Consider the following 57,671-nt stretch of genomic DNA (forward strand, 5'->3'; position numbering starts at 1 on the left):
AAAAAAATTGTAATAAAATAATAGAAATATTTAACTATATTTAAAGATTATCAATAAATAAAAGAGTAAAATATGAAATTCAAAGTAGCTATTATAGGAAGACCAAATGTAGGAAAATCGAGTTTATTTAATCGTATTTTGAATAAAAAATTAGCAATTGTCTATGAAGAAGCAGGGACAACTAAAGATCGTATTTATGCTGAAGCTATATGGTTGAATCAAAAATTTTTTATCATTGATACAGGCGGAATTACTTTTGATAATGTTCCTTTAATGAAACAGATTAAATATCAAACTGAATTAGCTATTGCAGAATGTAATTTAATTATTTGGGTTACCGATGGTCAAAATAGATTGATAGAAGAAGAATTAGAAATAAATAAAATTTTACATTTGAATAATAAAAAAGTTATTATAGCGGTTAATAAAATAGATAATGTTAATTTATATGAAAATATTTATGATTTTTATTCTTTAGGTTTTAAAGATATTATCAGTATTAGTACGCAACATGGTATTGGTATTGGGAAATTATTAGATAAAGTTATTTCTTATTTACCGCGTTCTAAAAAAATCCAAAATCAAGATGAAGAAGATTTAAAATTTGCTTTAGTTGGACGCACTAATGTTGGAAAATCAACTTTAACTAACGCTTTGTTATCAGAAGATAGAATGATTGTGTCTGATATCCCAGGAACAACAACAGATGCTGTTGATACTATTTTTTATAGAAATAATAAAAAATATCATATAATAGATACTGCTGGAATGAATAAAAAAAAGAAAATTTATGCAACACATGAAAAATATAGCTTTTTAAGAGCTTTAGATGCTATCGAAAGAAGTGATATTGTTTGTTTTTTATTAGACATAAGTCAAAAAATTACTGAACAAGATAGAAATATTGCAACTTTGATTTTTAATTATTCTAAGCCCTGTATTATTGTTTTAAATAAATGGGATTTATTGGTAGAATGTGAAAAAAATATTAAAAAATTTGAAATTCTTATGCGAACGGAATTTAAATTTTTAAATTATGTCCCAATAGTTTTTTTGTCTGCTAGAAATCAAAAAAGAATTCATACTTTATTCGAAATATTAGATAAAGTTTTTGAAAATTATAAACAAATATTTTCTTCTCATATTTTAAATGATATTTTAAATGAAGCTACTTCTATAAATCCTCCGTCTTCTTTTCGTCAAGGTAAAGCTAAATTTTATTATTTAAAACAAACAGCTAATAAATGTCCAGAATTTCTTTGTTTAGTAAACGATCCAAAATTTATTCATTTTTCTTACGAAAGATTTTTAAAAAATCAATTAAGATTAAATTTAGAACTTGCTGGCATCCCTTTAAAAATAGTTTTTAAAAAGAAAGAAGTTTTGTTGTAATGAAAAAAATTACTATTATCGGCGGCGGCGCTTGGGGTTCAACTTTAGCTCAAGTTTTAGCAGATAATAAACATGAAATATTAATTTATGATAAGAATCAAAAATATATTCAACAAATAAATAAACAAAAACATCCTTTTTTTAATGTTGTATTTTCTCCACAAATCAAGGCTACTGATTCATTAGAACAAGCTCTTAATTATTCTGATTTCATTTTTTTATCTATTCCAGTACAAAACATGAGAAATTTGTTCAAAGAAATTAATCAAATCTTAATTTTTGAAAAAAATTTTATTAATGTGTCTAAAGGGATTGAGTTCCAAACTAATAAACTTGTTTCTCAAATTATTAAGGAAGAAATAAAAGAAAATAAAATAAAAAATTATGCTGTTCTTGTAGGACCTTCGCATGCAGAAGAAGTTATTTTAAGAAAAATTACTTTTTTAATGGTTGCTTCAACTAATCAAGAATTTGCTTTAAAGATTTCTAGAATATGCTCTAATCCAAATTATTTAAAAATAACCACTTCTAATGATATATTAGGTGCTGAAATTTGTGCTTCTTTTAAAAATGCTTTAGCTTTAGTTAGTGGTCTTATAGATGGTGCTAATTTTGGCCATAATGCTCGTTCAGCATTTATTACTTTTGGAATTTGTGAAATGCAAAAAATTTTAATTTTATTTCCTAATTCTATTTCTAATAACACCGTCTTAAGTTTAGCGGGGTTAGGTGATTTATCAGTTACTATTTTTAATGAAAATTCTCGTAATTACCAAGCTGGTAAAAAAATTCAAATGGGTCAAACTTTAAATCAAATTTATGAAAAATCTAATCAAGTTATCGAAGGTATTTATAATTTACAAGTTTTTTATCATTTAGCTATTCAACATAAAATTAAATTACCTATTATTACAAATGCTTATAAAGTAATTTTTAATAACGAACCTATAAATAATATTATGTTAAATATTTTGGATAATTAATTAAAATAAATAATATTTTTTATTTTAATTAATATTTATGTTTATAATAATAATTTTTATGTTAAAATCTTATTAGTTTTAGATAAAAAAATTTAAAATAAATGAAACATAGGAGATTATACAATAATGAATAAATCAAAATTAATTAGTAAAATATCTGAAGAATTAGATGTTAAAAAAGATCAAGCTAAGAAATTTTTAAATTGCTTAAACAAAATAGTGAAAGACAGTTTAAAAGAAGAAAAAAAAAATAATCCATATGCTAAAGTGATTAAGGTTATTATTGGTGACTTAGGCGCTGTTCATTTAAAACATAGGAAAGAAAGAATTTGCAAAGTACCTAAAAGTAATAAAGTTTTAACTATTCCAGCACAAGATGTACCAGTTTTCAAAATGAGCAAAAAAATTAAAGATTTTTTTAAATAAAAAATATTTGTTTGTATTATCTAAAAAAATTTTAAAAATTATTCTGTTATAGTTCCAATAAAGGGATATAAAGTGTTTCATAAAAATAATAATAAATATGTATAAAGAAAATCGCGAAAAATAAGCTATTTTTACTGTTAAGAATATAATTAATATTAAGAGTACTAACAAAAGTTTTAACATAAACATGTGTATTTAAATAGATACATTAACAAAATAAAATATTTTTATAAAATTAGGATAAGGTCGTGTCTAGATATCTGTTAAATCAGATATCTAGAATGTGGAAGTTTTCATTAGTAAACTTTCAAAGCGCAAATCTCATCGAAACTAAAATTTATTTTAACAATAAAAAATCTTTCCTTTCAAGAAAGAGGATTTCAAAATAATAAAAAAGGTTTAAATATGAGTAATTTAGTAAAATTGATTTGTACGGAATGTGGAAGAGAAAATTATCATACTTTTAAAAATAAGAAAAAAACTCCTGGACGTTTAGAATTTAACAAATATTGTCCTTTTTTACGTAAACATACTCTTCATAGAGAAAAAAAATAAAAAAATGTGAGTTATAATAAAATGTTTTCTTTTTATCAAAACAATCGTTCTTTAGTTTTTGCTAAGATGAACAAAGGCAGTATTGCTTTATTTTTTTCTAACTCAAGTAGTTTTATACACAATATTAATTTTGAATTAGATAAAAATTTTTATTATTTAACAGGCATAGAAGAAAATAATATTGCTTTGTTGCTTATCAAAAGTCAAAATGGTTATGAAGAAACTTTGTTGTTTTTAAAACCTAATAATTTATTAAAACAAAAATGGGATGGGGAAAATTTAACTTTTCAAAAAGCATCAAATATAACTTCTATTCCTTTAGAAAATTGCTTAGATATTGATTGTATAGATTCTTTTTTATTTAATTTTTTAAATACTTCACATAATTCTAAATATGGTTGGATTGATAATGTTTATTTAGATTTATCGAAAAAAAGTATGAGTGATGTTTCTAATTTATATTTAAATAAAGCTCGTTATCTTCAACAAAATTATCCTTATGTCAAAATATTTGATATTTGTATTTTTTTATCAAAAATGAGAACTATTAAAAATGAAAAAGAAATTGATTTAATAAAGGCAGCTATTGCTGTTAATGATAAAGCTTTAAGAGAAATAGCTAAAATTTTAAAAATAGGGATGTATGAATATCAAGTAACGGCTTTTTATCATTATTTTTTAGCAAATCAGGCTCTTCGTCCTTCTTTTAATACTATTGTAGCTGCTGGTAAAAATGCTACTATTTTGCATTATAATACACAAAAAAGCCAGATTCAATCCAATGATTTAGTTTTATTAGATTTAGGTGTTAATTATAATAATTACGCTTCGGATATTTCAGTTTGTTTTCCTGCCAACGGTAAATTTAATTTGCAACAAAAAATTATTTATAATATAGTTTTAGAAACTAATAGAAAAATTATTCAATGGATGAAACCAGGTTATACTTTTGCTGAAATGAATAAATATGGTAAAGGTATTTTATCTCAACTTTTAATAGAAAATGGTTTTTTAGGTGAAAACGATAAAATAGAAAAATATTGTTATCACGGATTAGGTCATTATTTAGGTTTAGAAGTACATGATGTCGGCAATATTTATGAGCCTATTCCGAATAATAGTGTTATCACAGTAGAACCTGGTTTGTATTTTGAAGAATTTAATTTAGGAATTCGAATCGAAGACAATATTCTAATTCGAAATAGTGGTAATATAAATTTAACAGAAAGTATTCCTAGAAAAATAGAAGATATTGAAAATTTAATGCAAATAGAATAATTTTTTCATTTTTTTTTTTTTTTTTTTTTTTTTTTTTGTAAAAATTATTAAGGCCCTGTAGCCAAGTGGTAAGGCATGGCTCTGCAAAAGCTTGATCGGCGGTTCAAATCCGTCCAGGGCCTCCAAATTGATTTTTTTAATAAAAAAGTACTTCCCAAAATGTTATTAATTATAAATACATTTTTGAAAGTACTTTTTTTATTAAAAAGATAAGGTGATAAAAAAATTATTTTTTTTTACCAAAATAAAATCTATTTTCACACCCCTTTATTAAATTTTTAATATTATTCATGTGTTTTATAATAATGATAATAGTGATAATTAAAATTATCCAAAGTTGAGACAAATCGATAGGTTTTATAAGTTCAAGATGATACCCGATCCATAAAAAAACATTAACTAATACAGTAGACAAAATAGAAGATAAAGAAGCGTATCCTGAAATTCTAATAAAAATAATAAACAAAATAATTCCTGAGATACCGATATAATAATTAATAGCTGTGATAAAACCCACAGAAGTAGCTATTGCTTTCCCTCCTTTAAAACGATTAAAAATAGAAAACATTTGCCCTATAACAATGAAAAATCCGCCGTAACAAAATAAATCTTTATTATTTTGTATGATGATTAACCAAAAACCTTTCAAAAAATCTAATATAAAAATAATTAAACCATAACGTAAACCTAAAACTCTTGCAGCATTTGTAGAACCTATATTTTTCGAACCTAATACACGTAAATCTGTATTTGTGAATAATTTACTTATTATTAATCCAACAGGAATAGAACCAATTAAATAAAACAAAAAAAAATAAATTATTAAACTTATGTTTGAAAGCATTTTTTATTTGTACCTTTTTTGATATTAATTCAAAGACATTTTGATATATGTCAAAATATATTAAACGCTTTTTATTTTTAAAAAATAATTTATATTAAATATATATAAAATAATAATTATATATGATTATAACTTTTTTAACTTAAAATCATTTTTCTAAATTAGAAATTATTTAATTTATTATTTGATTTTTTATTAGTTGAAATATTTTTTTAAATTATTTTGTTTTTTCTTTAATTTTTAAAAACATTTGAAATTTTTTATATAACGTTTATATGTTATAATTGTAATTGAATTAAGTTTTTTTGATAATAAAATAATAATTAATTTTAAATTTGTAAAAAAAGGATATATTTATAATTATGTTGAAAAATTTATTTGAATTGCCAGAATTAAATTATTCCTATGATTCTTTAGAACCTTTTATAGATACTAAAACAATGGAGATACATCATACTAAACATCATCAAACTTATATTAATAATCTGAATACTGTTTTAAATAACAATCAAATTTTTAATAAAGATTTAAAATTTTTATTAAAAAATTTATCTTCTTTGCCAGAAAATATTAGACAAGTAGTTTTAAATAATGGAGGCGGCCATTTCAATCATTCTTTTTTTTGGACTCTTTTGAAATTAAATGAAACTTGTGATAATTCTTTCAAAATATTTCATTTAATTAATAAAACTTTTGGAAATTTAGAACATTTTAAAGAAGAATTTGCAATTAACGCTAAAAATATGTTTGGAAGTGGTTGGACCTGGTTAATTTGTGATTATCAAAACAATTTAAAAATTATTAATACTCCTAACCAAAATACAGTTTTAGAAATGGGTCATCCTCTTTTAGGATTAGATCTATGGGAACACGCTTATTATTTAAGTTATCAAAATCGCCGTCCAGATTATATCGAAGCTTTTTATACCGTGATAAATTGGACGCAAGTAGAAAAATATTTGCAAAAAGCTCTTTTAAAAAATTCATCTTTAAATTCTAAATAGATAGGTTGTTGCTTTGAAAAAAAATTTTTTATGTTGCCGAAAAATTTTAGAAAATTAAGATTTGAAATTATGACCAGTTTATATCAATATGATTTTTATCAAGATGAAATGAGTAATCCGAATTCTAATGAAGTTAAAAATCTTTTTATTATAGAACATATTATTAAAAATATTTGTTTAATTGATAAAATTATTAAGAAAAATCTATATGGCTATGGTATAAATAGATTAAATAAAGTGGACAAAGCAATTATTCGTTTAGCTACTTTAGAATTACTAGAACAACAAAATTCTCATAAAATCATTATTAACGAAGCCATTGAATTAAGCAAAGAATACTCTACTTTAAGCGACGGAAAACAATATAAATTTAATAATAAACTTTTGCATTTAATTTATGAAGATATTCAAAAAAATAAATATAAAACAAACGAGCTTTTATAAAGCTCGTTTTAACTATTATTATTTTTTATTGTGTTAATAATGTCTTTTATGGCTAAAATAAATGGTAATAATAATATTGCCATTAGAATTATAAAAAACATTGTTTTTGTAAAAGATGTTTTATTTTTAGAAAACTTATAATAATCATTTTTTGTTTTAGCATTTTTATTTTTTTTGAAATCTAATTTTTTTTTCATTTTTAACAACCTTATTTTTTTATATAATATATCAGACACAATTTTTATTGATTAATATTAAAAGATAATAAAAAATTTTTCTTTACTTATATATACTTATTATATATAAAAAAACGCTTAAAATTATTTTTTACTAAAGGATTGTTTAACATGGAAAATTATATTCAACAAAAATTACAGCAATTAAAATTTAAGCAAATAACGCCTATCCAAAAAGAAGTATTTACACACTTTAATCAACCTTATCATTTAGTAGGCAGTGCTCCAACAGGAACAGGAAAAACTCATGCTTATTTATTACCTGTTTTAAGCAAAATTGATTGGAATAAAAATATTATCCAAGCAATTATTGTTGTTCCAACTAATGAATTAGTTTTTCAAGTGTTTAAAATGTTAAAGGAATTAGAACAAAGACATTCTCAAGTGAAAATTTTTTATGGTGGCATGGATAAAAAAAAGATATCTAAAAGTTTAGAAAAAAAACAACCTCCTTTTATTATAACTACTTTGAATAAATTAAGCGAATATACAATTGTTTTAAAAAAACTTAATATTTATAAATCTTCTTTTTTAATTTTAGACGAGGCTGATACTTTATTTGACCAAAATTCTTTACAAATATTGGATGTATTATTATCAAAATGGAAACCTAAAATTTTATTATTTTCCGCTTCAATCACTAATAATATGAATAATTTTATCCAAAAATATTTTGGTAAAACTTTATTTTTAGATGTTCATTCACAACAAAAATTAAATATTAAATATTATTTATTAAATAGCTCGCCGCAAAAACGTTTAAATGATTTAAAACATTTTATGAAAAATTTAAATCCTTTTTCTGTTTTGATTTTTGTTTCAAAAAAAGAAGAACAATTAAAATTATATAATGATTTAAAACAATATAATTTTAATGTTTTAAATTTTTCTTCTGATTTGTTAGTTAAAAAGAGAAAATATTTGATGACAGAAATTAAAAATATGAAATATCAATATATTTTAGCTAGTGATTTAGTTGCTAGAGGGTTAGATTTAGATATTGAATGGGTTATTCATTATGATTTACCTACTAAAAATTTAGAATTTTTTCAACATCGTAGTGGAAGAACAGGTAGAATGGGGAAAGAAGGGCGAGTACTTCTGTTTTATGATGAAAAAGAAGAATCTTCTTTGATAAAAATTAAAAAAAATTATGGTATTATTTTTAATCAAATAACATTAACTAAAGATGGTTTTCGTGAAATAAAAATGGATATAGAAAAAAACAATAATAATTTTTATTTAAATCCAAAACAAAATAAAAATATCAATTCTAGAAAAAACAAAAATTTTCAGGCTCAAACACATAAACAGAAAAAAATATTTCTTCGAAAAGGAAGAAAAAATGATTAAAATAGGTAGCCATGTATCTTTTGCAAAACCATTTTTTTATTTAGATGCTGTTAAACAAGCTTTATCTTTTGATTCTAATACTTTTATGATTTATACCGGAGCTCCCCAAAATACTAAAAGAGTTGATATAAAAAATACTTATTTAAACGAAGCTTTACAAGAGATGCGAAAGAAAAATATTAATTTAAATGATTTGGTAGGACATGCTCCTTATATCATTAATTTAGCTAATTGTTCTCATGATAAAAGAAATTTTGCTATTTCTTTTTTGACTGAAGAACTGAAAAGATTTTCTCAATTAAAAATCCCTCAAATGGTTTTACATCCTGGCAATGCCTTGACACAAACAAAAAAAGAAGCTATTAAATTGATTGCATCAGGAATTAATCAAATTTTAACAAATACACATTCTTTAAAAATTAAAATAACTTTAGAAACTATGGCTGGTAAAGGTACAGAAATTGGATCCACTTTTCAAGAATTAAAAGAAATTATTGATTTGATAAATTTTAAAGATAGAATAGGTATTTGTTTTGATACTTGTCATGTTTTTGATTCAGGTTATGATATTAAAAATGATTTTAATGAAGTTATATCTAAATTTGATAAAATTATTGGTTTAAAATATTTAAGTGTTTTGCATATTAATGATTCTAAAAATCATTTAGGTAGTAAAAAAGATCGTCATGAAAATATTGGTTATGGTAACATAGGTTTTTCAGCTTTAATTAAAATTATTTATCACCCCATATTTTCACATTTACCTAAAATTTTAGAAACTCCTTTTATCAATGACTTACCTCCATATAAAGATGAAATAATAATGATAAAAAACAAAATATTTAACCCTTGTTTGAAATAGTAATTTTTTTAAAATAGATAAATGTTAATTATTTTATATTTGATATTATCCAATAAATATTCAAATTTCATAATAAGATTTAATTTTTGAAAAGAGAAACTTTCTAAAAATATTTGTTAATAAAAAAATTGGATTTTTGGGTTTGCATATTTTGAAATATACAAAAAAGTTATTTTAGTCAAAAATAAATATTATTTTGTTAAAATGATTTAAAAGAATAAAAAAAGTAATAAATATTTAGATTAGTTTAATTTTATATATTTAATATTTAAAGAAATTAAAAATATTTTATAAAGATAAAAATAAATATTTATGTTATTGCGGAATAATTAATAAACAATGTGAATTTGTATAAAGGCAGGTTTTATACATTTTTAAACAAATTTTAGAAAAAAGTGTATTAAAAAAAGAGCAGTGCAGTAAAAAAACAGGAACTTAAATGAAGTTCCTGTTTTTTGTTGAGTGGTATTTTATTTTTATTCGTTTGATTTTGAATCTTGTTGTTTTTTTGATTTCTTTTTGTATTTTTCTTTCAGTTGGTTTTGTTTTGCATAAAATAAAACCCCTTGGGAAGGGGTTTGTTTATAATTTAATTTATTTGAATTTTGAGTTATTTATAATAAAAATATTTATTTTTTTGTATTTTTTTTAACAAACACAGTTCTTTGGATATACATTATGATGCATATCATATCCGATTGGGCAGCAAACAAAAGAATTGTTTTTTGGAATCAGAAATATATAAAACATCAATCTTGAGTGATCGTGGATTGAAATTTGATAAATATCTAAATCACTTTTTTATTGCATCTTGCAAATCACGACAACTATTGAAAGGACATTTATTAAATTGGTCTTTTTCAATTTTATGAAAATGATATGTTTTTTTGTTTTCAAATAATTCTTCCCAAGTTAAATTACAATATTGAAATAATTGAGAAATTATTTCAATTATAATTGAAGCATTAAATTGAGAAAAAGCATATTTTCCTTTTTTAATAAGTTGTGCTGAATCTAAAAAAAATTGAAATTTTTTCTGAGATTTAAAAATTGTGTTTTTATCTTGCATATTAAATGAATTCATATTTTATATTAATTATTTTTATTTAATCGGAAACTTTGTGTAATAATCATAAATTTTTTTTTCTTGAAATAATACGTACTAATTAATACGTATTAAATTATTATGAATATTTAAAATTTAATTATTGTAAAAGATAATTAAATTTTTTTTATATATAAAAAAAATATTTAGTGGAAAGGATATAAATATAAAAAAATGTCTTATTATTCACGTAATTATAGATTTATTAATTTTTTATTGTTAGTATTTGGGATTATTTTTTTATTTAGTTGTGTTTTATTTTATAAAGGTTATATTGACGTTCCATTTATAACAGATAATAATAAAACTGAGGAAAAAACAACAGTTAAGAATAAAGAAAAATAAGAAAGATAAAAATAATAATAAGGATGTTTAATAATTGTATAAAAAAATGGTTGTTTATTTTTTTTACTTTATTAATAATTTTCTTATTGGTTTTGGGTTTAAGTTATTATTTTAAAATAATCAATTTTATTTTTGAAAATAAACAAGATGAATTATTAAAAGAAAATATTTATCAAGATAAAATAATTGAGGTTGAGAAGCCAGTAGAGAAAATTATTTATCAAGATAAATTTATAGAGGTAGAAAAACCAATTATAAAGCTAGTAGAGAAAATTATTTACCAAGATAGGATTATTGATTTATCAGGAGAAGAAAAAGTTAGATTATCAAATAATATTAAAAAGTCAATAGGTAATTTACCAATTTATAAAATGAAGACAAGTGAAATTTTTAAAATAATTGATAATCATTTTAAATAAAGAGTCGAGGAGTTTGATTAATGGTTTCAAAACAAAATTTTTTAATTATTCCAAAAGAAAATAAACAACGTCCTAAGTTTTCAAAAACAAACAATTAAATTAAGTAAAAAATGGCTTTCTATTTATAATGCTAAAACTAAGCAGAAATTTGTTTTTTTAAAAGAAGGAATGTTTAAAAATATGAAATATAAAAAAAGAAATAAATTTATTTTTTATGGTAAAAGAAATAAAAATAAAATGCTTTTTTAAAATGTTTTTTTATATGAAATAAAAATAAATTAGAAAGAATATAAAAGAAATTATGACATTAACAAAATTTATAACTTATATCGGAGCTGTTGCTGTTTTGGTTATTATTTTATTTTGGTTAGGTTTATTAAAGTTAACAGATAAAACAATTGTGAAGATAGAGAAAAATAAAATTGAAGAAGTCGAAAAAGAAGATAAACCAGCAAAAGAATCGAATAAAGAAACAACAAAACGAAAGTAATATAATATGAATCAACAAAGAGCATATATATTGGGAATTGTTTTATTAACAAGTTTAATTAATTTTTTTATTTATAAAGGATATTTATATTTACAAAAGTTAAAAGAATTAAAAAAAGAACGTAGTGAACTTTTTAGGGATATTTTAAAGAATTATATTAAAAGTGGTTATTTGAGTGTTGTGGAATTTGAAGCTTTATTATTAATAGTTAAAAATATGGGTAATCGTTTAGGAATTTTTAAGCAGCATGTTGATAAATCTATGGCAATTTTAAATGAGTATGGAGATGTTATGAAACCAGTAGATGAAATTATTAATGCGGATGCACGAGAGATTAAGGAACAAGAATTTAGAGATTTAGAAATCGAAAATGAAAATTTAAAAAGATTATTATATGGAAATACAAAAAATAAAGTAGAGATTATTAAAGATGGTGAAGAACCTTTTTAAAAATTATTGAAGATTTTATAGGAGTAAAGAAAAATGATAAGTGAATACCAAAAAATAAAAAGATTTTTATATTTATATAACGAGGCTGTTAAACAAAATAAAAGTATAAATATAAGTAGTTTTTTAATAGAAAATTATTATGATGATTGCGTAGATTTTGAAACTGGCAATTTAACAAATCACTATATATATGTATGATAAGTTAAAAAGTGTCCTTAGAGTTCAAAATGAAGCACGAGTAATAAAAGAAAAGCGATTAAAAGAACAAGAAAAAAGTTTACAAAATATTTTAGATCAAAAATAAAGTTTTATTATTTTTAAAATTTTCAAGAGATAATTGATTTTATCTTTTGAAATAGAAAAGTGATTTTGTTAATATTCTTTATTACTTTTTTTATTTCAAAAGATAAAAGAATGTTAAGAGGGTAATTAAATGTTAAAGGAGTTTAATTTAGAGTTTTTTAAATATATTTTTGAAGAAAAAATATATTTAAATGTTGTTAATTTAATATATATTATTTTTAAAAATCTTTTTTTTACTAAATCATCTTTTTTATTTGGTAGTAATGTAGGATGGAATAAAAATTTTTTTCATATTTATGATTTTACAAAAACAATTGTTATATTTATATGGGAAATGTTAACATGGTTTATATATCCTTTAAAATTATTTAGTAATTTATTTAGTTTTTTGGTTGAAATTTTAACAATGTTTAATCAAGAAGGAAAAAAATTCATAGGATATATTGAACGATTTCTTATATATGCAGTTGACTTAAAAATTGAATATGATGACGGTTTTTGGGAATATTTAAAATCGGCTGTAACTTGTATTTTTAAACTTACTGTTGGTGGATTAGTTATTTATTTTTTTAAAGACGTTCAAAGTTTTTTATTAGAATCGTTTAATAAAATAGGTTTTTTATTATTTAATATTGTTTTAAAAATATTAAATATTTTTATAATTCTTTTGAAAATATTATTGGTATGGATGAAAGTAGTTATTAAAGTTGTAGAGTTTATTTTATTTATTTTTTTTAGTTTTATAAGTGAATGGAGTATAGAAGAAACTAAAAACAATGCATTAGTTAGAATTAATGATAATTAGAAAGAGATGCCATTGTTATTTAATAATTTGTTAAAATATATATATATTTTAAAATAAAAATAAAACAAAAGATTGGAAAAGGTTTATTATATGTCATATATTAGGTTATGGAATAGGAATTATAAAATGATTCCATTTTTAATTACTGTTGCGTCATTAATATTTTGTTTTATTTTAATTATGAGTGTAGCTTTTACATATCATAAAGAGACAGAATTAAGACGTTTAGAACATGAAAAACAAATGAATGAATTAGATCAAAAGAAAAGAATAAAAAGAGCAGAAGATAAAGACAACGAAGAATATAAATTAAGAAAAGCAAATGAAAAATCTGAAATTAAGACAAAATATAGAGCCCCGCAATTTGGAGATTGGAAAGAATTGGGTTTTGTTCCTTCCTTCATTGATAATGAAGAGGGATATTGTTTAATGGAAGATTTTGGATATGATAAAGGATTTGAATTTTTTGACTTGGACCGTGATCACAGTGTTATTGTTTTAAGAAAAAAAAATAATTCTAGTGAAAGTATTTATTGTGCAATTCAGATTTTTAAAAAAAATGAACAGTTATATGTAAGACCAAAATACGTTAGACGTACAACAGAATTTATGTCTATTGATTATGTATATGAAGTAGTATATGAATTATGTAATCAAATTAAGGGTGTTAGTGATAACATTCAAACGAAGTCTCTACCAAAAAATGGTAAAAGATATAAAGAGATTAAAAATGAGGTTAATAGTTTGGGTATGGAAATTTTAAAATTTGATTAATATATACAAAACAATATAAATACAACATACTATATATTTCACAATGTATTAACTATAAACAATTTTGTTTTGTTTTACAACATATGCCCTCCTCTCTACCTTTTTTTGAAAATTTTACTTTTTTTAAAACTTTCATTATATAAAAAAACAAACAAATTTTTTAAAAAAAACATAAAAAAAAGAATTTTTTTATGTTTTTTTTAAAAAACTCGGAGGGCTGGCCACTGTTGTTCGGCCAGTTTGTTTGTTAAATATAATGAAAGTTTTAAAAAAAGTAAAATTTTCAAAAAAAGGCTTTTCAAGACAAAAAAGACGCGCGGCGTGTAGGAGTGGTACCAAACTCCCTCGGGAGTTTGGACCCTACGTCCATAAGCCGGTGAGGTGTTCCAAAAGTTTAGACACTTTTTGTTTTTTAAAAATTCTTTAAGACTAACCTATTAAGTTAGTCTTTTTTTATTATTCGAGACTAAAGTAATTTTCATATCTTTTCTAAAAACGTTTTTTGAAAGGAACAAAATGTTAAGAAAAGAATTATTTAAAGATTTTTTAAAAAATAAAAAGAATTTAATAATTCGTCATCAACTAATCAATTTACATTTGACCTTAGTAAATAAATTAGTTAATCAATTTAAATATTATCCTCGTTTATTAGAAAGACAGGATTTATATCAAGAAGGCGTTTTAGGATTAATCAAGGTTTTAGATAAATATGTAGATTTAGGTTATGACTTCATCTCCTATGCCAAGTCAAATATAAAATCAGAAATCAGAGAATTAATAAGAAAAAGTCATTTGCCTTGCATTCCTCAAAAAACTCATAAAACCAATAACACTTTTTTTCAAGAAGAAAAACATACATGGCATTATCAAATCCTTAACCCTCATCAATTATGGTTAAAACAAGTAAATCATGAACTATTTTTAAAAAAACTAAAAACTAAACTAAATAAAAAGGAGTTTAACGTCATTAGATTAAATTTTGGAGTTCCTTTAGGAAATATCAACGAAGATTATCAACCTAGTTATTCCAATCAAGAAATCACCCAAATACTAAATTTAACTTTAAGACAAGTAGAAACTCTTAAAAACATCGCCATCAATAAATTAAAAAAATAAAAAGACCTGAATAAGGTCTTTTTATATTAAGAAAGGAAATATCAATGAACTTAAAACCTAAAAATATTTTAATTATCTTAACTTTAACCTATATCGATTTTATAATTACAAATCTTATGACGTTATTTTTTGATTTTAATTTAGGAATCAAAGCTAACACAACGATAAGCCTTATATCGGATATTGTCTTTTTATTTTATTTATGGATTAAATAGAACAAAAATGCAAAAATTCATTAATTGGGTTGGTTGTAAAAAGAAATTATTACCACATCTTTTACCTTTAATTCCAAAAAAATTTAAAACTTATTACAAACCTTTTTTAGGAAGTGGTGCTTTATATTTATCCTTAATGCCTAAAAAAAGCCATTTTACACGATAATGACACACAACTCATCCAAATATGGAAAAGTATTTTATATAATCCTCAAGATTTTTATAATAAAGCATTAGCTTTTGACAACTTTATGTATCAATATCCTAAATCACAACAAAAACAACAAAAAACAACTTGTGAAAACTTATTAAAACAATATAATTTGTTATTAACAAAAAAGAAAAAGAGATTAACTAAAGCATCACTTTTCTTTATTTTAAGTAAATATTGTTTTCGTGGTATTTGAAGATACAAAGATAATACATCCTTATATACAAATTTTGGTTATAAGCCTAAATATAAAACAGGCATATTAAATTTAAATGATTTATATTCTCCTTACAAAAATATTTTCAAAAAAATAAACATGTCTTGTTATGTACTGATTATCAAAAAATAATTGCCACCACCAAGAAAGATGATTTTGTATTTATTGACTCACCTTATTACAACGGCAAAAACATCACTATATCATCTTTTTACAAAGGAGTTTTTAGTTTTACTGAACAAGTGAAATTATTCAACTGTCTCGAAAAAGCCGATAAAAGAGGAGCTAAATGGTTATACACCAATTATGATACTCCCGAAATTAGAGCATTATTTAAAAATTATTACTTCCAAAGTATTAAATCTAGTACTAACCATAATTTGACAAACAAAAATAATAATCATGAAATCATTATTACCAATTATTAAAAAAGTAATTTAAATTTTTGACCTCAACAAGTCTTTAAACTGTTTCAAAGATTAATTTTTGATATAAACGAAACGTAAAATTCCAAAAATAGAAAATTAAATTAGTTTTAGAATGCGTAAAAATCAAAACTTAATCAATTAAAAAATAAACTAAAAAAATAGGAGATAAATTTTATGTTAAACAACGTTCAATTAATCGGTCGTATCACTCGTGACCTCGAAAAACAATATCTTAAGGTTAACAACGAACAAGTCCCTAAAATAGATTTTCAATTAGCTGTTAACCAAACCAAAGACAAAGTTCAATATATTCCTTGTGTAGTTTTTAGAACCCAAGCTGAAAATTTTCATAAATACTTACATAAAGGATCTAAAATTTATCTAGAAGGAACATTATCTGTCCAAAAATACACCAAAAACGAGGACCAAAAGAAAACAAATACCAAAGTTATCGTCCATAAAGTCATCTTTTTAGATAATAAACCTCAAACTGATAATTTACCATTTTAAAATAAAAGAACATTGATATTAAACATCTTAACTTTTTAAAAGAAAACCAGAAAGGAGAATAAAAAATCATATGAGCGACGCTATTACTGAAATCGCCCGCGGTACTTACTTCAAAAACCGCAGCAAATTAAAAACCAAAACTAAAAAAAATAAACTCAAAATAAAAAGGAGCCTAATTATGACAAACAAACAAGAAATTGAATTTTATGAAGATGATGATAACAGAATAGATTATGAACTTGAATTGATTAAAGATAATGGATTCTTAATCCAAGAAACTCATTATGAAGATGAATGTATTAATACAACTTGTCCATTTGAATATGATAAAAATACAACTAAATTAATGAAAAAAACACAATATAATTTAGATAGTCAAAACATTGAATATATTCATGAATATGATGCAAATGAACATCTAATAAAAGAAACATATTATAAAGATGATGGAAAATCCATTACATCCATTGTCATTAATGAATATCAAAAAGATGGAACTATTGAATTAATTTATAAATATAATGCAAATAAAAAATTAGTAAAAGAAATCCGTTATCAAATTGATGGAAAAATAATTGATAGAATTCATGAATATGATGCAGACGAAAAACTAATTAAAGTAATTGAATAATAAGATGATGATAAAACTATCGATTTCATATATGAATATGATTTAAATAAAAAAAATACTACTACAACTATGTAACAATTTGAAAAAAATATCAATATTATACTTTTAATTACCAATTTTCACCAGGATTAAAAGCATTATATAGTTATTAATAATAAAAAAAGGAGCGAAAAAAGATGTTTTCACAGTCAATGCTGTTACATTATCCAAAAGATAAAGGGTGCTCTGTTTTTAGCTTTTCGAACGTACCCTAATAGAATCCATTACTTCTAACAAAGAAGTAATTTTATCTTCTAAAATAGGTAAATTCATTTTAAAAACCCGTAAAGCCTACACTGGTAGAAACCCCCAAACAGGCAAAAAACTCAAAATCCCTTCAAAAACTGTTGTCTCTTTCAAACTTTCTCAAACCATTAAAGATAAAGTAAAAGATTTAACATTAGAATAAAAAAATATCAACCCACTCGTCTTTTAGCAGTGATTTTATTAAAGGAGAAAAAAATATGAATAAAATCATTAAGACAAAAACAAAACCCAATACACACGAAACAAACCAAAACCAAGAAATAAAAACAATGACTAACCCCAAACAAGAAAATATAACTATTATCCCAATAAAAAAACGCAATTTATTAAAAAAAATAGCTTACATAACGATCATTTTACATTTTATTTTACAAGTCATTATTATTTACTATGGTAATAAAATTCCTTGGTTAACAACAGGAATTAATAATTGTCTTGAATTAATTCTAATTGAGGGTTATTAGTGTTAATGATTTCTTTTTGTTCCACATTGATGCGAACTTGAAGCACTCCTTTGTCGTCTTTTAATATCATTTGTGGGCGTTTAGTGTCATCGTAATCCTTGTTATCCACTTTTAAACCAACATTTAAATATTTTTCAGGATTAGAAAAAGTTTGAAGTGTGTCATATTTAGTGGATATTTTCAAATATAAAGAAACATTAATATCCATTCCGTTGGAGTTTAGTGTCGCTTTGTGTTCGATCGTAATTAAGTGATTATATTTTTGTTCGTTTAAGTTTGGGATAGGAATTGGTAAAAGGGTTTTATCTTCATTATTGCCACCTGTTCGTTCTACTGTGAAAAAAAGAACATCATTCAATAGTTGAATTTTTTCTTTTCTTTGTTTAGAAAAGTGATTAGTGATAGCGTAAATAGATGCAGCTACGAAAAAGAGTGCGATAATAGTTGTAATTATCGTTAAAATTTTGTTTTGGATTTTTGTGTTTTTATTCATTATTTTATTCCTCCTGGAATGATAGATTTGATTAATTTGTGATTACGAATTAGTTGATTCCCAAGGAAAAGCCTTCGGTGGCGGCAGTCAAACAATCGAAAACAAAATTACTAATTGAGCATAAATAAAAATTAAAAGACCAATTGATGATTGGTCTTTTTTTGTTAGAAAGGAACTAATATGACTATCAAAAACAAATTAAATAAAAATTTAATAATAATCATAATAATATCTATGATCTTATTTTTAGGGACTTTTGTTTGGCTTCACCATCAAACTTTAACAGAAACTGAAAAAAATCTTATAACCCAACAAAAAAAATTAGAAAATCAAAATAAAAATCTCCAAGAAATAAAAGACAAACTCCAACAAAACAAAGATATAATCCAAAACCAAATTACCAATACAAATAAAGAAACACAAGAAAAAACAAACACTAATTTACAACAATTAAATAATCAAGAAGAATCAAACTTTCATCCTTCTAACAACCAAAAATTTCCCTCTTTTAACCAATTAATCGGTTTCAAAGAAGAAAAACAAGCCGTAGAAGGTTTTATTGATTACCTTAATAACCAAGAAAACTACAACAATATTGGCGAGGTAGATTCACCGCTAGGCATCTTAATGTATGGTATCCCTGGAACTAGGAAAACAATCTTAGCCAGAGCTTTAGCTAAAGAAACTAATTTACCTTTCTTCGAAGCAAGTAGTTCTGTCTTTTCTCAAAAATTCACAGGAGCCGCACCATAACTAGTAAAAGATTTATTTATGACAGCTCGTGAAGAAGCTCAAAAAGGAAAAGGAGCCATCATTTTCTTAGATGAATGTGAAACCATCTTTACTGATTTAAGCGTTTTAGAAGCTGGTTCAGAAATCGCTAATGTGGTAAACCAATTCAAAACCGAAATGACATCATTTGAAAATGACCCTGAACATCCTATCTTTATTATTGGCGCTACAAACCGCATCGACCAAATTGATGAAGCCATCAAATCAAGATTCACTTACAATATCGAAGTCAAACCAGGCAATAAAGAAGAAAGAAAAGTCTTTTTAGAATTATTAATCAACAAACGTAAAAATCCTTACAGTGAAGAAGTTAAACAATACTTATACGAAGTTATCAATGAATCTTTAGAAAGATTACCAGTGAACCAAGAATTCAAAAAAGCCAATCATACTCTAGAAAACCTGTCAAAAACAACTGTCACCATCTTCGCTAAAAACCGTGGACAAGGCGAAACACGAAGAAATGAAATCAATCAAGAAGACTTAAAACAAGCTTACAAAATGATAATCTCACAAGATGACACCATTTTAAACGCTATCGAACAAGAAATTAAAGATAAAGGAGGTGAATAATTATGTTATCACCATTAGACTTAATTAAAGGCTGTTTTTCTTTTAAATCTTATTTCACTTGGTTTTTAATGGCTTCCGCCATCTTTGGCATTTTCCTTTTCTTTAAAAGAAAACTTTCCGCTAATCAAACAAACAACACAACAACTTGGAAAGGTTATTTAACTTATTTTTTAATTATTATTGGTGTTTTAAGTTTTATTTACTTATGTTTTTTTCATAAACCAAAAGAACCATCAAGTAAATACGCAGGCCAATTAGTCCAAGAAATTGATAAAGCTATCGACAAATACGATGAAGTAATTAACAATTATCAAGGATTAAAAGATAATTGGGAACAAGAATTAAGCAAAGTAGAGGCTGAATTAAAAGAACTTTATGAAACCCAAGAACTAACCCAAGAACAAAAAGCTAAAATCCAAGAAGTTCTAGATAAAAACGAAGACAAAATCAAAGATTAACGAAATCAAAACTAAAAAACAAGAAAACGAAAAGAATATTAATGTCTTAAAAGAATAACTTTAACAAAAAGAAGAAACATTAGCAAACAAAGAAAAAGAGATAAAATTAACAGAAAAACAAATCGCGAAAACCACTGATTTAACTGAAAAAGAAAAATTACGTGCCAAATTAGATATTCACTATGTCGAAAAAATTAAATTAGTGAATCAAATCACGGAAATAAAAACACAAATAGGAACATTAGAAATAAAACAAAAATCCTTCACCGAATAACTTCAACATGCTGAAAGATTTAAAAAAGAATTAATGGAGTCTCGTGATGAATTAACAGTGGAATTACAATAATTATCAACTATTATAACTACTTACGATAAAAGAAAATCCGAAATCCAAAACAACATCAACCAAGTCAATGAAAAACTCGAAAAAATCGAAGCAGAACAAGACTTATACAAAACATTAAAAGAAAAATACCAAGCAATGCATATTCGAATGCAAACACATGAAAAAGAAAACGAAGCATCGGCTGGTAATATCGTCAAATGGGGATTCAAAGCCTTCGACAAAGTAACTGACTTAATCCCAGCCAAATATGGCATGAAAATCATAGGTAAATCAATGACTTTTACACGTAAATTTTCTCAAGGGATGACGAAAGCCACTTTAATTTGTCACGAAGGACACCGTTTATGACATATGTACAACGAAGTAGCGAATGAAAACACAGAATCACTCCCAATGATTACCAAAGAAGCCTTAGAAATGTATACCAAAGACATTGACCGCGACCTAGCCAAACTCGACGCCGACCAAAAAGACTACCAAAAGAAACTAGAAGAATATAATAATCGAATGAAACAAGAAAATATACAACAAGAATTAAACAAAAACGAAGAATTAAATAAAAATATTAAAAACGAATTTCAATCTTGGATCAATGAATACATTAAAATCACCGAAGAATTAGAACTCAAAAGAGGACAAATAACCGACGAAATCAAAAATGAACAACCAAAAATAATACAGCAAGAACAACTAGAAATAAAATTAGAACCTATCGACGAAGAAATCAAAACAATCAAAGAAGAACTAAAACTTCAAAACCCTAATTATAATAGAGCCCAAAAAAGAATTGAACAAACTAATCAGAACAAAATCCCAGAATTAATATCTATCCCAGCATAAAAAAACTTTTTTTAAAATTAACAAAATAAAAATGTATAATAGTAGTAATTAATTATTTTCAAAGATAATACCAATTACCACTATTATCGGAAAGGCTATGAAATAATGAACTTTTTTAAAAAATATTGGATCGTTATTTTAATTATTACTCTTTTATGTATTTCTGCTATTATAGGAATTTTTGAAGGCATTCAAGAATACAAACAAGAACCAAAAACCTTATCAAATCATCCACCAAGAACCAAACGCGAATTAGAAACATCAAAACCTAAAATTCCAATAACACAAGAAAAATATGATAAAATTAAATCTTACATCTTATCAGAAAATGAAAACGAAGTTTTAACAATAAATGATCTTCCTAAACAAGAATTAACCGAAATCAATAAAATTAAAAACAGTTGGACAAAGTGTTTAAATGATTTAAATGAACATCAAAAATGGATAAACGAATACCAAAAAGAATGCGATGATTATAATAAAAAAATAAGCCAACTTAACCCCCAAGATGGATTTGATAAAATAAAAATAAAATCTTTAACCGAACAACTCGAAGGTGCTGAAGGCTTGAAAAATGATTCTATTAAATCTTTCGATAGAAGGTTAAAAGAATACAAACAATCCATCTTATCCTCTCTCAATTCCCTCTACGAAATCACCCTAAATGAGGGATAAAAAAATAAAGGAGATTTTAATTAATGTTTAAAATCAAAAATAATTTATTATTATTAAATATATTTGTATTTATTTTATTAGGATTTTTAATTATTAATAATACTCAAATAATGGCCGCTCCTAATGAAGAGTTTATTGGCAATATGAGAATCGTTAATACACGTTTTTCAGATATTAATCGTATTAAAGATTTTCAACCATTTTCACAATATTTTGATTTTACACTAACTGGCCCGCGTTATAACGGAAACATAGCAGAATTTGCAATGATTTGGAAAATTAAGAATCCGCCTCGCAATTTATTAGGTGTTTTTTTTGATAATGGTACCAGAGATGATGAAGATGATAAATATACTTTAGAAGAATTAAAACAAATGGGTAATGGAGCCGAAAATATGTATATTTTTTGGCAATATGAACAAAAATAATTTTTTCTTAATTTTAATTAAAAAGGAGTTTTAATAAATAATGTTTAAATTAAAAAACCAATTTAAAATAATTTATCTTTGTTTAATAATTTTTGTAGGATTATTATTTATAATAAATAATCCATTAATGGCGATGAATAATGGCAATGCGACATCAAATAACGGCCATCATAACACTAATTTTGAAATTCAAGCGCGCATTTTACAAGAAATGAATCGCGAACAAGCTGTAATAGTCCAACAAATTTTTCATGCTAGAAATAATAATGCTTCCGAAGAAATTATTAATAATCTTGTAAGACAAAATATACAATTAAGTCAACGTATTTCAACTCAACAGATTATTTTACATAATGCTATACCTCACGAAAACAATCGCAATCAATTAAATAACTCTAATAACAGAAGACGTTAAATAATCAACATCAATTATTCAAATCCCTCAACTCCCTCTACGAAATCACCTCGGCCGAGGTATAAAAATAAAAGGAGATTTAATTAATGTTAAAACTAAAAAATCAATTTAAAATAATTAGTATTTATTTATTTGTTTTTATAGGTTTATTATTTATTAACATGAATCAAGTAATGGCGATGCAAAATAATAAAAATAAACAAACCTCAGAAAAAGAACCCACCAATGAAGAAGTTGATTGTTTTTTTAATTTATTAAAAAAACAAAAAGAAATAATTCAAACAATCAAATTAAAACATCCACATTTAAAAGACGCTTCTTTTAAAGAAATAGAAGAATGGATTTGTTTAGATATTAATCCAAAAAATAAATTGAAATCTAGTGATAAAAAAAGAAAAGCAATAGATTTAAATACTATCCCAAACGAAAAAGACACAAATTAATAATTCTTTTTATACCAAAAGACCCTACCCAGGGTCTTTTTCTTTTACCCAATCACAACAACAACTGGCAAGGCCATTAAACCAAAACCCCCAGGAGGCAAACAAATCATGATTAAAATCAAATCCTTAAAAAAGTTTTATTAACCATTTCTTTATTAATCACTATTTTATTCCATCACCCTATCTACGCCCATAACTATTTCCACGAACAAACAAAATCTAAAATAAAACTCGCTGACTACCAAACTTTTCAAAAAGAATGGTTAAACACCCAACCAAAAATGAAAAGATACGACATCAACATTCTAGAACTTGAAGATATCCCTAATATCTTAAAATATTACGATATTTCAACAGCCGTTGGTAAAAATATGCCACCTTCATATAATTCGTATAAGACCCCACAAATATTAAATTGGTACCTAAAAAATCTATCAAAAGACCTTTTAGGAATTTATTTTAAGCCACGTACGAACCCTTTTAAAATAGAATATCCTTATGGTGATTATAATTACACCTTAGAAGATCTCCTAAAATACGAAATCGCCATCGAAGAAGCCTTTGTCTTCTGGGATGCCAAACAAAAACCTCAAGAAATTCAACCTCAAATACATTTAGTAGATGACAGCATCACCACTGATCAAAACAAAGAAGAAGTAATCAATCATTATTTAATGGAAAATAACATCATCGAAAAACCAAAATTGATTAAATTAGGTTGTTATAACGCCACACCTAATACTGGTTTAGTCGTTCCCTTACCCCACGACACTCTAAAAAACCACCAAACTGACGCTATTTATTTTGATGATGGAATTCGAATTTTGTATGAAAACCGACCTTACCATCTCGAAGATTTACTCGAAGTATCCAACGGCGCTAAAAATATTTATGTATTTCAATTTAACGTCCAAAAAAGGAAAAAGATTATCGAATTATCTGATTCTTTAGAACCTTATCAAGCTATTCGTGATTGGAAACGTGAAAATAATTTATATACTTTTCCACCATTAATTAAAGAAGGTAAATACGATGAAGAAATTGAAGAATTATTAATTTCTTTTGAAATTACTTCTTCTTCATATAAAAAAATTAATATTCCTTTTAAAGTTAAAATCATTTCCCATCTTTTCGAAACTGATAATACAATTTATTTAATTCTTTGTAATGATAGTGATTTCAAAATTAAATTAGCTGAAAAGTATCGAACTGATTATATTGCATGGCTAAAAGATTGTTATATCAAATATGGTTGTACCTATCAAGGAGAAACAATTAGAAACAAATTAGGTCGTTCATCTAAAACACTTTATGATGAAAACGGTAATACACATTATTATAAATATGAAGCAGGTTGGACAAATGATGATTGGTATATCGACGGAAACGATTGTTGTTCTGGTGGTGATCTTGGCAAACAAGAACTTATTTTCAATTTTTAGACACAACCCGACCACCTAAAAAACCAGATATCCTCGATTCTTAATTAAAATATCATCCAAAGACCTTTCACAAGGGTCTTTTTTTATTACCCAATACTTAAAAAAGAAAGGAACATATTAAATATGTTCATTAAAAAAATATCCTCATTTTTAACTACTAATATCATCTTTATTTTATTATTAATACCTTTTTATCTCATCTCTTATTTAATCAAATTCTATCTTTTTACTTATCAATTAAGCATCCAAAGATTAAAGAAAGGTATCGTAGTTAGATTTTATCAATATCTAACTACTAATAAAACTAATAATCATGTGGAACCCAATTAATACTTGGTTAACAAAATTAAATAATTGGTTTGCTGCTATAAGTAATTGTTTTTTTAATAATCAAAACCAATGGCTTAATTTAGCTTTATTAATCATTATCTTATTATTTTTACCTCATCTCTTATGTTTAATTGATTTCATCTTTAAATGTCTTTATCATATAATTAAATTTATTTGTTATTTAGGAAAATATCTTTTTTCATTATTAAAGAAAATTTTTAAGAAAGGTAAATAACCATGCAAATTAAACTATCCCAACTCACCAAAGAATGGTACCAACACCGAAAAAAATACATTAACGCTTCTGAAATCGGCAGTATCACAGGCAACGATAAATTCCGTTTCTTAAATCAACTAGTCCATGGCAAAATCTTTGACACTACTTTTACATCAAACAAATACACCGAACACGGCAATAAAATAGAACCAATCGCTCGTGCTTTCTTTGAAAAAACCACGAAACTCACTTATCCTGATACTATCTTTACAGATGACAAAGAAAAAATGTTTTCCGTTTCCTTAGATGGTTATAACGAAAAAACCAACACTCTCTTAGAAATCAAATGCCCTTATCGTGATGAAAACAACAACATCTCAACATCATGGAATGGCTTTTTATCAAACAAAGAAGTGTCCTTAAATACTGGGCTCAAGTTCAATGTCAACTCTATTGTTCCCAAGCACAATTTGCTTATTTTTTAGTTTATTTTAATGATAATGATTATCATGTAGTTAGAATTTACTTAGATAATAATTTTATTACCAAAATGATTCAAGATAGCAAACGATATTTAAAACTTTTATCAAAAACTAAACAAGAATTATCACAAACAACTTATTTAAAACAATTAAGTAAATTTAAATAATAATTAAAACCCTAAGACCTTCAAATAGAAGGTCTTTTTCTATGAAAAAATTGAGAATAAAAGGAGTATAAAAAATGAAATTAATCGTATTTGAAGGCCTAGATGGTAGCGACAAAACAACTTTAATTTAAAAAGTTAGAAAACAATTAGAAAAACAAGGCCACGAAGTAATTACTCTACAAGGTTTAGGAAGTTCCTCCATCGGCCAACCTCTTCGTGATATCTTTTTAACTAATCCCCAATTAAAACCATTAACTCGCTATTTATTAAGTTTTGCTAACATGTTTCAAATCCAAGAAGAGGAAATAAAACCACATTTAGAAACTAATAAAATCATTTTAATAGATAGATGGTTAGGTTCTAACTTTGCCTATCAAGCTTATCCTTGCAACATTGATAAAAATTATCAGCTTTTTAATTTACTTAATAAACAATTTATTAAACCAGATATGACTGTTTATCTCAAAATCAAACTACAATTAGGTTTAGAACGCAGACAAAACCAAAAAGATCATAAATTAGACGTTATAGAAATTCATCCTTTATCATACTTTCACCAAGTAAGCCAAGGATATGAATTATTCTTGGAAAGAAAAAACCTCGGCCACAAATTAATCTTAAAAGAGATGAATAGCAAAACAACATTAACTAACCAAAAACAAATAATCAAACAAATAGGAGCATTATAAAATGACGATCATAATTAAGAAAAAATGCCAAAACGGCAACACTTACATCTATTTTTCTAATGGAAAAATCAAAACCATTAAAAAAGATGGCACCATCACTTGGAAAACAAAAAGAATTTTTAAAACTAAAAAAATCAACAAAAGACCTTAATTTAAAGGTCTTTTTTTATTTAATGAAAGGAAATCTCAAATGGTTAAATAACCAAGATTTTATGGATATTAATCAATTTAATACTAATATCCAAACTGTGGAAATCTTAAAAGGTTTTTTAAAAAAAACTACCTTTAATCTTTCTGTTGACAAATATATGAAAACCAATTACCAACAATTAAACCATTATTTTAACCAAAAGAACATCAACTCTCAAAGTCAAAAAGTAATCCGTGGTAAAATCAATGAATACCTCATTTTATTATATTTTCAAAACAAAGGCATCACTAATTTATACCCTCAAGTAAATTTATTTTTTACCCCCGATATTAAATTTGATTTAGTTTTATTTACCCAAACTAAAAGAATCATCGCTTTTAATTTCAAAACTTGTCTCCGCGAATGCTATAAACAAACCATGATAGAAGCCCAACAACTCAAAAAATTAGACACCCGTTTTGAGTTTTATTTATTAACTAACAACGAAAAAGAAACTCAAAGATTAAATAATAAAATCAACTCAGGCAAAGTTCAAGGGATTAATCAAGTAATTAACTTATTTTCCAACTCAGCTAACGATTTCTTACAAAACTTAATTACCACTAAATTCATCCCTTTTTCTAACATCAATATCATTAAAAAATAAAAAAAAGGAGTTAATATAAAATGTTAACTAACGAACAAAAAGCGTTAAAACAACTAATAAATTATATCGAACAAGGTCAATGGGAAAAGTTAAACCTTTACTGCCAAATAATTAACCCCAAAAATCTACTTAACCCCAAAAATACAAAAATATTTACAACTTTAAAATATTTATTTTTAGAAAAACAAACAACTCATCCTTGGGATAAAATAAAATCTCAAACCGATATAATCAAAGAGTTATTAACATATTTACAAACTAATTTTCCAAAAGATAACTTTACCAAAGAATCATTATCTTTTTGAAATAATGATTTTAGTAAGGAAAATAACCTTGATTTCTTAGATAACTTAAAACACACCTATACCCAAGAAAAACTGTTTCAACAACTATTAAAAACTATTAGCCCTTCTTTTGAAAATAAGGAACCTTATCATAAACATTTATATTACCAAGAAATCTTTGATAAATTAAGAAAATTTATGGCTTTTATTCCTCACAAATCCGACCAAACCTTATTAACTTTAAATCAAATGTCCTCTTGTCATCCTGAGTTTTTTGCCACCGACAACCAAGCAAAACAAAAAATTCAAGAAGAATATTACCGTTTATCAGAAATTTTCCGTGGATTAAATCAAGCAACTAAAGGATTCAAAAAAAGACAAATCATCACTATTGGTGGCTATACTGGTTTAGGCAAAACCACTTTTGGCTACAACCTTCTTTTAGATATCGCCAAAACTAAATACCAAGAAAGTTCTCATTATCCTCATATTTTAGTATTTTCTTATGAAATGACCTTAGAAGAAAATTTAAATCGTTTATTAGTCCACCAAACTCAAATTCCTCTAGATGTTATTTTAGATAAAAAATTTGAAGATGCCAATATCACACCTCTCAAATGCACGGAAAGGATGAAAATAGCAAAACAATTTTTTACCAACATAAATTTATCATTTAGTTATGATAAAAGCAAAAATATTGATTATGTCATTGATTTAGTTTATCACCTTCATTTAGAAAAACAAGTAGAAATTATCGTCATTGACCACCTTCAAATAACCAAAACCACAAACCACTTAGAAAACGACCGTCTAGCTATTGATGAAATTATGACTAAACTCAAACAATTAGCCATTGAATTAAACATCGTTATTATTATTTTATCTCAATTTTCAAGAGATACATACAGTAATTACCAAGGAAAATCCCCTGAAATAACCGCTTTAAAAGGAAGTGGTGGAATTGAAACCAATTCTGATATCGTCTTAATGATGTCTGAATTTAGACCAAAACTAGCCAAAGACCAAGAAAAACCTTTAAATATTTATAATTCAACCTTAAATCAACTTTATTTAGAATCTGATGACAATGAAAATCAAAAAATAATCGAAGTATGTATCAAAAAAAATAGAAGTGGTACCAAAAAAACCTTAATTTATCACTTTGAAATGAGTACTCAAACTTTCCAAGAAATCGGTTATGTTTTACCTTATCAAATAGAAACTTATTATTAATCAAAAAAATAGGAGTTAAAATAAATGAATCATCAAGACAAAATTAAACGCATTAAAACTAATTTTCCCATGATTGTTTTATTAAAAAAATTAAAAATTTTACCCCCAAACTTCAACACCAAATATCGTTTCCCTTGTCCCATCCATCAAGGAAACAACCCAACTTGTTGCCGTTTAACTTCAGATAATAAAATTCATTGTTGGAAATGTTGTAAAGATTACGATATTATTGATGTTTATATGGAAATAAGAGGAATTAAAACCTTCAATAACGCCCTCGAAAAAATTAATAACTTTATGAAAACTCAAGAATTTAAAAACTTAATCCAACAAAAAACTTCAACCCCTAATATTTCTTACAAACCTTTTAAATATCAATTCCACCCCAATAAAATCAACAACCCAATTGATGAAAAAGAAATTAACACCACAAAAACACAATTATTTAAAGAAATATCACCTTTATTTAACCAAATTAGAGATTATTATCATTATTTATTAACTACTAACCGAAATAACGAATCTCACCTAGGATTAGAATATTTAACTCAAAAAAGAAAATTAACTCTAGAAACCATTAAAGAATTTAAACTAGGTTATGCCCCATTATCTGATAAATCTTTATCTTTTCGTCTAGTAAATTATTGTAAAAAACAAAATATCGATACAACCAAATTAGTTGAATATGGTTTTGTTAAAGAAAAAACCAATCAACAAAATAAAAAATATTATCACGATACTTTCCATGGTTCCATCATTATCCCTATTGAAAATGGATATAATAAAACATTTCATTTTTATCAAAATAACTTTCGCGAAGTTTCTTATTTGCAACCTAAATATAAATCCCTCAATAATTTTAGTCAAACACCTACTTTTCATTTCAGTTATCGTTTTTTCAAAGCTTTACCGTATATAAAAAAAACTAAAACAATCATCATTCATGAAGGTTTTTTTGATGTCATTAGTTGTTGGCAACACGGCATAAAAAATGTCGTGGGTTTAATTTGTGTCGCCCAATTACTTTCCCAAACCCAAATGGATATTCTCAAAAAAGAAAAGATTAAAGTCATTATCGCCCTCGATAATGACGAAACTGGAAGAAAAAGAAACGCAGCCTTAGGAGAACAAATAAAAGAACAACAAATCCCTTATGAAATTAGACGCATTTTGCCCCCTTATGACAAAACTTGTAAAGATGTTGATGATTTATTACGACAATTCGGCCAAGAAGCATATCAAAAATGTTTTTTAGACCCTTATGTTTCCTATGAAGAAGCAGAAAAAAAACAAACAGTCGATTTAGCTATTTATTTTTTTGGAGAAGATAAAGTTGAAGTAATTAAATAATTATTTATTATAAAATACCAATTAAACAACAACAAAAGTATTATTTTGCCCTATATGACCTTTAAAAATAAAATTAATAATATGAATCACGCACATTCAATTATTAGGCCAAAAATGGATAAATATTTTAACAAAATTACAAAAACAAATCCAAAGGAGAAAATAAAAATGAAAAACGACCTTAATCAAGGAATTAAAATCGGCGGATGGAATACCAAAACCACCCCTACTGATTTAGAACAAATTAAACTCTTTTTACAAACTTTAAAACAAGATTTAATCAACCTGACCATTATAACCCATTCTAAAAAGAAAAATACTTATCAAGAAGCCAATTATCGCCCTAAAAACCAAACTCTCTTCGTCGATCCTCAAATCTTGGATGAAATTAAACAAACAAAAATAACCTTAATTAATGATAATTTCTCTTCTAGTAATAGCAAACTATTACTTTCAGATTTAAACCCTCTTAAAAGCCAAAATAACCCCCTTAAAACCTATCATGATATCTTTCAAATCAATTATAAAAATGAATCTAAAAATATCATCAAAGAATTAATTGGCAAAATCAATCTTCATAAACTAGAAAACTTACAATTATACCAACTAGAACCCAATAAACTAGATAAATATAATAATCCTATCAAAATAAACTATAAGAAAGGTTTAAATATCATCTATTATCGTCAAGAAGATTTAAAATATATTCAATTCTTTTTAACTAAAACGAAACAAGGTTATCGGGTGAAAAAGATACACCCTAAATATAAATATATTTCTCAAGACTGACACTTTTATGACATTTCACTGACACTTTTATGACAGTTTGTCTCTTTAAAATCTTATTTAAAAACAAGCACATCGAACCAGTGATATTTTATATTTTATATCGATAATGATAATGATACTCGATATTTGATATTATCGTTGTATCTTTTATCTATCATTATTATTATTCGATATAAAAAAATCTTTTCTTTTTAAATAATTTTATTTTTAAATTTATTTTAATTAAAAATCAATTTTAATTTTTAAATTAACTGCCTTACCAGTTATAGGTGTATGTTTAAATAAAAAATATATAATTCATATATTCGACAAAAACAACATTAATAATTATTAATGTTGTTAGAAAACATTTAAAGAGTTATAATGGTTGATATAATAAAAATGGTTGATATAATAAAAAAAATATTAAGATAAATTGGTGTTAAGATGCAAAAATTAAAACAAAAAATAAACTTATTACAACAAATAATTAAAAAAATAAAAAAGATAGATAAAAAAATTATCTTTAATTTAGTAGAAAAATTTGAAAAAGACTTAAATTTAACCACTATTTTAAAAACTATCCAAATTAAACGAAGTATTTATTATTGGTTAAAAACCAAAGAAAAATTAAAATTAAAACAAGCAAAATATCTTTTACAACAAAAACGTATTAAATCTTTATGTAAAATTAACGAATATTTCTTCGGTCATCGGAAAATTAATGATTTATACCAAAAAGTCTTTAATGAACCCATCACTAAGAAAAAAGTTTATCTCATCATGAAAGAAAAAGGGATTTATTGCCGTTTAAGAAGCAACAAAAATAAATATCATTATCAACAATTAAAATCTCAATTAAACATAGCCCCTAATTTAATAAACCAAGATTTTAAAACAACCCAACCCATGCAAAAACTCTTTACCGACATCACTTATTTTAAAACTCCCCAAGTTTTTTTATATTTTTCTTGTATTATCCAACTCTGACCAAGGTTCAGTTTATCAATCTTTAAAAATCCAACACACCTTAACCAAAAAAGGATTTTCAATTAGTATGTCACGTAAAGCAACACCTAGAGATAACGCGTTCATTGAGAACTTATTCGGCCAAATGAAAAGCATTTTATTTTATCGCGATCCTTTTTTATTCCAAAAATCGTCAGCAAAAATAAAAACCATCATTAACCAATTTCCTGCTTTTTGGAATAAAAAATTGCTTTTGGCTAAATTAAACTATCTTTCGCCTATCCAATATGCACAAAATTTAAGATAAAAGAATTAAAAAAACTTTTAAAAACAGACCTTTTAAAAAGGTATCTTTTTTGCGCCGTTTTTTAATAAAATGTTATTATTAATAATAAAAATTATTTTATTTTCATTTTGTTGACGACTTTTTAACTTTTTTTATCTAACTATATAGTGAAGGGTTAAAATATTAGTATAAATATCTTTTGAAACTAGTAAATTATAAAAAAAACATTAGACACTTTTTCGTCTAATGAAAATACTTTGTTAGTTTGAAAAGATAGGAAATTATCACTTAATTTTTTAGACTTAAAGAACAATTTTAGAGACAAAAGTTGTTTAATAAAACGGAACAGCGCAGTACGTCGCTATCTATGTTTTTATTAGAAGGAATCTTAAAGTCTTTATATCAACGTAAGAAAAATAATTTAATTAAAAAACATTTATTTATTATTGAAATGTATCTTAAAAAAATATCTAAAATAATGGATTTTGATTTTGAAAAAATTTATAAATATATAGAAAAAGAAGAAAAAAATATATAGATAATTTTGGTTTAGAAAAAAATCCATTTAAAATTTTATTAGATAAAAAACATTCAAGGTTTGAAATTTTAAAAAAATATGTTGAAGTTAAAAGAGAATTACAAAGGACAGATACAATAATTTATATATCAGAAAATTTTAGAAGTGATAATAAAGATTGGTTAAAAGTCAATCTTTCAAAATGTATGATGAAATAGTTTATGATATTCATCGTTTTATTCAATAAATATTAAATAAACAAATAATAAAAAGTAAAGAACCAAAAGTAAAGGAATTTATAGAAAAGATAGATTTTTATAATGAGAGATTAAATAGAATTAAAAAAATCCTTTTTATTAATGATAATTATAAATATGAGATTAAAAATATTTTTAAATTAGAGAAACAAAAACAAAATGGTTTTAAAGAAATTGAAAATTTACAAGAAGAAATAAAACAAGAATATGAAGAAGCTAAAATTTATTTTAAAGAACAACAAAAAAATGAACGTGTTAATTTTGTTAGAAATTATTTTGAAAAGGAATTTAAAAAAAGAAAATTAAGTAAAAAACAAAGCCAATTATTAATTTTTAAAATGCTTTTAAAAATGAGAAAAGAAGAAAATTATTTTTTAAAACAATATTTTAGTGTTTGCAATCAATTACAAAAAAATGAATTAGAAGAAAATTTAGAATTATATTATTTAAATAAAGAACATGACATTATAAGAAATTTACAAAATAGTAAAGAAAAAGCTAAACAAAAAGCCATTAAAAATTTTTTTGATGTTCATATATTAGTTTTTTAACTTTAACAATGCCAATTACAAACAAAGACGGTTTATTATCTGAGGACGTTAAAATATTTGGTATTAAAAAACTTAAAAAAATGATTGCAAAATTTTTTATTGAATTAAAAGAACAATATAAATTGATTTTAAAAAAAAATATACAAAAAAACAAATTAAAGAAATTATTAAAACATTAAAATATTTTTATTGTTTACAATTCACACAAAAGAAAACAATACATTTTCATATTTTAATTAATTTAAATTTATTAAAAGTTTTTGGATTTGATAATAAAATGTTATTTAATAAAAAAACTAAATCGATGGAATTTTTTAATATTGATAAGTTAGGTAATGAAAATTATGAAGTTGTTTATATGACAAATGATAAAAAATTTAAAATTCATAGAAAATGTATTGTACCAAATGTTTTTAAAATTTGGAATAATATAGTAGTTGAAAAATTCCCGAATTTAAAATGTTTAAGCCCAAGGGCTCAGGACTTACAAACTTTTAGAAAAATAAAAAACGACCTTACAATTAAACAAGAAATTAATGATGCTCATTTTAATATCAATAAAGATAATTATAAAAATTATGAAATTGTTAAATATGATATGACTAAATTAATAGCTAATTATTTAACAAAATATAATACTGGGTTAAATGTGAAGCAAGTTAAAAAGATGATAAAGGAAGGAGGAGATTTTTTATTAAAAGGAATGAATTTTTTCAATTTTTAAGAAGTTGCGAAAAAATAGAAATTAAAAAGATTATTAAGCAACTTCCTTATGATTTTCATCAAAATGGTTATTTTTTAACAAATTTTACAGTTAAAAATTTTTTAGAGATTGAGAAAGACAAAAAAATCATTATCTTAAATTTTTATTACAAAATGAAAAAGTTCAATATGAAGAAAAGAAAATATATTATTTAAATCTTGTTAAAAATATGAATGTAAAAGATAGGAAAATAGTTTATGAAAATTATTTTTTAAAGCAAAAAAAAAAAAAAAAAAAAAAAAACAAAAAACAGATGAATATTATATGATTTTGTATTATTCAAAAAAATATATCAAAAATTTTTAATGTCAACTAAATATAAAAAAATGATTAAAATATTAAATTATTTTTTCAATTAGATAAAAAACGTGTTAAAAATAAACAACATCAATATTTAAATTTTAAAAATTATGTTGATGAATTACAATATTTAAAAAATAAAGCGTAATTAAAAAAAATAAAATAAATATATGAAGAAAACACCTTTCAAAAAAGAAAGGTTATTTTTGTAGATAAAAAAAATTTTTTGTTAATAAAAACGCGAAATAATATATAAAAAAATAAAACAAAAATAAAAAAAATTATTAAATAATATAAATTAAAAACGAATTTATAATATTTAAATTTTAAATATTAATAAAAACAAGTATTTACATAATAAAATAAACAAAAACCCCCTTGAATAATATTTTCATCATAAACTAAATTATCAATAAATGCATCGTTCGAAGGTGTTTCAAGATGTGTTTTATAACTTAAATCACGCGCATCAACATCTTTATACAAATTTAAAATATAATCAATGGTTTTTTTGTCATTGTTTTTAGATTTGTCTAATTTTGTGGAGTCGGCTTCTTTAATCGTCGTTAATGATTTTGCACCATAATTACGAAATTTAAAATAAAGAGTTGGAAAAACTGGACCATAAGGCCATGCTTCAATCTGAATATTAGGTGTATCTATTAATTTTTTTTCGTTCTTATTTTCAACCAAATAATAAGCATAAGCATAATACACTAGTTTTTGTAATTTCATATTAGTAATATTTGGCACTTGTTAAATAATATAATTAGCAACATCAAAAATAGTAATTTGATTATTATTCGTTGCCATAATTACACTACCTTTCATTTCTATAATTTTATTATAACATAAAGTTGCAATGCTCCTCAAGTTTAGATACTTTTGAAACACTTCATAATTTCGATTTTTTTTTCACACCAAAATATTATTTGCATTTTAAATTTTTATTTTTATAAAATAAAAATGTTATAATACCTTTAAACAAAGTATATTGAATAAAAATCAACTATAATTAACTCATAAATCATCTCTTATAATTTTTTCTCAATATAATGTGTCAATATAATTTTGTTTTAATAAAATTAAAATGCTTTATGTTGAGAAATGAGGTTTCGCTTAGTGATGAAATTGAATTCTAATTTCAAGTTTCCAAAAAATTTTATTCATTTGATTGCTACGTCAATAATTATATTTATTGTATTATTTTCTTATTCTTCAGTTTATGGTGCTATTCAGTGTGATGGTGGCGGATGCGGAAATTATTCTCCAACTTTTAATTCTAATAGTTATGCAAAAGACAACAATAAAAAACATATCTTTTTGACTTGGAAAAGCGAAGATGGTGCTTTTTATGATAACAATGCAAGGCTTTTTTATAAAATAAAAGGAGCTAAAGTATTTCCGTGCCATACTTATCAAGAATGGTTGAATACTAAACAATTAGGAGTAGATAGTTTCACAACAGGCATTTGTTTTATTCCTGGTAGTAGTTTATTTAAAGGCGCTATAAAAACTATTTCTACATTTTCAGATATATCAGGTTTATCTGATAAATTTATTGGTGATACTGAATCTAAAATTTCTATGTTTAATGACGTTGTTAAACATTCATTAGAAATTGATCCCGGCAGAGGTTTTTTCTTTTTTGATGAGAACGAAATTGAGAAAATCAAAGATATTCATATTACTTTTTGTAAATGTGCTAATGAAGTTAGTTTAGTAGGTTGTATTAGCGATCTAATTACACCCGAAAATATTTTTGATGATGATATAGATGATGTAGAAGATTTAGAAAATACCCTATTAAATCAAACAGAAAGTGTAAGTCGAAAAACATTTGATAAAACTTTAGAAAAAGAAATAGTTAAAGATATTAAACAAAAAATCGGTCATACAATAGCACGACAAGCATGGAAAAAAAGTACTAAAACAGGTATTGGGACTTTTTTTGGTAAAATTTTAGTTCCAGGTTTTGATGTTGCTCATGATAAAATAAATAAAAAATTAGATTCAACTAAAAATATTGTTAAAGTAATTAGTTTCGATCCAAAATATATTAATAATGAAAAAATATTAGGTTTTGTTATTAATTTCCCTAATCAAAACAAAGTAGATGTTTTTGGTATAACTCCAAATAAACAAACTATTTTGATTGATTCAACTTCTTTAGATGAAAGTACTCATTTGTTAGTTGATTTAATTGTATCTAAAGATGGTTTAGATCCATCTATAATACCCAATCTTTATGCTGGAAAATTAAATTGATAATGTATCAAATTATAATAATGTATAATTATTGGTATTATCCAGGACTCGGCAAAGATTTGCGTCGCATATTCTTTGTTTATCCCATAAAAGCTTCACAATATTTATACAAAAACGATCCAATCGTACTTGTTTTAATTATATTATTTTTAATTTTTTATTTTATTAGGCGTGAAATGCGTCTTTATAAAAAAGGTTATCAACTAGGTTTTAAAACTAGACAAAATAAAGAAAGTAAAAGAAAAAGAACTTTATTACTTTCTTTGTCTATATCATATATTGTTGGTTATTACAAAGGAAGACACACTGATAAATCACAAGATTGAGTTTTGTCACAAGTTTAGACATTTTGTAACATTAAAATTTAATTTCATTATAATTGTTTTTTTAATCTCAATAAAAAAAAGATCAATTAAATAGTTGTTCTTACATAATTTTTTTATAATTACTTTCAAACTAGAAAGAAGTTGTTTGAATTATTATAGAAATTAAATATTATAAAGTTGTTTTAAAATGTTTAACACTTTAGTTCCACCTTTATCACAAATACTTTCGAATATACATAAATACAATATAAATACATTTTTTTAATTTTCAAAGAATATAAAATAAAAAAGTCAAATTGTTTATTTTTGTTAATAAATAATTTGACTTTTTTAGTTGATTTAATCAATTTTTTAAAAATATTTTTTAATTAAATGTTTAATTTTAAGGACGCTGTAAAGGTTTGATTTCACTTTCGAATGAGATAGTTATCGTATTTTAACAAATTTTTTAAACGATAATTATTGAATTTTATTTCATAAAATCAAAATATAATTGAATATTATAAAATTAACGAAATTCATAGTGATTTTAATAAAGAATGCCTTGTTCTAATAAGGATAAAAAATCTTCATTAGTAGCATTTACGATATAATCTTCAATGTTAACTTTTTTTAAAATATTTTGCAAAGTTTGTTTATTATACAAAACATTAATAAAATTATTTAAAAATTCTGTTAAATTGTCTTCTTTATGAAAAAAATCCCCTTTTAAAAGTATGTTTGTTATTTTCCCTCTATCAAGAGATAATAAAATTTCCAAATTTCCCCACTCAAATTTTTGTTTTAATTTTTTATCATATTGGGGTTGTTCGCCAAAAATCCATTCTTGAGAAGAATATTTTTGTGCTATTTTGTCTATTTGAGTGATTTCTTCCGGAGTTAAAATATATTGTTGATTTGTTAAATAATTATCTAAATAAGTTGTTAATTCTTTTTGACTCATTTCTTGTAGGAATTGTTTTAAATTAGTAACTCTAGAAGAAACACTTTTTATGCCTTTGGAAATTAATTTTTTATTATCAGGTGTAATACATTTCACCATGGTATCGATGTCACAATCATAAAGTAAAGTTCCGTGCATAACCATACCATTTTTATTTTTCATAAAAGCATTGCCTGAAATTTTTTTATCATTAATAAGAATATCGTTTCTTCCGCTTAAATATAAATCAATTCCTAAATTTTTAAAAGCTTCGACAATTTTATTTAAATATTTTTTAAAATTAAAACTTTTATTTTGTTGAGCAGAAATAATACTAAAAAGAGGTGTTTGAGGATCATTATATACACATCCTCCGCCTGTTGCTCTTCTAAAAATTTCAATTTTATTGTCACGTACAAAATCTAAATTTACTTCATTTTCAATAATTTGATTTTTTCCTATAACTATACCTTTAATTTGCCATTGAAAAAAAAAGGTCTCATTTTTTTTTAAAAGATTATTTAAAATATATTCTTCAAGAGCAAAATAAAAATAAGGTTTGAAATTTGTAGATTTATTAAATTTTACTAAAATCATTTTTATTTCCTTTTAAAAAAATCGAAAAAGCAAATATAAAAAATTTTTTTCGATTTTTTTTGATTTTTTAAAATAATATATCTAAATCTTTGATTTGCTTAATAAGTTCTTTTTGTTTATTAGATAATCTAGGGTTTTTTATTTTTACTGTAACATAATGATCGCCTTTGCGATAAGATGAATTTAGATAAGGAATACCCTTGCCTTTTAATTTGAATTTGGTATGTGTTTGTGTTTCTGCTGGTATTTTTAATTCAACTTCTCCATAAATAGTAAGTATGCTTATTGTTTTCCCTAAAATAGCATCATAAAAATTAATATAAACAGTTGATATGATATTTTGTTTGTCTCTTTCAAAAATATTATGTGGTCTAATTTTGATGGTTATATATAAATCACTATTTTCTGAGTTTAAATGTTTTCCATGTCCTTGTTTATCAAGTTTCATTATCATTCCGTCTTCGATTCCGGCAGGAATATCTACTTTGATAGTTTTTATACTAGAAATTCTTTGTAATCCTTTACAAAAAGCACATTTTTTATTAATAGTTTTTCCTTTACCATTGCAATGGTAACATATCGATTGTGTGCCAATATTACCTAAAAAAGTTTTTTGATATTCTGTAATATATCCTGAACCTTCACAATAGTAACATGTTCGAAAATCTTGATTACTGTGTGCTCCTGTTCCGTTACAGTGTTCGCAATCTTTTTCAAATTTAGTTTGGAATTCTATTTTTTTACCTAAACATGCATCTAAAAAATCAATAACATATTCTATTTTTTGATCTTGTACTTTATATTTATTTTTATTTTTTTGACTTTTTTTTTCTCCAAAAAAATTTTCAAAAATATCACCAAAATCAAAACCTTGTTGAAAACCTTGGAAATCATTTCCAAAATCGCTGTTATTATATTCTTGGTGTCCGTAATGATCATAATTGCTTCTTTTTTGAGCATTACTTAAAACTTGATAAGCTTCTTGTACTTCTTTAAATTTTTCACTGGCATTAGGTTCTTTAGATATATCTGGGTGATATTTTTTGACAAGTTTTCTATAAGCTGATTTAATTTCTGATTCGCTAGAATTTTTAGAAACTCCTAAAATATCATAGTAATCCTTTTTCATAATAAAACTCCTCTAGTTTTATAATAGATTTTTATTTCTAACAAAGAAACCAAAAAAAGAAATTAATCTTTTTTTGGTTTCTTATTCTTTTTCTAAATAAAATTATTTTTTCTCTGTAAATTCAGCATCTACTACTTCATCTGGATTAGATTCTTTTTTAGGATCATTATTATTCGTATTTTCTTTTGTTTTTTCTTGAGCTTTTTGATAAGCTTTTATAGCTAATGCTTGAGATTCTTTTTCTAAAATAACTTTTGTTTCTTTAATAAGAACGATATCTTCTTTTTTCACAGCTTCTTCTAAATTTTTTATTTGTTCTTCGATTTTTGCTTTTTCTTCTGGTTTAATTTCATCTTTAAGTGTGTCTAGAGTTTTGTTAGTTTGGAAAATTAAGTTATTAGCTTCATTTACAGTATCAATTTTGTCTCTTTGGATTTTATCGGCTTGTGCATTTTCTTCAGCTTCTTTAATCATTCTTTGTATTTCTGCTTCTGATAATGAACTATTACCTGAAATAGTAATATTTTGTTCTTTGTTAGTACCTAAATCTTTAGCTTTTACCGAAACAATACCGTTTGCATCGATATCAAAAGTTACTTCTATTTGTGGCATTCCTCTTTGTGCAGCTGGAATATCATCTAAACGGAATCGCCCTAAAGTTTTATTTTCACTTGCTAAAGGTCTTTCACCTTGTAAAACATGAATATCAACAGCAGTTTGATTGTCTTCAGCAGTAGAGAACACTTGTTTAGCTGTTTTTGGAATTGTTGTATTTCTTTCGATTAATTTAGTGAAAGCATTTCCTAAAGTTTCAATTCCTAAAGATAGTGGAGTTACATCTAAAAGAAGAATATCTTTAACATCTCCTGATAAAATACCACCTTGAATAGAAGCACCCATAGCAACTACTTCGTCAGGATTAATACTTTTATTTAAAGTATCTTTGTTTAATACTTTTTTTACTAAGTCTTGAACAGCAGGAATTCTAGTGGAACCACCTACTAAAAGCACTTGTTGAATTTGTTCTGGTTTAATATCAGCATCTTTTAAAGCGCGTTTTAATGGGATTAAGCAACGATCTACTAAATCTTGAGTTAATTCGTTAAATTTAGCTCTTGTTAAATTATATTCAAAATGGATAGATTCACCAATAGAGTTTCCTTGATCTTGTTTTTGAATCATTGTTAAAAATGGTAAAGAAATTTGGGCTGACATAGCATTACTTAATTCTTTTTTAGCATTTTCAGCAGCACTTTTTAATCTTTGCATAACAGCTTTATCTTTGCTTAAATCTACTAAATGTTCTTTTTTAATTTCTTTAAGTAAAAAATCAATAATTTTGTTATCAAAATCATCTCCACCTAAGAGATTGTCACCAGCAGTTGACAAAACAGAAAAAGTACCTTCTGCTAAATTTAAAATAGAAACATCAAAAGTACCACCACCTAAGTCAAAAACTAAAATATTTTGTTCTTTATCGCTTTTATCAATTCCATAAGCTAAAGCGGCAGCTGTTGGTTCATTAATGATTCTTTTTACTTCTAAACCAGCAATTTTACCAGCATCTTTAGTAGCTTGTCTTTGAGCATCATTAAAGTAAGCAGGTACAGTAATTATTGCATTTGTCACTTCTGCTCCTAAATAATCTTCAGCTTGTTTTTTTAAATTTCTTAAAATCATTGCACTTATTTCTTGAGGAGTATATTTTTTACCTTTGATATTAACTTTAAAATCCTTTTCTCCCATATGTCTTTTGATAGATAATATAGTATCTGGATTAGTTAACATTTGTCTTTTAGCAACTTCTCCTACTAAAATTTCATCATTTTTAAAAGCAACTATTGAAGGAGTAGTTCTTCCGCCTTCAGAGTTAATGATAACTTTAGCCTCTTTACCTTCCATAACAGAAACACAAGAGTTAGTTGTTCCTAAATCTATTCCAATAATTTTATTTGTTTTCATTTTTTTCTTCTCTCCATTCGTTGATTTTTACCATAACAGGTTTAATAACTAAATCTTTATATAAAAAACCTTTTTGTAAAACAGCTACGTTTATACCGTCAGGTTGTTTTTTATCTGAAATTTTTTCAATTGCATGATGAAATTCAGGATTAAATTTTTCACCTAAAGCTTGAATTTCTTTCACACCTTCTTTTTTCAAAATTTCTTTTATTTGTTGATAGATCATTTTAAAACCTGATAAGAAATTTTTTAATAAAGGTTCTTCGGTAGACATTTCTAAAACTTTTTCTAATTGTTCTAAAGGAACCAAAATTTCAGTAATTAGATTCATAGAAGCATATTTTAAAGAATGCATTTTTTCTTTTTGAATTCTTTTTTGAAAATTATCTAAATCTGCTTGGTATTTTAATTTGTCGTTTTTATACATTTTATTGATTTCAGATAAATTTTCTTTTAGTTGTTTTATTTCTTTTTCTAATTCATTGTTTTTTTTATGACAATTTTGTTCTTCTTCATTCAAATTAGAAGTGTTTTCCTTTGTTTTATCACTTTGTTGCTGATTTATTTTTGTTTCATCTGAAGAACATTCATTATATTGGTTGTCACAAGATTTTTTTTCGTCTTTTTGTGAATTACTATTATCATGTTGTTCTTTTTTTATTTCTTCACAACTACAATTTTTACAATCGTAATTGTCTTTTTGAATTTTTTTATCTTTCATTTTTCTAAAAACAGCTCCTTTATCAAAATTAAGATTTTATTTTTTCTCATATAAATTAGAAATATGAGAAGATAAATATTCTAATATAGGTATAATTTCTTGATATTTTGTTATATTAGAACCCAATACAGCTATAAATCCTTTTTCATCTTCGTTGATACTATAAGGAATAGAAATAAAAATGAATTTTTTATTGTAAGGAATTAAACTAATTTGATTAGCTAATGTGCAAATAAAATCTTTAGAATCATAAAACAAATTACTTAATTTTTTTTTATCAAAAATTTCATAAATATCTTTGATATTTATATCTTTTTCTTCATAAGAAGTTAAAAAATTATTAACACCATAAACAGAAGCACTATTATTGCAAAAATTGCTAAAAGCTTTTAAAAAAAAATCTATTAATTTTTTTTGATATTTAATATGTTGTTGAATTGTTTGTTTAAAAATTTCACTTTGAATAATATTTAAAGCTTCATTTAAATATTTTCCGATGAGAAATTTATCAAAAATATTAATAACTTTTTTTAAATCTTCGATTTGAAAATTTTTTTCTTCATCTAAAAAAATATTTTGATGTTGTAAATTACCTTTATTTGTTGCAATAAAGATAATTGCTTGATTTATATTAACATAAATTAAATCAATTTTTTGAATTTTACTTGTTTTCAAAACATCAGGTTTTATATTAATAATTGCGTGATTAGTTAAATCACATAATAATTTCAAAATTTCTTTAACAATTTTTTCTTTATTTAAATGTTTTTTTTGAATTATTTGTTCAAATAAAGAAACAATTTCAATATTTTCGATTTTACGAGTTATCAAATTATTAAGATAAAAAATATAACCTTCTAAAGAAGGTATTCTACCACTAGATTTATGAGTTTTCTCTAAATAACCTTTTTTTTCTAATTGAAGCATATCATATCTGATAGTAGCACTAGAATATTTTAAATAAGGTGTTTTCGATAATAATTCAGAACTTATAGGTTTTTTTTCTTTAGAATAATTTTCTACTACAGCTTTTAAAATCAATCTCTCACGATTTGAAAGCAATTTAACACCACCTAGTGTTTATTGATTCTAGCACTCATAATAATGACTGCTAACATATATTTTATTATTTTTTTTTTAAAAAGTCAATACTTAAATTGAATTTAATATAAAAGAAATATCAAAGCAGTTTAAATTAAATATATTTTTTGTAAGAAAATAATTTTTAAATTTTAAATCATTTTTTAGCACTCACAAAAATAACTGCTAATATTATTTTATTATTTTTTTTTAAAAAGTCAATACTTAAATTTAATTTATTATAAATATAAAAAATATGTTAAAATAATGTATTCTTATATTAAGAAAAGCATTTTAAAAATTTTTCTGTCAATCCATAAATTAAAAATATAAATTAATATTTTAAAAAAACATTAAAAATTAAATATGAAATGGATTAATTCAAAAAACTCATGATTTTTGCAAAAAAGAAAATATGTATTCTTTGTCAAAAACAAAAGAAACATTTTGTTGTCTTTTTTTTGCTTTTTATATTATGTTTATTTTTTTATTATTGTTTTTTATTTAAATTAAATAAAGATAAAATTATTTTTAATCAATATGAACAAAATCAAATTTTATCTTCAGAAAATATTCAAGATTTAAAACAAAAAGAGAAAATAATAAAAAAATTACAAGATCAAGTCAAAAATATTTTTGGTCCTTCAACGGAAAAACCAACTTTTGATATCAAACCTCATATTTTTACTAAAGGGGACACAGTTTATGCTTTTTCTTTGGATATTGATAACGATATTAATCCTTTTCAAGAAGGTATAATAAGTAAAGATTATAATTTAGATAGTGATGATTATTTATTTGTTTCTGTGAAAGGTAAAAATAATAAAATTTTTTTTAATGATGCAGGGGAATTTATAGGTATTTCAGGGCCAGTTCAAGATGAGTCGATGGAAATTAATCATATTATCACTTCTAATTCTATTTTTTATTTATCACAGTGTGCTTGGTTTGATGATGATAAAATTACAAATGATTATTATTTTTGGATTACAACAGACACAGGGATAAAACATAAAATTTTTTTTGATAATAAAGGCTTATTTTTGGGTTTGCATAAAAAATTTAAATCAAAACCAAATAACTTATTAGAAAGTTTGTTTGAATTCCTTAATTTACAACAATGTAGACAAAATATTTCTGAAACATATATTCATAATGATACAATTCCAGAGAGTTCTAAAAATAAAATAATTAAAAATTTGCACCAGATTACTGTTTTAATCGCTTTATGGGATAATCAGCATTCTTATAGTTTAGGTTCTGGTTTTATTTATAAAGTTAAACCAATGAAAAATAATACTTATAAATATTATGTGTTAACCAATAGACATGTTATATCCGACTATCATAAATTAACATGGCCAAAAATTCAACTTTGTCACGATAACATTCAATTTCCGAAACATCTTAAAATCGACAGAAAGTATTTATATAATAAAGATGTTTATGATGATATAGCTGTTTTGGTGTTTGAAGATTCAAATCAAAGTAATTTTCAAAATACTAAAGATATTTTAGATAAAGTTTTCCCGAAAGAGAAAATAAATATTTATCCAGGACAAATTGTTTATAGTATGGGTTCTCAGGTATCTGATGTTCCGAAAGAAAAATTAAGTTTTAATTCTAATGATCAAGATATGATGAATGTACCCCATAATTTCAATCATTATAAAAGTATAGGATTTAATTTACTTAAAAAAGGCAATGTTGTTTATTGTAATGCTAAAGAAGTTGCATTTGATATCCAAATTGATCGAGGTAATAGTGGAGGTCCTGTATTTAATGAACAAGGTCAAATTATAGGAATGAATAAAAGTATTGTTTTGAGTCCAGATTCTCTTATGGATCAAATTTCTCAATGTATTTATATTGAACATATAAAACAAAAATTTGACGAAATAATTAAACTTCATGATGATGATTTTGAAAGTTCTATTTCGAATGTTATTCATACATCAAATAAAAAAAAAGATCATTTTTTGACTGATGTTAAAAATAAAAATTTATTGAAAGAAAAGACTGTTTTATTTAAAGATTTAGTTGAATGTTTAAAGGAAATGCCTAACAAGTCAATTAGTTCTGATATTTTGCAAGATTCACAAGATATCCAATTGAAAATTGATTTAATCCTTGGTATATATGGTCAAAAACAAATATTTTTTTTTGATCCAACAAAAGAAATAATTACAATAAGTTATGATGAAAAAAACCAAAAAATTATTTTTCGCAAAAAAGGACCTGATGATTTATCAGAAACCAAAGAATATTCCATTGATGAAATTCAACAATTTTATCCATATGAACCTTTTTTATCTTTAGAATTGAATTATTCTTCTTTTTCTAATAATGATAATAACAAATTAATGAATTTACAAAAAATAAAAAATTCTTTAGTTGTTATCGAACATAACAAAGAAATTAATGGTAATGGAATTATTTTTCAAAAAAAAGAATTATCAAAAAATAAATTTTTATATTTTGTTTTATCAACTGATATACATAAAGATGATTTTTGGATATCTTATTTAAAATCAGTTAAAAATATTTTTTATGATGGAGTAGAAATAATTACTTGTATTAACGGAAAATACAAAAAAGAAAAAGGTGAAATAAGAAACCTGTTGCTTAATAATGATCTAATTTTGATTACTTTTGAATCTGAATTTGATTATGATGTTGTTCATGGTCGGCCTACCAAAAATTTAAAATTAGGAGAAGAAATATTTTTTTTAATAAATAATGATAATGATTCTTATTATCCACACATGTTTAAAAGTGTTGTAAGTTATAAAGATAAAAATATTTTTCTATGTGATTCTGTTTTTGATTTAACTAAAAAAAAATCAAAATTTAATTTGTTTTATTTTGATGATAATGGTAATTTTATTGGTATTAATAAAAAAAATGATAATTTTGTTTCTTATTTTGCTTCAGTATCTTTACCTAAAGAATTAGAAATTTTGAGTTTATTGCAACAAAGTAAATTAAAAGAAAATTTATCTTTTATATTTTCTTTTGTGTTTCTTTTTATATTTTTATTTGTTTTTGTTTTATTATTTGTAAATCATCCAAAGACTTTATTCAAAATGAAATAAAAAATTAAATATAAAACCAAGATTTTATCCATTTTAAAAATATTGGGTGGAGAAATTGTTTAAATAAAAAAGATTAAAAATTACAGAAAATAGACAAGAATTTATTTATAACAAAGATAGTGGTAAAAATACCTTATATATAATAAGCAGCTTAACGAACTGCGTTGTTTGGTAATAGCACGATTAATTTCCTTATTCTACTAAAATGAAAAAACATGGATTACAGCGAATGAAAAAAGTGGATTGAGGCGAAGTTCATAACCCAGATGATCTTGCGAGAATAAATAATTCTATTGATAATTACTAAAATGGACCTAAAAGCGCAAAAAGTAGTAACTTATATTATTCCAAAAGTATTTAAACTTTTGGAATAATATAATCGCAATAATTGTTTATTAATTATTTTTGTAATAACATGAAAAACATTGTTTATATTTGAAAAAATATGACATTTAAATTAATTTTGAATTTGAAACAAATGAATTTAAATAAAAAACTTTTATAATAAAAGTTTAATAAAATAAAGATAAATAATATATAATATAATTATGAATTGTTTTGAAAAGGTTGAAAACGTTATGAAAGAATTTAAAGTAGATGGTTTGGTAAAAGCAGGCTTAATTATAAATATGATATGGCAATTTCCACTTGTATTTTTGTTAGGAATTGGATTATTCCTGTCGTTTAATTTCTTTACTATTATTTGGTTTATGTTGTTTCTTATGATGTTAGTTTTAGAATTTAGAATTGTGAACGGACAAGCTAGTAATGGAGTTCGTTGTTTCATCGGAATTTTATCATTGGTTTTTGGTATATTGCCAGGAATTTTTATTCTATGCGGAAAATACTCAGAAACCGAATGAATTAAAGAAGATAAAAGGATTAATCAAAAATAAATTTTATATTTTTTAATGATTAAAACAATATTTTTGAAATTAATTTAAATTCGTTATACGAAAACTGAAATATTTATTGTTCGGTTTTCGTATCGAAATCGCATATATTAAGAATTATTATAACTAACTCAATTAATTTAGAAAATGATTACAACGGATATGCAGCGACTTAAATAAAAATAAAAAAATTATAAATAGTTCGTAGTTAGAATTATTATAAATTAACTATTTATCATAAAATAGTTTAAAAAAGAACATCGCAATTTGAGTTTTTATTATTATCTTAATTATACATTATAATTTCATTTTAATATTTAGAAGTTCTCATTATTATGAGAACTTTTTATTTTTAGATTTGACATTAGTTCAATATTCAATTAGCTATTAACACTTATTTTATGTTTTAATCCAAAGAAAATAATTTAAGTAGTAATAATTCAAAATAGTATTTTTATATTTATTTTATTAATTAAATATTGTATAATTATTAAAAGATATTTATTTGACTTAGGAATATAAAAATTATAAATTTATTAATATTTTGTTGTTTGAAATTGATTCATTTTTTTGATTATTTCTGATTATAATATTATGATGTGTTTAATATAATTTGGATTAATTCTTTATTTAAATAGGATAATAAAATATATTTTTTCTAAAATTTATTATATTTTATCAAGGAGATTCAATTTTAAATAATAAATATTTGAATTTTGAATAAATTTGTTTGCTGATTTAATTTATTTTTTTCTTTGTAAGAATATACTTGAAAAAGAAAAAAAGCGACATTTTTTGGATTATTTCTTAGATAAAGTTAAAAAAATTTTTAACGAAAATAAATATTTTTATTTTTAATGCAATATAAAAGGAAAATGAAATGAGTATTTTATTTAAAGAATTAAATTTATTAAAAAAAACCGAAGATGCTTTAGTGGAATTGAATTTTTTACAACCTACGCCTATTCAAGCTTTGGTTATTCCAGAAATTATAAAAGGTCATGATATTATAGCACAATCTCAAACAGGAACAGGTAAAACTTTTTCTTTTGGTATTCCTATCATTGAAAAAATTGATCCAAAAATCAAAAAAGTTCAATCTTTAATATTATGTCCTACTAGAGAATTAGCTTTACAAGTTTTTTTAGAAATTCAAAAATTATTAAAATTTCAATCTGCAATTAAAGCAATTGTTGTTTATGGTGGTGAGTCTTATATTAAACAATTTCAAGCTTTAGATACAAAACCACAAATTATTATTGCTACTCCCGGAAGAATGATAGATTTATTAGAGAGAAAAAAAGTTGAATTATCTTCAGTTAAAATATTGACTTTAGATGAAGCTGATGAAATGTTAAAAATGGGTTTTCAACAAGCTATCGAAACTATTTTATCTAACGTTCCTAAAGAAAGACAAACAATTTTATTTTCAGCTACGATGCCACGTTCTATTCAAGAGATAGCTTATAAATATCAACGAAGTCCTAAAATTGTTAAAGTTAAACAAGATCAAATTGTTGTTAAATCTATTGAACAATTTTATTTTATTGTGAAAGAATTTGATAAAAATAAATTATTAGTACGTCTTTTAGATCAAAAAAATCCTGATTCAGTAATTATTTTTGCTAATACAAAAAGAGATGTTGAAACAATTTTGAATTATTTACAAGAAAGAGATTTTTTAGTAGACGCTATTCATGGGGATTTGAAACAAACTCAAAGACTTTATGTTATGAACAATTTTAGAAAAAAAAATATTAAAATTTTAGTTGCTACAGATGTAGCCGCTAGAGGTATAGATATTTCTGATATTAAAATAGTGATTAATTATGATTTGCCTTATGAAGAAGAAGTTTATGTACATAGAATTGGGAGAACAGGAAGAGCAGGCAAAATAGGTTCAGCTTACACTTTTGTTGGTTTAAGAAAAGTTTTTCAATTTAAAAAATTAATGTCTTATTTAAAAGAACAAATTACTAATTTAAGAATTCCAACAATAGAAGAAGTTCAAAAAGAACAAAATAAAATTTTTCAAGAAAAAATTTTACATTTAATAGATACTTCAAACAAAGAACAATTTCAAGATAATGCTTTTATTGATACATTATTAAACAAAAAAGAACCTAAAGAAATTATTGCTTCTTTTTTAAAATATTTAGCACCTCAAAATAAAAATTATGAATATATAGCGGAACCTAAAATATTTAAAAATGATAATGTGAAAAATTCTTATGTTAAAAGAAATAATATATCATCCAATTTTAATAAAACGAATAATAACTATAATAGTTATAATAAAATAATCCAAAAACCGATGACAGAATTAATTATTAATTTAGGTAAGGATGATGGCATCAATCCTTCTTTGCTTTTAAAATTATTAAGAGAAAAATTTAATATTTATAGTCAAAATATCGGTAATATTAAGCATTTTTATAATAAAACTATTTTCGAAATTCCTTCTAATTTGGCTAAACAAATTCAGTCTCAAAATAATATTTATTACGATAATAAGCTATTATATATACAATTTAAATAAATTTTATCAATACTTGAATTCAATATTGAACAAATTATGAAAGAATCTAAATTAAATAATAAAATTCTTGAATTTATCTATAAAATTATAACAAAATCCTTTTTCAAGGAAGATATTGAATTATAGTGGCAATATAAAATGAATTTTATTTGCCTTGATTATTTCAAAATAATTAATATTAACTTTTCTAATGTAGTTAGAATATTTAAAGAATTATTATTTTGGATTCAAAATAATAATTAAAAAGTTTTGAAGGAATAAAAGGGATTATTTTTTATGTTATCTAAAAACGAAATTCAAGAAATTTTACAAAAAGGATTAAATAAAGGTTTTGACTTTGTTGAATTATTTTTTGAAGATAAAGTTACTAATCAGTTACGAATTCTTGATAAGGAAGTAGTTGATTATCATACTAAAAATGTTTTTGGTGTAGGTATTCGTTTGTTAAAACAAACAGATGAAATTTATATTTACACTAATAACATAGATTATAAATATATTTTATCTTTGATAGAAGAACAAAAACAACAAAAAAATAACAAACAAATTACAAAAATTATTCCACTTGGTGAATCTCAAGAAATTAATAATAATATTCAAATACCTTTTAACAAATGGACTGTTTCTGATAAAATCAGTAAAATAATGAAATTGGCTCGTATTATGAAAGAATATGATTCTAATATTATTCAAAGTATAGTTGGTTTCACAGAGACAGAACAAAAAGTTTTGATTGCTAATTCAAAAGGTATTTATCAAAAAGATTTTCGTCCTTATATTATGTGTTATATGATGTCTGTTGCTAAAAAAAATCAAAAAATGGAAGAATTTTATGACAGCGAAGCATGTTCTATGGGTTTAGAAATTTTTGATATTATTGATTTTGAAGCTAAAGCGAAAAAAGTGGCTGAAAAAGCTATTATGTTGTTAACAGCAGAAGAAATTAAACCTCAAATTATGACTTTAGTTATTAGCAACGGAAATGGTGGAGTTATTTTTCATGAAGCTTGTGGACATTCTTTAGAAGCGACTTCTATTGCTAGAGGACTTTCTGTTTTTTGTAACAAGTTAAATCAAAAAATAGCTTCAGATATTGTAACTGCTTATGATGACGGTAATATTAGTAATTCCTTTGGTAAATTAAATTTCGATGATGAAGGACAACCCACTCAAAAAAATCTTTTAATTGAAAACGGCATATTAAAAAATTATTTGATAGATTATCGTAATAGTTTAAAAATGAATTTAAAAACAACTGGTTCTGCAAGAAGAGAATCTTATAAATATTCTCCCACTTCTAGAATGAATTCTACTTATATTGCAGCGGGTAAAGATGATCCTCAACAAATTATTAAAGATACTAAATATGGACTTTATGCCGAAAATTTAGGTGGCGGAACTGTTAATCCTGCTACAGGTGAATTTAATTTTAAGGTTACATCTGGATATTTAATCGAAGATGGTAAATTAACTAAATTTGTTAAAGGAATGATGTTAATCGGCAAAGGTCAAGATGTTTTATTAAAAATAGATCGTGTTGGTAATGATTTATTATTAAGCCCAGGTCATTGTGGTTCTCTTTCTGGATATGTACCTGTTGATTTAGGACAACCAACTATTAGAGTTACAGATATAATTGTGGGAGGGAGTAAAAAATAATGATATATGATAATAAAATAAATTATACAAAGTGGTTTCAAAATGCTTTAAATCAAGGTTTTCAAGCTTTAGAGTTTTTAACCAATAAAGATATAAGTATGTCTATTTCATTAGAAGATGGTAAAATCTGTGAGCATGTGAAAAGTGATATATGTACAAACATTATTAAAGGTTTATATCAAAATAAAAAATCTTCTATGTATTTAGAGAAAATAGATGAAACGCAAATGAAAGAAACTTTGCAATTATTAAAAGATCAAATATCATTTTTAAATTTTAAAGAAAAAGATTTTATTTTTGAAGGTTCTTCTGTTTATCCTGATGTTATAAATTCTAATTTCAACTTCGCAACAATTAATATTCAAAAAAAATATGATTTACTTTTTCAATTAAAAGAACAATTAACTAAAAGTATGTTTTTACACAAAATAGAAAATATTTCTTATAATGAAATATTTTCGAAACATAAAATAGTTAATTCTAAAGGTTTGAATTTAGAGGAAGAATCTAGTTTATTAACTTTACATGTTTATTGTATTTTTAAAAAAGATCAAGAAATACAAGAAATTATCGAAAGTTTAACAGTTCATAATTTTGATCAAATTAATATTTCTGAATATTCTCAAAAAATAATATCTTTGGGAGAAAAAAAATTAACAACACATTCATTAAAATCTCAAGTTTATCCAACTGTTTTATCTAATAAAATTTTTGCTAAATTATTAAATAGTTTTAGTAATATTTTCAATGGTATGTATGCTTATCGTAATTTAACTAAATTAAAAGATAAAGTAGGCGAACCAATAGCTTCATCTAAAGTTACTTTAATTGACGAACCTTTATATGATAAAGCTTTTTTCAAATATAAATTCGATGATGAAGGTGTTTCTTGTTACACTAAAAAGATCATTGATAAAGGGGTTTTGAAACAGTTTATTCATAATTTAAAAACTTCATTTATTTTTGATGCCAAACCTACTGGAAATAGTTTTTCTAATTCTATTGCGATGACTAATTGTTATTTAAAAGAAGGAGACAAAAGTTTAGAAGAAATGATATCGCCTATTACACAAGGAGTTTATATTGATTATGTAATAGGTTTACATGCAGGTGTTAACGATGTAAGTGGAGATTTTAGTGTTCAAGCATCTGGTTTTAAAATAGAAAATGGTAAAATTACTACTCCTGTAAAAATGCTTGTTATGACTGGTAATTTTTTTGATATTTTATTAAATTTAAAAGATATTGCGAATGATTTATTATTACAAACTTCAGGTTTCGGAAGTCCTAGCGTTTATGTTGGCGATTTAACTATTGCCGGTGAAAATTAATTTAATAGATATTTGAATTATTTTGGACTATTTTTTTAATAAATAATAAAAAGGTTTTTTGTAAAAAAAATATGAAATATATAGCTTTATATCGAAAACATAGGCCTAAAAATTTTCAAAATATAGTTGGTCAAACGATTATTATACAAACTTTAAAAAACGCTATTAAATATCAAAAGATTCATCATTGTTATTTGTTTAGTGGTAATAAAGGAGTTGGAAAAACTACCTTAGCTAAAGTTTTAACTAAAGCTATAAATTGTTCTTTTTTTTTAAAACAAGAAGATTGCTGCGACATTCATAATAACGAGAATTGTTGTGAATTTTGTTTGTCTATCGACCAAAATAAAACTTTAGATTTTATTGAGATTGATGGTGCCTCTTATAGCGGCGTGGATGATATACGTGAATTAAAAGATAAATTATTTTATAAATCTGATTTTTTGAAATATAAAGTATATATTATTGATGAGATTCATGTTTTATCTCCCAATGCTTTTAACGCTTTATTAAAAGTTTTAGAAGAACCATCCCCGAATGTTATTTTTATTTTAATTACTAGCGAATATCATAAAATTCCTGAAAATTTGTTTTCACGTACACAATATTTTTATTTAAATAATATTTCTTCTCAAGATATTCAAAAGAAAATAAAATCAATTTCTAATATTGAAAAAATATCTATATCTGATGCAGCTGTAAATAAGATTTCTTCTTATTCTCGAGGTAGTTTAAGAGATGCTTTAAATGTATTAGATCAAGTTAGTTCTTATAAAAATGATATTATTGAAGAAAAAGATGTTTTAGAAATATTAGAACTTGTTTCTGAAGAAAATATTCACAAATTATCTCAAGTTTTATTTCAAAATAATATAAAAAACCTTATTACTTTTTTAGAAAACATCTTAACTCCTAATACAAATTATGTGCTTTTTTTGAATGATTTTGTTAATTTTTTTCAGAAACAAGTTATTCATTATTTTAAAAATAATGATGATAGTTTTGTTGTTTGGTCTAATTTTGATTATCAATCAAGAGATAAAATTTTACAAAAATTATTCGAATTACAAAATAATTTGACATTATCCCAAAATAAGAGAAATTTTTTAATTATTGGTTTTATTCAAATTAATCATTTTGTATTTTCACTAAATCAAGTACCAAAGATGTCATATTCAAACGAAAAACAAATTAATTTGTCGAAAACACAATTAAATATAAACATACAAAAACAAAAATTTTTGGACGATACGTCTTTTATATCTAATATCCAAGTCAAAGAAAATAATTTATCAACATTTAAAAAAAATTTTGTATTTAATATTATTAATATTTTAAATAATTCTGATATTATCACTAAAGAATTAATTTGTAAAGGATGGCGAAAATTACAAAATTATCCTATTTCTAAATTATCTCATACTGCTAGATTATTATATAATTCACAATTTTTAATGATAAATTTTAACAAAGAAATTCTTTTATCGTGTAGAGATGATATAGAATATGGACAATTCTTAAAACATGATATCAGAAATGAAATTAAGCAAATTTTAAATGCAAAAAAAACATTAATAAAAGAATATTTTGTGATCTTAAATAAGGATTGGGAAAATATAATAAAACCTGTTTATTTAAAATTTTTAAAAACTAAAAAAAAAGAAGATTTAGATTTATCTCTTTTTAAAACTGATTTTTATGAAATAAATTCTTCTTTAAATATTGAACAAAATCAATTAATTATTGTAAAGTTAGCTAGGCGTTTGTTCGCTTCTGATGATTTAGAAATTATTAATTAAAAGAGGATTTTAAATAATGGATATATTAGAAAAATTAAAAAAAATGCAAGAAAATATTGATAAAGAACAAAAACAATTAGAATTAAGAGAATTTACTTCAAGAGTGGGTGATATTGTGATTGTTATGCAAGGTACAAAACAAGTAGTTGATGTTTGTATTAAAAATTTAGATTTAGTTAAAAATTTAGATTTGGTTCAAGAAAGTATTTTATTATCTTTTAACGATGTTTTAAAACAAGTAGAAAATGCTACTAAAGATTTATTTATAAAAGCTGCTAAAGATTATGGTTTTTAATTTTTAAAAAAATTAAATTGGTTTATTTATTTTATAAAAATAAATAAACCAAAATAATTTATTTTTATCATAAGGAGAAATGTTATAGTTTGTGAAAAATAATAAGAAAGAAATAAATCCATCGAATGCTATGATTGATATTGCTTATCAAGTTTTATTTCAAAATAAAGAACCTATGATTATTCAAGAATTAATAAAAAAAGTTTTTGAAATTAAACAAATGGATATCAATAATAAAGATGTTTGTTGTCGTTTATATGTAGATATAGTTACAAGTGGTCTTTTTATTTTTTGCGGCAATGATCTTTGGAATATTAAAGCTAATAATTTACATTTTTTAGATCAAGAATATTTTAACGAAAATGACAAACTTTCACCAGAAATAGATAAGGAAATTTTAAATTTTCAAGATTTTGATGTAAAAAAAGATCAAAATAAAGATAATGAAGATGAAAAAGAAGAATTAGATGAAGATAAATTAGATTCTTTAGATATATCTTTAGATAATTCAGATGATAACGATGATAAATTAGAAGAAGAATTCGAACACGTCAATAAAAGCAAAGAAGAAGATGAAAATGAAGAAGAAGAATATATGGGTAGATACGACGATGATTATTTTTACAAATAATAATTATAAAATGATAATTTAAGAATCGAGGCAGATTTATATGTTTTTAGGGTTTTATAATTATACTGTTTATTTAACTTATTTAAATGCATTGTCAGGTTTTATAGGAATGTATTTTATTATGATTGATAAAAACCCTGAATATATATCTATTTGTATGTTAATTTCTGGAATTTGCGATATATTTGATGGTTTTATAAGCAATTTTAAAAAAAAACGCTCTATAGAAGAAACAAAATATGGTATTCAAATAGATTCTTTAGCAGATATTATTAGTTTTGGTATTTTACCTCTTTTGATGGGTTTTGCTTTATTAAAAAATTTAGAAAACCCAAGCGAGATATTGTGTTTTTTATTTGTTTGTGGTAGTATTTTATATATATTAGCTGTTGTTATTAGACTAGCTTATTTTAATGTTTTGGCAGAAAATAATTTAAATTGTCCATATTTAAAAGAAAAAACAAAAATTTTTATTGGTGTTCCAGTAACTTCAGCTTCTATTGTATTCCCTTTTTTAATTTTATCTCAAAATATATTTTGTTGTTTTTTTGATAAAACAGCAGTTAAATTATTATTTTGTCAAATATATTTATTTTTTATTATTTTATTGTCTTTTTTATTTATTTTTGATAAAGTTAAACTTAAAAAACCTCAAAAAAAAGTTTTTTTAATTTTTTTCATTATTATTTTTTTATTATTGATTTGTTTTTTATTAATTTTAAGAAAGATTATATAAAAACATGGATGATCTAAAAGTTGAATATAGTCAAAAACAAAAAATGTTATATTCTAATTTACATAAAAGTTTTTTGAAAAGATTATTTTTAAGAATTGTTATTTCTAAAACAGTTACTTTTTTATTTAGTATTTATTTAAGAAGTTGTTTATCTAAAATACATATTAAAAAAGTGATTCGCAAAAATAATATGAATTTAAAATTATTTACAAAACAGAAATTTTCTTCTTATAATGATTTTTTTATACGTCAATTTAAAAAAATATCTTTTTGTAATGATTCTTCTATTTTTATTAGTCCAGGCGAAGGAAGGTTAATGATTTTACCTATTCAAAAAAATAGTATTTATTCTATTAAAGAGGTAAATTATCATTTAAATGATCTTTTACAAAATGATAAATTAGCTTCTATGTTTACAGAAGGTTATTTGTTAATAATAAGATTAACTCCTTTGAATTATCACCGTTATATTTTTATTGATGATGGATTTCAAAAAAAAGAGAATTCTGTTAAAATTAAAGGAAAATTGCATATTGTCAATCCGATTGCTTTTAAATATTTTAATGTTTGGCAAGAAAATAGTCGGGAATATAATATTTTAGAAACAAAAAATTTTGGTACCATAGTTCAAATGGAAATTGGAGCTTTATTAATAGG

Annotated in this window: 56 protein-coding genes, 1 tRNA gene and 8 pseudogenes (1 of these 65 cut by a window edge); 54 read left to right on the forward strand and 11 right to left on the reverse strand. The window is 23.6% G+C overall.

All coding sequences use genetic code 11. The features are described from left to right. Positions 1-72 precede the first annotated feature (72 nt). From der to AADV48_RS01025, 6 genes are all read left to right on the forward strand, one after another. Positions 73-1,392 carry a ribosome biogenesis GTPase Der gene (gene der / locus AADV48_RS01000; RefSeq protein WP_341266742.1) on the forward strand — a complete coding sequence of 440 codons (1,320 nt, stop codon included), beginning with the start codon at positions 73-75 and terminating at the stop codon, positions 1,390-1,392. Beyond that, a complete protein-coding gene (locus AADV48_RS01005) occupies positions 1,392-2,375 on the forward strand; it encodes an NAD(P)H-dependent glycerol-3-phosphate dehydrogenase (protein ID WP_341266743.1) in 984 nt (327 codons plus the stop codon). The genes der and AADV48_RS01005 overlap by 1 nt, the downstream gene beginning before the upstream one ends. A gap of 126 nt (positions 2,376-2,501) precedes the next feature. Next, complete coding sequence (locus tag AADV48_RS01010) at positions 2,502-2,801, forward strand: HU family DNA-binding protein (RefSeq protein ID WP_341266744.1); 300 nt, start codon at positions 2,502-2,504, stop codon at positions 2,799-2,801. Positions 2,802-3,206: 405 nt separating this feature from the next. Then, positions 3,207-3,356 carry a 50S ribosomal protein L33 gene (rpmG, locus tag AADV48_RS01015; protein WP_341266745.1) on the forward strand — a complete coding sequence of 50 codons (150 nt, stop codon included), beginning with the start codon at positions 3,207-3,209 and terminating at the stop codon, positions 3,354-3,356. A 21-nt stretch (positions 3,357-3,377) separates the two neighbouring features. Next, positions 3,378-4,634 carry an aminopeptidase P N-terminal domain-containing protein gene (locus AADV48_RS01020; protein ID WP_341266746.1) on the forward strand — a complete coding sequence of 419 codons (1,257 nt, stop codon included), beginning with the start codon at positions 3,378-3,380 and terminating at the stop codon, positions 4,632-4,634. 51 nt (positions 4,635-4,685) lie between these two features. Then, positions 4,686-4,759, forward strand: a tRNA-Cys gene (locus AADV48_RS01025). A 101-nt stretch (positions 4,760-4,860) separates the two neighbouring features. Here AADV48_RS01025 and plsY read toward each other — a convergent pair. Then, positions 4,861-5,478, reverse strand: coding sequence for a glycerol-3-phosphate 1-O-acyltransferase PlsY (plsY, locus tag AADV48_RS01030; RefSeq protein WP_341266747.1), 618 nt, complete (start codon positions 5,476-5,478; stop codon positions 4,861-4,863). Positions 5,479-5,840: 362 nt separating this feature from the next. On the opposite strand from plsY, the gene AADV48_RS01035 reads away from it, so the two are divergent. After that, positions 5,841-6,482: a superoxide dismutase gene (locus AADV48_RS01035; protein WP_341266748.1), complete on the forward strand. Its 642-nt coding sequence runs from the start codon at positions 5,841-5,843 to the stop codon at positions 6,480-6,482. Positions 6,483-6,512: 30 nt separating this feature from the next. After that, positions 6,513-6,926 carry a transcription antitermination protein NusB gene (locus AADV48_RS01040; protein WP_341266749.1) on the forward strand — a complete coding sequence of 138 codons (414 nt, stop codon included), beginning with the start codon at positions 6,513-6,515 and terminating at the stop codon, positions 6,924-6,926. Positions 6,927-6,934: 8 nt separating this feature from the next. Here AADV48_RS01040 and AADV48_RS01045 read toward each other — a convergent pair whose 3' ends face one another. Further along, positions 6,935-7,123 carry a hypothetical protein gene (locus AADV48_RS01045; RefSeq protein WP_341266750.1) on the reverse strand — a complete coding sequence of 63 codons (189 nt, stop codon included), beginning with the start codon at positions 7,121-7,123 and terminating at the stop codon, positions 6,935-6,937. A 150-nt stretch (positions 7,124-7,273) separates the two neighbouring features. Between AADV48_RS01045 and AADV48_RS01050 the strand changes: the two genes are divergently transcribed. Beyond that, positions 7,274-8,515 (forward strand): DEAD/DEAH box helicase, encoded by a 1,242-nt coding sequence (locus AADV48_RS01050; RefSeq protein WP_341266751.1) that lies wholly within the window; start codon positions 7,274-7,276, stop codon positions 8,513-8,515. After that, positions 8,508-9,377 carry a deoxyribonuclease IV gene (locus AADV48_RS01055; protein WP_341266752.1) on the forward strand — a complete coding sequence of 290 codons (870 nt, stop codon included), beginning with the start codon at positions 8,508-8,510 and terminating at the stop codon, positions 9,375-9,377. Before AADV48_RS01050 ends, AADV48_RS01055 begins: the two co-directional genes overlap by 8 nt. A 793-nt stretch (positions 9,378-10,170) precedes the next feature. Here the strand turns inward: AADV48_RS01055 and AADV48_RS01060 are convergent. Continuing rightward, positions 10,171-10,446 (reverse strand): hypothetical protein, encoded by a 276-nt coding sequence (locus tag AADV48_RS01060; protein ID WP_341266753.1) that lies wholly within the window; start codon positions 10,444-10,446, stop codon positions 10,171-10,173. A 467-nt stretch (positions 10,447-10,913) separates the two neighbouring features. On the opposite strand from AADV48_RS01060, the gene AADV48_RS01065 reads away from it, so the two are divergent. From AADV48_RS01065 to AADV48_RS01125, 13 genes and pseudogenes are all read left to right on the forward strand, one after another. Continuing rightward, positions 10,914-11,246 carry a hypothetical protein gene (locus tag AADV48_RS01065; RefSeq protein ID WP_341266754.1) on the forward strand — a complete coding sequence of 111 codons (333 nt, stop codon included), beginning with the start codon at positions 10,914-10,916 and terminating at the stop codon, positions 11,244-11,246. 301 nt (positions 11,247-11,547) lie between these two features. Beyond that, positions 11,548-11,736 (forward strand): hypothetical protein, encoded by a 189-nt coding sequence (locus AADV48_RS01070; protein ID WP_341266755.1) that lies wholly within the window; start codon positions 11,548-11,550, stop codon positions 11,734-11,736. A 6-nt stretch (positions 11,737-11,742) separates the two neighbouring features. Continuing rightward, entirely contained in the window at positions 11,743-12,186 is a 444-nt protein-coding gene (locus tag AADV48_RS01075; RefSeq protein WP_341266756.1) for a hypothetical protein, read from the forward strand. 433 nt (positions 12,187-12,619) lie between these two features. Continuing rightward, complete coding sequence (locus AADV48_RS01080; RefSeq protein ID WP_341266757.1) at positions 12,620-13,294, forward strand: hypothetical protein; 675 nt, start codon at positions 12,620-12,622, stop codon at positions 13,292-13,294. A gap of 126 nt (positions 13,295-13,420) precedes the next feature. After that, the gene (locus tag AADV48_RS01085; RefSeq protein WP_341266758.1) at positions 13,421-14,068 is read left to right on the forward strand and encodes a hypothetical protein; all 648 of its coding nucleotides are present in this window, start codon (positions 13,421-13,423) and stop codon (positions 14,066-14,068) included. Positions 14,069-14,584: 516 nt separating this feature from the next. Beyond that, entirely contained in the window at positions 14,585-15,184 is a 600-nt protein-coding gene (locus AADV48_RS01090) for a sigma-70 family RNA polymerase sigma factor (RefSeq protein WP_341266759.1), read from the forward strand. A gap of 222 nt (positions 15,185-15,406) precedes the next feature. Next, positions 15,407-15,565: a DNA adenine methylase gene (locus AADV48_RS01095; RefSeq protein WP_341266681.1), complete on the forward strand. Its 159-nt coding sequence runs from the start codon at positions 15,407-15,409 to the stop codon at positions 15,563-15,565. Between the two features lie 85 nt (positions 15,566-15,650). Continuing rightward, positions 15,651-15,806, forward strand: a complete 156-nt coding sequence (locus AADV48_RS01100; protein ID WP_341266680.1) for a hypothetical protein — start codon at positions 15,651-15,653, stop codon at positions 15,804-15,806. A gap of 125 nt (positions 15,807-15,931) precedes the next feature. Next, complete coding sequence (locus tag AADV48_RS01105; RefSeq protein ID WP_341266760.1) at positions 15,932-16,255, forward strand: DNA adenine methylase; 324 nt, start codon at positions 15,932-15,934, stop codon at positions 16,253-16,255. 174 nt (positions 16,256-16,429) lie between these two features. Continuing rightward, the gene (locus tag AADV48_RS01110; RefSeq protein WP_341266761.1) at positions 16,430-16,765 is read left to right on the forward strand and encodes a single-stranded DNA-binding protein; all 336 of its coding nucleotides are present in this window, start codon (positions 16,430-16,432) and stop codon (positions 16,763-16,765) included. 178 nt (positions 16,766-16,943) lie between these two features. Further along, positions 16,944-17,471: pseudogene (locus AADV48_RS01115) on the forward strand (DUF2963 domain-containing protein). A gap of 163 nt (positions 17,472-17,634) precedes the next feature. Beyond that, a pseudogene (locus tag AADV48_RS01120) lies at positions 17,635-17,844 on the forward strand (HU family DNA-binding protein); the annotation flags it as partial. Positions 17,845-17,899: 55 nt separating this feature from the next. Beyond that, positions 17,900-18,166: a hypothetical protein gene (locus AADV48_RS01125; protein ID WP_341266762.1), complete on the forward strand. Its 267-nt coding sequence runs from the start codon at positions 17,900-17,902 to the stop codon at positions 18,164-18,166. Here AADV48_RS01125 and AADV48_RS01130 read toward each other — a convergent pair. Next, the gene (locus tag AADV48_RS01130) at positions 18,126-18,659 is read right to left on the reverse strand and encodes a hypothetical protein (RefSeq protein WP_341266763.1); all 534 of its coding nucleotides are present in this window, start codon (positions 18,657-18,659) and stop codon (positions 18,126-18,128) included. The genes AADV48_RS01125 and AADV48_RS01130 overlap by 41 nt on opposite strands. A gap of 180 nt (positions 18,660-18,839) precedes the next feature. Here AADV48_RS01130 and AADV48_RS01135 point away from each other — a divergent pair. The 19 genes and pseudogenes from AADV48_RS01135 to AADV48_RS01235 all read left to right on the forward strand — a co-directional run bounded on the left by AADV48_RS01135 (position 18,840) and on the right by AADV48_RS01235 (position 34,692). Further along, positions 18,840-20,024, forward strand: a pseudogene (locus AADV48_RS01135) (AAA family ATPase). Positions 20,025-20,026: 2 nt separating this feature from the next. Next, positions 20,027-21,668: pseudogene (locus AADV48_RS02950) on the forward strand (DNA double-strand break repair protein Rad50). A gap of 105 nt (positions 21,669-21,773) precedes the next feature. Continuing rightward, positions 21,774-22,343, forward strand: a complete 570-nt coding sequence (locus AADV48_RS01155) for a hypothetical protein (RefSeq protein ID WP_341266767.1) — start codon at positions 21,774-21,776, stop codon at positions 22,341-22,343. Between the two features lie 23 nt (positions 22,344-22,366). Next, positions 22,367-22,771 carry an SVM family protein gene (locus AADV48_RS01160; RefSeq protein ID WP_341266768.1) on the forward strand — a complete coding sequence of 135 codons (405 nt, stop codon included), beginning with the start codon at positions 22,367-22,369 and terminating at the stop codon, positions 22,769-22,771. A 40-nt stretch (positions 22,772-22,811) separates the two neighbouring features. Next, on the forward strand, positions 22,812-23,186 hold the full coding sequence (locus AADV48_RS01165; RefSeq protein ID WP_341266769.1) for an SVM family protein: 375 nt from the start codon (positions 22,812-22,814) through the stop codon (positions 23,184-23,186). 86 nt (positions 23,187-23,272) lie between these two features. Then, positions 23,273-23,629, forward strand: a complete 357-nt coding sequence (locus AADV48_RS01170; protein WP_341266770.1) for an SVM family protein — start codon at positions 23,273-23,275, stop codon at positions 23,627-23,629. A gap of 281 nt (positions 23,630-23,910) precedes the next feature. After that, positions 23,911-25,071: a hypothetical protein gene (locus AADV48_RS01175; RefSeq protein ID WP_341266771.1), complete on the forward strand. Its 1,161-nt coding sequence runs from the start codon at positions 23,911-23,913 to the stop codon at positions 25,069-25,071. Between the two features lie 123 nt (positions 25,072-25,194). After that, positions 25,195-25,401, forward strand: a complete 207-nt coding sequence (locus tag AADV48_RS01180) for a hypothetical protein (protein ID WP_341266772.1) — start codon at positions 25,195-25,197, stop codon at positions 25,399-25,401. A 237-nt stretch (positions 25,402-25,638) separates the two neighbouring features. Beyond that, positions 25,639-26,267, forward strand: a pseudogene (locus AADV48_RS01185) (YqaJ viral recombinase family protein). A gap of 146 nt (positions 26,268-26,413) precedes the next feature. Beyond that, positions 26,414-26,956: pseudogene (locus AADV48_RS01190) on the forward strand (dTMP kinase); the annotation flags it as partial. Between the two features lie 173 nt (positions 26,957-27,129). Beyond that, positions 27,130-27,753: a hypothetical protein gene (locus AADV48_RS01195; protein WP_423064665.1), complete on the forward strand. Its 624-nt coding sequence runs from the start codon at positions 27,130-27,132 to the stop codon at positions 27,751-27,753. Between the two features lie 20 nt (positions 27,754-27,773). Then, positions 27,774-29,270, forward strand: a pseudogene (locus AADV48_RS01200) (replicative DNA helicase). A gap of 24 nt (positions 29,271-29,294) precedes the next feature. Continuing rightward, the gene (locus AADV48_RS01205; RefSeq protein ID WP_341266668.1) at positions 29,295-30,620 is read left to right on the forward strand and encodes a toprim domain-containing protein; all 1,326 of its coding nucleotides are present in this window, start codon (positions 29,295-29,297) and stop codon (positions 30,618-30,620) included. A 168-nt stretch (positions 30,621-30,788) separates the two neighbouring features. Next, positions 30,789-31,409 carry a phase variable surface lipoprotein gene (locus tag AADV48_RS01210; RefSeq protein ID WP_341266667.1) on the forward strand — a complete coding sequence of 207 codons (621 nt, stop codon included), beginning with the start codon at positions 30,789-30,791 and terminating at the stop codon, positions 31,407-31,409. 426 nt (positions 31,410-31,835) lie between these two features. Further along, positions 31,836-32,664, forward strand: a pseudogene (locus tag AADV48_RS01215) (transposase). 346 nt (positions 32,665-33,010) lie between these two features. Further along, complete coding sequence (locus tag AADV48_RS01220) at positions 33,011-33,181, forward strand: hypothetical protein (RefSeq protein WP_341266773.1); 171 nt, start codon at positions 33,011-33,013, stop codon at positions 33,179-33,181. Positions 33,182-33,767: 586 nt separating this feature from the next. After that, on the forward strand, positions 33,768-33,968 hold the full coding sequence (locus AADV48_RS01225; RefSeq protein WP_341266774.1) for a hypothetical protein: 201 nt from the start codon (positions 33,768-33,770) through the stop codon (positions 33,966-33,968). 8 nt (positions 33,969-33,976) lie between these two features. Further along, positions 33,977-34,147 (forward strand): hypothetical protein, encoded by a 171-nt coding sequence (locus AADV48_RS01230; RefSeq protein WP_341266775.1) that lies wholly within the window; start codon positions 33,977-33,979, stop codon positions 34,145-34,147. A 98-nt stretch (positions 34,148-34,245) separates the two neighbouring features. After that, on the forward strand, positions 34,246-34,692 hold the full coding sequence (locus AADV48_RS01235) for a hypothetical protein (protein WP_341266776.1): 447 nt from the start codon (positions 34,246-34,248) through the stop codon (positions 34,690-34,692). Positions 34,693-35,364: 672 nt separating this feature from the next. On the opposite strand, the gene AADV48_RS01240 is transcribed toward AADV48_RS01235, so the two are convergent. After that, positions 35,365-35,766 (reverse strand): Panacea domain-containing protein, encoded by a 402-nt coding sequence (locus AADV48_RS01240; protein ID WP_341266777.1) that lies wholly within the window; start codon positions 35,764-35,766, stop codon positions 35,365-35,367. 21 nt (positions 35,767-35,787) lie between these two features. Then, positions 35,788-35,925 carry a hypothetical protein gene (locus tag AADV48_RS01245; protein WP_341266778.1) on the reverse strand — a complete coding sequence of 46 codons (138 nt, stop codon included), beginning with the start codon at positions 35,923-35,925 and terminating at the stop codon, positions 35,788-35,790. A 231-nt stretch (positions 35,926-36,156) separates the two neighbouring features. On the opposite strand from AADV48_RS01245, the gene AADV48_RS01250 reads away from it, so the two are divergent. Together AADV48_RS01250 and AADV48_RS01255 are read left to right on the forward strand one after the other, a co-directional pair. After that, positions 36,157-37,299, forward strand: a complete 1,143-nt coding sequence (locus AADV48_RS01250; RefSeq protein ID WP_341266779.1) for a hypothetical protein — start codon at positions 36,157-36,159, stop codon at positions 37,297-37,299. A gap of 2 nt (positions 37,300-37,301) precedes the next feature. Then, positions 37,302-37,625 (forward strand): hypothetical protein, encoded by a 324-nt coding sequence (locus AADV48_RS01255; RefSeq protein WP_341266780.1) that lies wholly within the window; start codon positions 37,302-37,304, stop codon positions 37,623-37,625. Between the two features lie 529 nt (positions 37,626-38,154). Here AADV48_RS01255 and AADV48_RS01260 read toward each other — a convergent pair. The 5 genes from AADV48_RS01260 to hrcA form a co-directional block, all read right to left on the reverse strand. Continuing rightward, a complete protein-coding gene (locus AADV48_RS01260; protein ID WP_341266781.1) occupies positions 38,155-39,144 on the reverse strand; it encodes a lipoate--protein ligase in 990 nt (329 codons plus the stop codon). A gap of 67 nt (positions 39,145-39,211) precedes the next feature. Then, positions 39,212-40,273, reverse strand: coding sequence for a molecular chaperone DnaJ (gene dnaJ, locus AADV48_RS01265; RefSeq protein ID WP_341266782.1), 1,062 nt, complete (start codon positions 40,271-40,273; stop codon positions 39,212-39,214). A 102-nt stretch (positions 40,274-40,375) separates the two neighbouring features. After that, positions 40,376-42,235, reverse strand: coding sequence for a molecular chaperone DnaK (gene dnaK / locus AADV48_RS01270; RefSeq protein ID WP_341266783.1), 1,860 nt, complete (start codon positions 42,233-42,235; stop codon positions 40,376-40,378). After that, on the reverse strand, positions 42,222-42,956 hold the full coding sequence (locus AADV48_RS01275; RefSeq protein ID WP_341266784.1) for a nucleotide exchange factor GrpE: 735 nt from the start codon (positions 42,954-42,956) through the stop codon (positions 42,222-42,224). Before AADV48_RS01275 ends, dnaK begins: the two co-directional genes overlap by 14 nt. Positions 42,957-42,992: 36 nt before the next feature. Beyond that, positions 42,993-44,018: a heat-inducible transcriptional repressor HrcA gene (gene hrcA / locus AADV48_RS01280; protein ID WP_341266785.1), complete on the reverse strand. Its 1,026-nt coding sequence runs from the start codon at positions 44,016-44,018 to the stop codon at positions 42,993-42,995. A 410-nt stretch (positions 44,019-44,428) separates the two neighbouring features. On the opposite strand from hrcA, the gene AADV48_RS01285 reads away from it, so the two are divergent. The 10 genes from AADV48_RS01285 to AADV48_RS01330 all read left to right on the forward strand — a co-directional run. Continuing rightward, on the forward strand, positions 44,429-47,131 hold the full coding sequence (locus AADV48_RS01285) for a serine protease (protein ID WP_341266786.1): 2,703 nt from the start codon (positions 44,429-44,431) through the stop codon (positions 47,129-47,131). Between the two features lie 578 nt (positions 47,132-47,709). After that, positions 47,710-47,994, forward strand: a complete 285-nt coding sequence (locus AADV48_RS01290; RefSeq protein WP_341266787.1) for a hypothetical protein — start codon at positions 47,710-47,712, stop codon at positions 47,992-47,994. 910 nt (positions 47,995-48,904) lie between these two features. Beyond that, positions 48,905-50,563, forward strand: a complete 1,659-nt coding sequence (locus AADV48_RS01295) for a DEAD/DEAH box helicase (RefSeq protein WP_341266788.1) — start codon at positions 48,905-48,907, stop codon at positions 50,561-50,563. A 276-nt stretch (positions 50,564-50,839) separates the two neighbouring features. Beyond that, on the forward strand, positions 50,840-52,222 hold the full coding sequence (locus AADV48_RS01300; protein WP_341266789.1) for a TldD/PmbA family protein: 1,383 nt from the start codon (positions 50,840-50,842) through the stop codon (positions 52,220-52,222). Beyond that, on the forward strand, positions 52,222-53,553 hold the full coding sequence (locus AADV48_RS01305; protein WP_341266790.1) for a metallopeptidase TldD-related protein: 1,332 nt from the start codon (positions 52,222-52,224) through the stop codon (positions 53,551-53,553). Before AADV48_RS01300 ends, AADV48_RS01305 begins: the two co-directional genes overlap by 1 nt. A gap of 71 nt (positions 53,554-53,624) precedes the next feature. Beyond that, a complete protein-coding gene (gene dnaX / locus AADV48_RS01310; protein ID WP_341266791.1) occupies positions 53,625-55,352 on the forward strand; it encodes a DNA polymerase III subunit gamma/tau in 1,728 nt (575 codons plus the stop codon). Between the two features lie 16 nt (positions 55,353-55,368). Next, entirely contained in the window at positions 55,369-55,647 is a 279-nt protein-coding gene (locus tag AADV48_RS01315; protein ID WP_341266792.1) for a YbaB/EbfC family nucleoid-associated protein, read from the forward strand. A gap of 91 nt (positions 55,648-55,738) precedes the next feature. Next, positions 55,739-56,278 carry a DNA-directed RNA polymerase subunit delta gene (rpoE, locus tag AADV48_RS01320; protein ID WP_341266793.1) on the forward strand — a complete coding sequence of 180 codons (540 nt, stop codon included), beginning with the start codon at positions 55,739-55,741 and terminating at the stop codon, positions 56,276-56,278. Between the two features lie 40 nt (positions 56,279-56,318). Next, positions 56,319-57,014: a CDP-alcohol phosphatidyltransferase family protein gene (locus AADV48_RS01325; RefSeq protein ID WP_341266794.1), complete on the forward strand. Its 696-nt coding sequence runs from the start codon at positions 56,319-56,321 to the stop codon at positions 57,012-57,014. Between the two features lie 4 nt (positions 57,015-57,018). Then, positions 57,019-57,671, forward strand: partial view of a phosphatidylserine decarboxylase gene (locus tag AADV48_RS01330; protein ID WP_341266795.1) — the 5' portion only. 202 nt of this gene lie beyond the right edge of the window; only the first 653 of its 855 coding nucleotides appear in the window; the start codon lies at positions 57,019-57,021; its stop codon lies off the right edge, out of view.

It is taken from the genome of Candidatus Phytoplasma fraxini, from assembly GCF_038024965.1.
GTDB lineage: Bacteria > Bacillota_I > Bacilli_A > Acholeplasmatales > Acholeplasmataceae > Phytoplasma > Phytoplasma fraxini.

Bases quoted from the DNA above. Each gene is read 5' to 3' on its own strand.
- der (WP_341266742.1), top strand. From the start codon at position 73: ATGAAATTCAAAGTAGCTATTATAGGAAGACCAAATGTAGGAAAATCG.
- AADV48_RS01005 (WP_341266743.1), top strand. From the start codon at position 1,392: ATGAAAAAAATTACTATTATCGGCGGCGGCGCTTGGGGTTCAACTTTA.
- AADV48_RS01010 (WP_341266744.1), top strand. From the start codon at position 2,502: ATGAATAAATCAAAATTAATTAGTAAAATATCTGAAGAATTAGATGTT.
- rpmG (WP_341266745.1), top strand. From the start codon at position 3,207: ATGAGTAATTTAGTAAAATTGATTTGTACGGAATGTGGAAGAGAAAAT.
- AADV48_RS01020 (WP_341266746.1), top strand. From the start codon at position 3,378: ATGTTTTCTTTTTATCAAAACAATCGTTCTTTAGTTTTTGCTAAGATG.
- plsY (WP_341266747.1), bottom strand. From the start codon at position 5,478: ATGCTTTCAAACATAAGTTTAATAATTTATTTTTTTTTGTTTTATTTA.
- AADV48_RS01035 (WP_341266748.1), top strand. From the start codon at position 5,841: ATGTTGAAAAATTTATTTGAATTGCCAGAATTAAATTATTCCTATGAT.
- AADV48_RS01040 (WP_341266749.1), top strand. From the start codon at position 6,513: ATGTTGCCGAAAAATTTTAGAAAATTAAGATTTGAAATTATGACCAGT.
- AADV48_RS01045 (WP_341266750.1), bottom strand. From the start codon at position 7,123: ATGAAAAAAAAATTAGATTTCAAAAAAAATAAAAATGCTAAAACAAAA.
- AADV48_RS01050 (WP_341266751.1), top strand. From the start codon at position 7,274: ATGGAAAATTATATTCAACAAAAATTACAGCAATTAAAATTTAAGCAA.
- AADV48_RS01055 (WP_341266752.1), top strand. From the start codon at position 8,508: ATGATTAAAATAGGTAGCCATGTATCTTTTGCAAAACCATTTTTTTAT.
- AADV48_RS01060 (WP_341266753.1), bottom strand. From the start codon at position 10,446: ATGCAAGATAAAAACACAATTTTTAAATCTCAGAAAAAATTTCAATTT.
- AADV48_RS01070 (WP_341266755.1), top strand. From the start codon at position 11,548: ATGACATTAACAAAATTTATAACTTATATCGGAGCTGTTGCTGTTTTG.
- AADV48_RS01075 (WP_341266756.1), top strand. From the start codon at position 11,743: ATGAATCAACAAAGAGCATATATATTGGGAATTGTTTTATTAACAAGT.
- AADV48_RS01080 (WP_341266757.1), top strand. From the start codon at position 12,620: ATGTTAAAGGAGTTTAATTTAGAGTTTTTTAAATATATTTTTGAAGAA.
- AADV48_RS01085 (WP_341266758.1), top strand. From the start codon at position 13,421: ATGATTCCATTTTTAATTACTGTTGCGTCATTAATATTTTGTTTTATT.
- AADV48_RS01090 (WP_341266759.1), top strand. From the start codon at position 14,585: ATGTTAAGAAAAGAATTATTTAAAGATTTTTTAAAAAATAAAAAGAAT.
- AADV48_RS01095 (WP_341266681.1), top strand. From the start codon at position 15,407: ATGCAAAAATTCATTAATTGGGTTGGTTGTAAAAAGAAATTATTACCA.
- AADV48_RS01100 (WP_341266680.1), top strand. From the start codon at position 15,651: ATGTATCAATATCCTAAATCACAACAAAAACAACAAAAAACAACTTGT.
- AADV48_RS01110 (WP_341266761.1), top strand. From the start codon at position 16,430: ATGTTAAACAACGTTCAATTAATCGGTCGTATCACTCGTGACCTCGAA.
- AADV48_RS01125 (WP_341266762.1), top strand. From the start codon at position 17,900: ATGAATAAAATCATTAAGACAAAAACAAAACCCAATACACACGAAACA.
- AADV48_RS01130 (WP_341266763.1), bottom strand. From the start codon at position 18,659: ATGAATAAAAACACAAAAATCCAAAACAAAATTTTAACGATAATTACA.
- AADV48_RS01155 (WP_341266767.1), top strand. From the start codon at position 21,774: ATGAACTTTTTTAAAAAATATTGGATCGTTATTTTAATTATTACTCTT.
- AADV48_RS01160 (WP_341266768.1), top strand. From the start codon at position 22,367: ATGTTTAAAATCAAAAATAATTTATTATTATTAAATATATTTGTATTT.
- AADV48_RS01165 (WP_341266769.1), top strand. From the start codon at position 22,812: ATGTTTAAATTAAAAAACCAATTTAAAATAATTTATCTTTGTTTAATA.
- AADV48_RS01170 (WP_341266770.1), top strand. From the start codon at position 23,273: ATGTTAAAACTAAAAAATCAATTTAAAATAATTAGTATTTATTTATTT.
- AADV48_RS01175 (WP_341266771.1), top strand. From the start codon at position 23,911: ATGAAAAGATACGACATCAACATTCTAGAACTTGAAGATATCCCTAAT.
- AADV48_RS01180 (WP_341266772.1), top strand. From the start codon at position 25,195: ATGTTCATTAAAAAAATATCCTCATTTTTAACTACTAATATCATCTTT.
- AADV48_RS01195 (WP_423064665.1), top strand. From the start codon at position 27,130: ATGAAAGGAAATCTCAAATGGTTAAATAACCAAGATTTTATGGATATT.
- AADV48_RS01205 (WP_341266668.1), top strand. From the start codon at position 29,295: ATGAATCATCAAGACAAAATTAAACGCATTAAAACTAATTTTCCCATG.
- AADV48_RS01210 (WP_341266667.1), top strand. From the start codon at position 30,789: ATGAAAAACGACCTTAATCAAGGAATTAAAATCGGCGGATGGAATACC.
- AADV48_RS01220 (WP_341266773.1), top strand. From the start codon at position 33,011: ATGTTTTTATTAGAAGGAATCTTAAAGTCTTTATATCAACGTAAGAAA.
- AADV48_RS01225 (WP_341266774.1), top strand. From the start codon at position 33,768: ATGAGAAAAGAAGAAAATTATTTTTTAAAACAATATTTTAGTGTTTGC.
- AADV48_RS01230 (WP_341266775.1), top strand. From the start codon at position 33,977: ATGCCAATTACAAACAAAGACGGTTTATTATCTGAGGACGTTAAAATA.
- AADV48_RS01235 (WP_341266776.1), top strand. From the start codon at position 34,246: ATGTTATTTAATAAAAAAACTAAATCGATGGAATTTTTTAATATTGAT.
- AADV48_RS01240 (WP_341266777.1), bottom strand. From the start codon at position 35,766: ATGAAATTACAAAAACTAGTGTATTATGCTTATGCTTATTATTTGGTT.
- AADV48_RS01250 (WP_341266779.1), top strand. From the start codon at position 36,157: ATGAAATTGAATTCTAATTTCAAGTTTCCAAAAAATTTTATTCATTTG.
- AADV48_RS01255 (WP_341266780.1), top strand. From the start codon at position 37,302: ATGTATCAAATTATAATAATGTATAATTATTGGTATTATCCAGGACTC.
- AADV48_RS01260 (WP_341266781.1), bottom strand. From the start codon at position 39,144: ATGATTTTAGTAAAATTTAATAAATCTACAAATTTCAAACCTTATTTT.
- dnaJ (WP_341266782.1), bottom strand. From the start codon at position 40,273: ATGAAAAAGGATTACTATGATATTTTAGGAGTTTCTAAAAATTCTAGC.
- dnaK (WP_341266783.1), bottom strand. From the start codon at position 42,235: ATGAAAACAAATAAAATTATTGGAATAGATTTAGGAACAACTAACTCT.
- AADV48_RS01275 (WP_341266784.1), bottom strand. From the start codon at position 42,956: ATGAAAGATAAAAAAATTCAAAAAGACAATTACGATTGTAAAAATTGT.
- AADV48_RS01285 (WP_341266786.1), top strand. From the start codon at position 44,429: ATGATTTTTGCAAAAAAGAAAATATGTATTCTTTGTCAAAAACAAAAG.
- AADV48_RS01290 (WP_341266787.1), top strand. From the start codon at position 47,710: ATGAAAGAATTTAAAGTAGATGGTTTGGTAAAAGCAGGCTTAATTATA.
- AADV48_RS01295 (WP_341266788.1), top strand. From the start codon at position 48,905: ATGAGTATTTTATTTAAAGAATTAAATTTATTAAAAAAAACCGAAGAT.
- AADV48_RS01300 (WP_341266789.1), top strand. From the start codon at position 50,840: ATGTTATCTAAAAACGAAATTCAAGAAATTTTACAAAAAGGATTAAAT.
- AADV48_RS01305 (WP_341266790.1), top strand. From the start codon at position 52,222: ATGATATATGATAATAAAATAAATTATACAAAGTGGTTTCAAAATGCT.
- dnaX (WP_341266791.1), top strand. From the start codon at position 53,625: ATGAAATATATAGCTTTATATCGAAAACATAGGCCTAAAAATTTTCAA.
- AADV48_RS01315 (WP_341266792.1), top strand. From the start codon at position 55,369: ATGGATATATTAGAAAAATTAAAAAAAATGCAAGAAAATATTGATAAA.
- AADV48_RS01325 (WP_341266794.1), top strand. From the start codon at position 56,319: ATGTTTTTAGGGTTTTATAATTATACTGTTTATTTAACTTATTTAAAT.